This is a genomic window from Streptomyces sp. HSS9-12 (genome assembly GCF_054963655.1).
Window position 1 is genome coordinate 56,935 of the sequence record NZ_JBUEGC010000023.1, and the last position, 45,108, is coordinate 102,042.

Below are 45,108 nucleotides of genomic sequence, written 5' to 3' on the forward strand. Positions count from 1 at the left end.
GGCATGTTCTTGGCGGTCAGCGCCATCGTCAGGTTCGTACGGCCGTGGTAGCCGTGGTCGAAGACGACGACCGCCTGGCGCTTGGTGTACGCGCGGGCGATCTTGACCGCGTTCTCGACGGCCTCGGCGCCGGAGTTGAACAGCGCCGACTTCTTGGCGTGGTCGCCCGGGGTGAGCTTGGCCAGCTCCTCACAGACCTCCACGTAGCCCTCGTACGGCGTCACCATGAAACAGGTGTGGGTGAAGTCGGCGAGCTGGGCGGAGGCGCGGCGTACGACGGCCTCGGCGCTCGCGCCGACCGAGGTCACGGCGATGCCGGAGCCGAAGTCGATCAGCCGGTTGCCGTCGACGTCCTCGATGATGCCGCCGCCGGCCCGGGTGGTGAAGACCGGCAGCACGGACCCGACACCGGCGGCGACCGCGGCGCTACGGCGGGCCTGGAGCTCCTGGGACTTCGGCCCGGGGATCGCGGTGACGACGCGGCGCTCCTGCGGGAGCGAGTGTCCTCCGGCGGTTGCGGTCATGGGACTCTCCTGTGGTGTGGTCCGGGATAAAACTGGTCCTATCTCGGCAGGCTAGGGCCGGGGGGCGATACGGGGCATGCTCCGTTCGGTAGCGCTGGGCGTGTCACGTTGTCCGTCACGGACATACCGAGCATCCGGTGGACATCCCACGGATGTCGGCCGACTGCCTACTCCGATGCGCTGGGGGTGCCGTCCGCTCCACTAGATTGAGCGGCGTCGTGCACGCAGGCAGTTGGCTGGTCAGGGGGCAGCAGATGGACACCGACGGCACGTACGACCCGGGCGGCACCCGGTCCCACCCGGTGTCGCCCCAAGTCCCGTCCGACAAGCCCCCGACGGCCTCTCCGGACACCCGGCCCGCTCCGGCCGTGCCGCCGATGCCGCACCAGGCGCCCGCCGCCGGCGCACCGCCGCTCCTCGCATGGCTACGGGCCCCACGCCCCGAAGCGGAGCCCGGCATCTTCAGGTACGGACACCAGCTCCCGCCCCCGGAGGACCCGAACCGCATCCCGGACCGGCGGCTCATCGGCGGCGCGCTGCTGTCGCTGCTGTGCGCACTGCTGGTGTGGTCGCTGTTCTGGAACGGCTACCTCCCCGTCTGGCCCGTGGTGCTGACCATCACCCCCGACGCCTGGCACGGCGGCGGTGCCTTCGTCGTCGTCTCCTATCTCACCTACGCGATCGTCGTCGCCCTGCTGGTGAAGATCTTTGCGAAGAGCGGCAACTGGCCCGAGGCCCTGCGACGGTACGTGCTGCCCTTGCTGGACCGCGCCAGAACCCAGCCAGGGGACGGCGCCCCCGTCGCCCAGGCCCCCGGGGCCCCGGCCGATCCCGCCGACTGGCCGGAGGTCCGCGCCGGGGGCAGCCCCGCCGCGGCCGACCGGCTCGCGGACGAGGTGCGCTCCGGCCGGATGAACGACGTCGACTTCGCACGGATCCGCCGGGCCTGGCAGTCGGTCCAGGCACAGCCCGAGCGCCTCAAGGCCTTCACCGACACCGTGCTGCGGGACGGCGCCGTCGCCTGCGGGCACCCCTCGGGGGCGCGCGACCTTCCCGTGCGCGCCGCCGTGCACGACCTTGTCGCCCACCAGGTCCGGATCGGCAAGGCCGGCCCCGGGACGCGTAACCCGTACGCCCATCGCGGCGCCGCCCTCGCCCTCGACCCCGCCCTGCTCGGCACCTCGCTGCTCGCCGTGGGCCCGCCCGGTGCGGGCAAGACCCGCCATCTCATCCGCCCTGTCGTCGAGTCGCTGTCCCTCCTGGCACTCGCGGGCCAGGCGGCGGTCGTAGCCGTCGGCGCGGCGGGCACCGACCTCGGGCCGGACGACGCGTACGACGTCGTGATCAGGCTCGGTGACCCCGACTCCGCGTACGATCTGGACCTCTACGGGGGCACCACCGACCCGGACGAGGCGGCGGGGGTCCTCGCCGAGGCGCTGCTCGGCGACCTGGCCGCGACCGCGGGCCCGGAGGGGGACAACCGCCGGGCCGTCACCGTGCTCGCCCAGGTCCTCGGCCCCTACCGCGCCGCCCACGGCCGCTTCCCGTCGGTCTCCGAACTGCGGGAACTCCTCGACGGCGCGCCGCATGCCCTCGCCGCACTGCGCGAGGCCCTGGACGAGGCCGGGCAGTACGCGCAGGCGCGCGAACTCGACGCGCGTGAGCGCCAGGCGGGGCGCCCGGGCGACCCTGGCGCGCTCCTCGCCGACCGTGTCGCGCTCCTGGACCGCCCCGCGTTCCAGGGCTTCTTCGACACCGGCGGGCAGAGTCGTCCGTTCTCGCCACGCGCCCTGGAACACCCGCTGCGGGTGCGTATCGATTTGCCCGAGCGGGGCCACGCGGAAGCCTCGCGGATGCTCGCCCGGCTCGTCCTCGCCCAGTTCACGGCCTGTGTGGCCGCCCGTACCGACCGCTCGCTCTTCGCCTGCCTGGTCCTGGACGACGCCGCCCACACCGTCACCGCGGAGACCGTCCGCGGCATCCAGCGGCTGCGCTCCGCCAACGCGGGCGCAGTACTCGCGTTGCGCACCCTCGACGAGGTGCCGGAGTCGCTGCGCAGCGCGCTGCTGGGGGCGGTCGGCTGCCGGATGGCGCTGTCCGGGGTGACGACCTGGGACGGCAAGCGGTTCGCGGAGGCCTGGGGGACGGCCTGGGTGGAGACCCGCGACGTCACCAGCACCCCGGACACCTCCGGAGGGCTGCCGCGGCGGCTGCTGCGCGGTGTACGGCGGATCTTCACCGGCGAGGCCGCCACCACCCAGTCGGTTACCGTGCGGACGGTCGAGCGCGAGCGCTGGTCGGCGTCCGAACTGGCCCACTCCGTACCGGCCGGGCACGCGGTGCTGTCCCTGACCACGGTCCGCGGCGAGCACGTCGCGCCGCTCCTTGTCGACTTGCGGGCCTGACGGACCGGAACGCGGGCACGCAGCGGGGGGTGCCGCGCATTCTTCCGCTGAGGCAGAATCGACCTGAGCCGTTCATACGGGACGGCGAAGTCCTCGCACCGCTCGCCAGAAGGTGTCATGCCACCCACGCTCGCCTCTCTCGTCCACCATTCCGCGCTCAAACTGGGCGTCCGGGCGGGCGGCGATCGGCTGGACGCCACTGTGCGCTGGGCACACCCCAGCGAGCTCGCGGATCCCGTGCCGTACATGGAGGGTGGCGAGCTGCTGCTCACCACGGCCATGAAGCTCGACGCCGAGAACCCGGAGGCGATGCGCCGGTATGTGCGGCGGCTGGTGAAGGCGGGGGTCGTCGGGCTCGGCTTCGCCGTCGGCGTCAACTACGAGGATGTGCCCGAGGCGCTGGTGACGGCCGCCGAGGAAGAGGGCCTTCCGCTGCTGGAGGTGCCGGCCCGCACCCCGTTCATCGCGATCAGCAAGGCCGTCTCGGCCGCGATAGCCGCCGAGCAGTACCGCGCCGTGACGGCGGGATTCGAGGCTCAGCGCGAGCTGACCCGGGCCGCACTGAGCGCCGAGGGTCCGGCGGCCCTGCTCGCCCGGCTCGCCGCGAACGTCGACGGCTGGGCGGCGCTCTACGACGCCTCGGGCGCGGTGGTGGCCGCGGCCCCAGAGTGGGCGGCGCGCCGCGCCGCGCGGCTCGCGTCCGACGTTGAGCGGCTGCGCGAGCGGCCGGCCCCGGCGAGCGCGGTCGCCGGCGGCACGGACGAAGGGGCGGACCGGGTCGAGCTGCAGTCCCTCGGCACCGGGCGCCGGGCCCGTGGCGTACTCGCCGTCGGCACGGGCGCCCCGCTGGGCACCGCCGAGCGGTACGCCGTGCACTCCGCGATCGCCCTGCTCACCCTGACCACCGAGCGCTCCCGCACCTTGCAGGAGGCGGAGCAGCGGCTCGGGGCGGCTGTTCTGCGGATGCTGCTGGCGGGGGAGCCCGACCACGCCCGGACGGTGGCGGGCGGGCTGTACGGCACGCTGCTGGACGCGCCGTTCCGCACGCTCGTCGCGGAGGCGGTGACCGGGGCGGCCGGCGCGGCCGAGGAGGGGGCGGGGGAGGCCGAACCGACGCATCCGGAGGCCCTCGGCGCGCTCGCGGACACCCTGGAAGCGGCAGCGGCCCGCGGCGGCGAGGCCGTGCTGACCGTGGCGGACGGCGACCGGCTGGTCGTGCTCGCTCCCGACGGCGGTACGGCGGTCGCCGCGTGTGAGGAGTACGCCGCGACGGTGGAGGCGCGGCGCGGCACGGCGGCGCGGGCGCATGAGCCGGGCGGCGCGGTCGAGGCCGATGAACTCGTCATAGGGCTCTCCGCACCGACCGGCCCCATAGGCGCCTCGGCCGCCTACCGCCAGGCGGAGCAGGCCCTGTCCGTGGCCCGGCGCCGCGGCCGCGTCCTCGTCGAACACGAGCAGGTGGCCGCAGGATCCGTACTGCCACTGCTCGCCGACGACGCGGTACGGGCCTTCGCGGACGGGATGCTGCGGGCGCTGCGCGAGCACGATGCGACGGGCCGCGGCGACCTGGTCGCCTCGCTGCGGGCGTGGCTTTCGCGCCACGGGCAGTGGGACGCGGCCGCCGCGGATCTCGGGGTGCACCGGCACACGCTGCGCTACCGCATGCGGCGGGTCGAGGAGATCCTGGGCCGCTCCCTCGACGACCCGGATGTCCGCATGGAACTCTGGCTGGCCCTGAAGGCCACCTCGACCACCCCCGATTGACGCGCTTGTGCCGCGCGCGGCGCTTTCCCGCGCACCCGCCCCCGAACAGAGGCGGGTGCGCGGGGAAACCGGCGCGAAGCGCCAGGGCGGCGCAGCTGCTGCCGGTTGCCGGGCCGCGGCCGACCCGCGCTCGCGGGAGTGGCCCTCCGCCCGCATTCCTGACAGGTGACCCGGTCGGGAGGGGCATGGGCCGCGCTGTGCGCTTCCGCCGCTGGGGAAGCGGTGGCGTCCACCGGGCGCTGCACCGATCGCTCGGCGCAGCGCCCGTCGGCGGAGCGGGCCCCCGGAAGGGCCCGCTCCGGATCAGCAACCGCACCGGAGGTGACAAAGCGGCGCGGCACCCGCCGTCACCACTCCACGCCGGACAAACGCCATTCCGTACTCGCGCCCCTACCGTGGTGAGCCAGAGAGCCAACTGCACACATCCCCACCACTTCGGAAGGGCCGGGATCCGCTGTGACCACCACTCATGCGTTCTGGCTCGCCGGCCGCAAGGCGACCGGCGAGGGCACGATCGACGTCACCTCTCCCTGGGACGGCCGTCTCGTCGGCACGGTGAGCGTTCCCACCGAGGCCCAGGTCGAGGAGGCGGTCGCCGCCGCGTACGCCGTCCGCGAGGAGTTCGCCGCGACGCCCGCACACGTCCGGGCCGCTGCCCTCGACCACGTCGCGCGGCGCCTCGCGGAGCGTACCGAGGAGATCGCCCAGCTGATCTCCGCCGAGAACGGCAAGCCCATCAAGTGGGCGCGCGGCGAGGTCGGCCGCGCCATCTCCGTGTTCCGCTTCGCGTCCGAGGAGGCCCGCCGCTTCAACGGCGGTGAGGCGCAGCGCCTGGACACCGACGCCGGTGGTGTCGGCCGTCTCGCCCTGACCCGTCGCTTCCCCCGCGGTGTGGTCCTCGGCATCGCGCCGTTCAACTTCCCGCTCAACCTGTGCGCGCACAAGGTTGCCCCCGCCATCGCCGTCGGCACCCCGATCATCCTCAAGCCCGCACCGGCGACCCCGCTGTCCGGCCTGATCCTCGGCGAGCTGCTCGCCGAGACCGATCTGCCGGCCGGCTCCTGGAGCGTGCTGCCGGTGCCGAACGACCGCATGCCGGCCCTGGTGAAGGACGAGCGCCTGCCGGTCATCTCTTTCACCGGTTCGGACAAGGTCGGTTACGCGATCCAGGAGTCGGTGCCGGGCAAGCACTGCACCCTGGAGCTGGGCGGCAACGGCGCGGCCGTCGTCCTCGCCGACTGGTCCTCCGAGGCCGACCTCGACCGGGCGGCGTCCCGGATCGCCACCTTCGCCAACTACCAGGGCGGCCAGTCCTGCATCTCGGTGCAGCGCGTCATCGCGGACGCCTTGGTCTACGACCGCCTCGTCCCGAAGATCGTGGCGGCCGTCGAGGCGCAGGGCACCGGCGACCCGTCCGACGACGCGACCGACGTCGGCCCCCTGGTCAGCGAGGACGCGGCCAAGCGCGTCGAGTCCTGGGTCGACGAGGCCGTGAACGCCGGCGCCAAGCTGCTCACCGGTGGCAAGCGGGACGGCGCGACGTACGCCCCGACCGTCCTGGAGAACCTGCCGGCCGATGTCACCCTCGCCTGCGAGGAAGTTTTCGGCCCGGTTCTGACGCTGCACAAGGTGGACGGTGAGGACGAGGCCTTCGCGGCGGTCAACGACTCCAAGTTCGGCCTGCAGACCGGCGTGTTCACGCACGACCTGCAGACCGCGTTCCGCGCCCACCGCGCACTCGAAGTCGGCGGCGTCATCATCGGTGACGTCCCGTCCTACCGCGCGGACCAGATGCCGTACGGCGGCGTCAAGCAGTCCGGCGTCGGCCGCGAGGGCGTCCGCTACGCGATGGACGACTACACCTACGAGCGGGTCATGGTGCTCACCGGGATCGACCTCTGAGCTGCTCGCTCGCCGATCTTCCGGTGGACAGCACCTGCCGGAACTCGGGGGCGCACACCATGCGGTGTGCGCCCCCGCCGCATGTCCGCCGCGATTTTCCCCGGATGTGCCGTCCGGCCAGCCGAATTCGTGCGGCCGACGAGGTGGTGCTCACACGAGGGCTGGTACAGGTCGCTCGGATCGGGTAGATACGGCCAAGTAGCACCGGCTGGTAGTGCCGGGACCAGAGCCCCGACTCAGCGGCGAGGTGAGCCCTCATGTCCGCCCCATCCGTACCATCCGCCCCTTCCGGCAAGCCCACGGTCACGGAGCGTGAAGCGCGGCAGGTCGCCGAGGCCGCCCGCGAGCAGCAGTGGCGCAAGCCCAGCTTCGCCAAGGAGCTGTTCCTGGGCCGTTTCCGGCTCGAACTGATCCACCCGCACCCCACTCCGCCGGCCGAGTCCGTCGAACGCGGCGAGGCGTTCCTCGCCAAGCTGCGGGACTTCTGCGACACGAAGATCGACGGCGAGCGCATCGAGCGCGAAGTGCAGATTCCCGATGAGGTCATCGACGGCCTCAAGGACATCGGCGCGTTCGGCATGAAGATCGACACCAAGTACGGGGGACTCGGCCTCACCCAGGTCTACTACAACAAGGCCCTCGGCCTCGTCGGCTCCGCCAACCCCTCCATCGGCGCGCTGCTCTCGGCCCACCAGTCCATCGGTGTGCCGCAGCCCCTCAAGCTTTTCGGGACGCAGGAGCAGAAGGAGACCTTCCTGCCGCGCTGCGCCCGTACCGACATCTCCGCGTTCCTGCTCACCGAGCCGGACGTGGGCTCGGACCCGGCGCGCCTGGCGACCACCGCCGTTCCCGACGGGGACGACTACATCCTCGACGGCGTGAAGCTGTGGACGACCAACGGCGTCGTCGCCGACCTGCTTGTCGTCATGGCCCGGGTGCCCAAGTCGGACGGGCACAAGGGCGGCATCACCGCCTTCGTTGTCGAAGCCGCCTCCGAGGGCATCACCGTCGAGAACCGCAACGCCTTCATGGGCCTGCGCGGCCTGGAGAACGGCGTCACCCGTTTCCATCAGGTACGCGTCCCCGCCGCCAACCGCATCGGACCCGAGGGCGCCGGCCTCAAGATCGCCCTGACCACCCTCAACACCGGACGGCTCTCCTTGCCCGCCATGTGCGTCGGCGCCGGCAAGTGGTGCCTGAAGATCGCCCGCGAGTGGTCCAGGGTCCGCGAGCAGTGGGGCAAGCCGATCGCCAAGCACGAGGCCGTCGGCTCGAAGATCGCCTTCATCGCCGCCACCACCTTCGCCCTCGAGGCCGTGGTCGATCTCTCCAGCCAGATGGCCGACGAGGACCGCAACGACATCCGGATCGAGGCCGCGCTGGCCAAGCTCTACGGCTCCGAGATGGCCTGGCTGATGGCCGACGAGCTGGTGCAGATCCGCGGCGGCCGCGGCTTTGAGACCGCCGCCTCCCTCGCCGCCCGCGGCGAGCGCGCTGTCCCCGCCGAGCAGATGCTGCGCGACCTGCGCATCAACCGCATCTTCGAGGGGTCGACGGAGATCATGCACCTGCTCATCGCCCGCGAGGCCGTCGATGCGCACCTCTCGGTCGCGGGCGACCTCATCGACCCGGAGAAGTCCCTCTCCGACAAGGCCAAGGCGGGCGCGCGGGCCGGCGGGTTCTACGCCCGCTGGCTGCCCAAACTCGTCGCCGGTCCGGGCCAGCTGCCGCGCACCTTCAGCGAGTTCCACCCGCCAGGCCACCGCGACCTGTCCCAGCACCTGCGCTATGTCGAGCGCTCGTCCCGTAAGCTCGCCCGCTCCACCTTCTACGCCATGTCGCGCTGGCAGGGCCGGATGGAGACCAAGCAGGGCTTCCTCGGCCGGATCGTCGACATCGGCGCCGAGCTGTTCGCGATGAGTGCGGCCTGCGTCCGGGCCGACATGCTCCGCCGGGAGGGCGACAACGGCCGCGAGGCGTACCAGCTCGCCGACGCCTTCTGCCGGCAGGCGCGGATCCGTGTCGAGGAGCTCTTCGGGCGGCTGTGGACCAACACCGACGACCTCGACCGCAGGGTCGTTTCCAGCGTCCTCGACGGCGCCTACACCTGGCTGGAGGACGGCATCGTGGACCCCTCGGGCGACGGCCCCTGGATCGCCGATGCCACCCCCGGCCCGACCCGGAAGGAGAACGTCCACCGGCCCATCCGCTGAAATTCCGCACCCAGCGAGTGCTGGGATCGCCGAACCGTACGCTGACGGCCGCCCGGGGTACCCCATACGGTGACCCCGGGCGGCCGGGCACGTTTCACACGCAACAATGGGGGGATGACGGACGACTGCCTCGCTCACCCGCACTTCCGCTATGACGCGGCCACCGCCGCCGGCGGGGGGCCGCGGGACATTGTGATCCTCGGTTCCACCGGCTCGATCGGCACTCAGGCCATCGATGTCGTACTGCGCAACCCCGACCGCTTCCGGGTCACCGGCCTGTCCGCCGCCGGCGGGCGCGTGGCGCTGCTGGCCGAGCAGGCCCACCAGCTGCGGGTCCGTACGGTCGCAGTCGCCCGCGAGGACGTGGTGCCCGCGCTGCGCGAGGCGCTGTCCGCTCGGTACGGGCCCGGAGAGCCGCAGCCCGAGATCCTGGCGGGGCCGGACGCGGCAACGGAACTGGCCCGCACCGACTGCCACTCCGTTCTCAACGGCATCACCGGCTCCATCGGCCTCGCCCCCACCCTCGCCGCCCTGGAGGCCGGCCGGGTGCTGATCCTGGCCAACAAGGAGTCGCTGATCGTCGGCGGCCCGCTGGTGAAGGCGATCGCCAAGCCCGGCCAGATCGTGCCCGTCGACTCCGAGCACTCCGCGCTGTTCCAGGCCCTCATGGGTGGCAACCGCCAGGAGGTCCGCAAGCTGCTCGTCACCGCCTCCGGAGGCCCCTTCCGCGGCCGTACGAAGGCGGAGCTGGCCTCCGTCACCCCCGCGCAGGCGCTCGCCCATCCCACCTGGGACATGGGCCCGGTGATCACCATCAACTCAGCGACCCTGGTCAACAAGGGACTGGAGGTCATCGAGGCGCACCTGCTCTACGACATCCCGTTCGACCGGATCGAGGTCGTCGTCCATCCGCAGTCCTACGTGCACTCGATGGTGGAGTTCGTGGACGGCTCCACGCTGCTGCAGGCCAGCCCGCCCGATATGCGGATGCCGATCGCACTGGGCCTCGGCTGGCCCGACCGGGTGCCGGACGCCGCGCCCGGCTGCGACTGGACGAAGGCCTCGGCCTGGGAGTTCTTCCCGCTGGACGAGGACGCGTTCCCGTCGGTGGGGCTCGCCCGCCACGTCGGCGGCCTCGGCGGTACCGCACCCGCGGTGTTCAATGCGGCGAACGAGGAGTGCGTCGACGCCTTCCTGGCCGGCCGGCTGCCGTTCAATGGCATCGTGGACACGGTGGCCGACGTGGTCGCCGAACACGGCACACCCCGGGGAACCGGGCTGACCGTCGCGGATGTCCTGGAAGCGGAGGCCTGGGCGCGCAGCCGCGCCCGTGAACTGGCTGCTCGTGCGGCGGACGCGACATCGGAGGCGCAGGCGTGACGACATTGATGACGGTCCTTGGCATAGTCGTCTTCTTCGTCGGTCTGCTCTTCTCGATCGCCTGGCACGAGCTGGGACATCTGTCCACCGCGAAGCTCTTCGGCATCCGGGTGCCGCAGTACATGGTCGGCTTCGGCCCGACCCTCTGGTCGCGGCGCAAGGGCGAGACCGAGTACGGCATCAAGGCGATCCCGCTCGGCGGCTATATCCGCATGATCGGGATGTTCCCGCCCGGGGACGACGGCAAGGTCACCGCGCGGTCGACCTCGCCCTGGCGCGGCATGATCGAGGACGCCCGGTCGGCCGCCTTCGAGGAGCTCCAGCCCGGGGACGAGAGGCGACTGTTCTACACGCGCAAGCCGTGGAAGCGCGTGATCGTCATGTTCGCCGGGCCGTTCATGAACCTGATCCTGGCTGTGGCGATCTTCCTCGGGGTGCTGATGGGCTTCGGCATCAACACCCAGACCACCACCGTCAGCACCGTCTCGGACTGTGTGATCGCGCAGAGTGAGCACCGGGACACCTGCAAGAAGGGCGACCCGGACTCGCCCGCCAAGGCCGCGGGCCTGCGGCCCGGCGACAAGATCGTCGCCTTCCAGGGCCGGCCGGTCGACGACTGGTCCGCCCTGCAGGGGCGCATCCGCGACACCATCGGCCCAGCCACGCTCACCGTCGAGCGCCACGGTGAGCGCAAGACGCTGCACGCCGATCTGGTCGCGAACAAGGTGGTCAAGAACGACGGGAAGGGCGGGCAGGTCCGCGGCGAGTACGTCACCGCCGGCTTCCTGGGCTTCAGCCCGGCCACCGGAGTCGTCAAGCAGTCCCTGGACCAGTCGGCGGACCGCATGGGCGACATGATCACCTCGGGTGTCCAGGCGCTGATCGATCTGCCGTCGAAGGTCCCCGCCCTGTGGGACGCGACCTTCGGTGACGGCAAGCGCGAGCCCGACTCCCCGATGGGCGTGGTCGGCGCGGCCCGTGTGGGCGGTGAGGTGTTCAACCTCGACATCCCGCCGCAGCAGCGGATCGCGACCATGCTCTTCCTGGTCGCCGGCTTCAATCTGTCGCTGTTCCTGTTCAACATGCTGCCGTTGCTGCCGCTGGACGGCGGGCACATCGCGGGCGCGGTGTGGGAGTCCGTACGCCGTAACGCGGCCCGCGTCTTCCGGCGGCCCGACCCGGGCCCCTTCGATGTGGCGAAGCTGATGCCGGTCGCCTATGTGGTCGCCGGAGTCTTCATCTGCTTCACCCTGCTGGTGCTGATCGCGGACCTGGTCAACCCGGTCCGTATCTCCTGAGGGCCCTCACGTCCGCTCAAGGCGGCTCCACGGCGCGTCCAACGGGGTGGCCTGGATGCCATGCATCCGGCCGCCCCCTTTGGGCGGATTGGCGGGTGTGATGTGCTGGGGACAAGCCCCGTGCCGTAATCTCGGGGCTGGAGCCCGCCGATCTCGGGACCTAGATCCATAACTTGGGGTTGCTCGCCAGATGACTGCGATTTCGCTGGGAATGCCGTCCGTTCCGACTAAGCTCGCCGACCGCCGCGTCAGCCGGAAGATCCAGGTCGGGTCGGTGGCGGTGGGTGGGGACGCTCCGGTGTCGGTGCAGTCCATGACGACGACCGTGACCGCGGACATCGGTGCGACGCTGCAGCAGATCGCGGAGCTGACCGCGTCGGGCTGCCAGATCGTACGCGTCGCCTGTCCGTCGCAGGACGACGCCGAAGCGCTGCCGGTGATCGCGAAAAAGTCGCAGATCCCGGTGATCGCGGACATTCACTTCCAGCCCAAGTACGTCTTCGCGGCCATCGACGCGGGCTGTGCGGCGGTCCGGGTGAACCCGGGCAACATCCGCCAGTTTGACGACAAGGTCAAGGAGATCGCCAAGGCGGCCTCCGACGCGGGCGTGCCGATCCGCATCGGCGTGAACGCGGGCTCCCTGGACAAGCGGCTGCTGGAGAAGTACGGCAAGGCCACGCCCGAGGCGCTGGTCGAGTCCGCCCTGTGGGAGTGCTCGCTGTTCGAGGAGCACGGCTTCCGGGACATCAAGATCTCGGTGAAGCACAACGACCCCGTGGTGATGATCCAGGCCTACCGGCAGCTGGCCGCGCAGTGCGACTACCCCCTCCACCTCGGCGTCACCGAGGCCGGCCCGGCGTTCCAGGGCACCATCAAGTCCGCGGTGGCCTTCGGCGCCCTGCTCAGCGAGGGCATCGGCGACACAATCCGGGTCTCGCTGTCCGCGCCGCCGGCCGAGGAGGTCAAGGTCGGCATCCAGATCCTGGAGTCCCTCGGCCTGCGCCAGCGCCGGCTGGAAATCGTCTCCTGCCCGTCCTGCGGCCGCGCCCAGGTCGATGTGTACAAGCTCGCGGACGAGGTGACCGCGGGTCTGCAGGGCATGGAGGTGCCGCTGCGGGTGGCGGTCATGGGCTGCGTCGTCAACGGCCCGGGCGAGGCCCGCGAGGCCGACCTCGGTGTGGCCTCGGGCAACGGCAAGGGCCAGATCTTCGTCAAGGGCGAGGTCATCAAGACCGTGCCGGAATCGAAGATCGTCGAGACCCTGATCGACGAAGCCATGAAGATCGCCGAGCAGATGGAGAAGGACGGCGTCGCCTCCGGCGAGCCCCAGATTTCCATCAGCGGCTGACCCCCGCGGGCTCGCCGCCCCCATCGCTCAGCCGGTCCCCGGCATCCAGCGTCCGAGCCCCGGCCCCGGAACATCCCGGGCCGGGGCGCACAGCTCCCGGGGGCGGGCGCTCACCAGCACGTTCCAGGTACAGTGCGGAGACCAGTCCATCCCGACGCCCCCTTCGGCGCAGGAGGGCCCAGCCCGCACGGTGAGGCATTGCGACACGTGTTGACGACCACCACCAGCAGGGTCCTCGAGCCCAGCGAGCTCGACGACGCCCTCGCGGTCCTCGACCGCGATCCGGTCGCCAATGCCTTCGTCGCTGCCCGCATCCAGATAGCGGGGCTCGACCCCTGGCGGCTCGGCGGAGAGATGTGGGGCTGGTACGCCGATGGACGGCTGGAGTCGCTCTGCTACAGCGGCGCGAACCTCGTCCCCATCTGCGCGACGCCCGACGCCGTACGGGCCTTCGCCGACCGCGCGCGCCGGGCCGGCCGACGCTGCTCCTCGATCGTCGGCCCCGCCGAGCCCACCGCCCAGCTGTGGTCGCTGCTCGAGCCCAGCTGGGGCCCTGCCCGTGAGGTCCGCCCCCACCAGCCGCTCATGGTCACCACGACCGTGCCCGAGGACATCGAGCCCGATCCGCTCGTCCGCCGCATCCGCAAGGACGAGATCGACATCCTTATGCCGGCCTGCGTGGCGATGTTCACCGAGGAGGTCGGCGTCTCCCCGCTCGCGGGCGACGGCGGGCTGCTCTACCAGGCGCGGGTCGCCGAGCTCGTCAGAACCGGCCGGGCCTTTGCCCGGATCGAGAACGGCCAGGTCGTCTTCAAGGCAGAGATCGGTGCGGCCACCCCCAAGGTCTGCCAGATCCAGGGCGTGTGGGTCGCACCGGAGTTCCGCGGCCGGGGCCTCTCCGAGATCGGCATGGCGGCCGTCCTGAAGTACGCGCTGCGGGACGTCGCACCGGTCGCGAGCCTCTACGTCAACGACTTCAACACCCCCGCCCGCGCCGCCTACCGACGTGTGGGTTTCCGCGAGGCAGGCGCCTTTATGAGCGTGCTGTTCTGATCGCTCAAGGCCGGGGTCGCGATCGGGCGGGGATCGGTAGTCTCGCGGCCATGGGTGACGTCGTGGTCGGGCCGCTCGACCTTGCAGCGCGCGTGGACGAGGCACTGGCCGTGCAGGCGCTCGCCTTCGGTCTGTCCAGCGGCGAGGTCCGGGTACGGCGGCACATCGTGCTGCGGCATCTCACCTGCCGGGGCGCCCGCGCCCTCGGCGCCACCACATCCAGCGGCCGCCTCGTCGGCTTCGTCTACGGCATGCCCAACGACCGCACGCACTGGTGGTCGACCGTCGTCGAGCCGTATCTGCGGCGCGCCGGGCACGACTGGTGGCTCGACGACTCCTTCGTCATCACCGAGCTGCACGTCCACCCCGACTTCCAGCGGCGGGGCATCGGACGCAGCCTGATCACCACCATCACCGACGGGGCCGCCGAACCGCGCAGCATCCTGTCCGCGATCGACACCGACAGCCCGGCGCGCGCCATGTACCACGCGCTCGGCTACCACGACCTCGCGCGCCAGGTGATCTTCCCGACCGCCCCGAGCCCGTACGCGGTCATGGGCGCGCCCCTGCCGCTGCTGCGCTAGCCGCGGGCTGCCGAGGCCCCGGGGTGGCGATGACCCGTTTCCGGCGACCGCCCGGTCCCGGATAGCCTCCTGACAACCGCACTTCGCAAGCAGGAGATACGTCATGGTCCAGCGCATGTCCCGGATGATGCTCAAGACACTGCGCGACGACCCGGCCGATGCCGAGACCACCAGCCACAAGCTGCTGGTCCGCGCCGGGTACGTCCGCCGCTCGTCAGCGGGGATCTGGACCTGGTTGCCGCTGGGCAAGAAGATCCTCGAGAACGTCTCGCGCGTGGTCCGCGAGGAGATGGACGCCATCGGCGCTCAGGAGGTGTTGCTGCCCGCGCTGCTGCCCAAGGAGCCGTACGAGGCCACCGGGCGCTGGGAGGAGTACGGCGAGCAGCTCTTCCGGCTCAAGGACCGCAAGGGCGCCGACTACCTCCTCGGCCCCACCCACGAAGAGATCTTCACCCTGGTGGTCAAGGACCAGTGCACGTCCTACAAGGACCTGCCCGTGATCCTCTACCAGATCCAGACCAAGTTCCGGGACGAGGCCCGGCCGCGTTCCGGCGTGCTGCGCGGCCGCGAGTTCCAGATGAAGGACTCGTACTCCTTCGACCTCGACGACGAGGGGCTCGCCGAGTCCTACCGGCTGCACCGCGAGGCCTACACCCGGATCTTCCAGCGGCTCGGCCTGGAGTACCGCATCGTCTCGGCGGTGTCCGGCGCGATGGGCGGCTCGGCGTCCGAGGAGTTCCTGGCCCCGGCCGCGGCGGGCGAGGACACCTTCGTCGACTGCCCCGCCTGCGACTACGCCGCCAATACGGAGGCGGTGACGGTGACCGTGCCGCCCGCCCCGCAGGTCGAGCACCCGCCGATCGAGGTGCTGGACACCCCTGACACCCCGACCATCGAGACCCTGGCCGAGCACCTGGGCGTACCCGCCTCGGCGACGCTGAAGAACCTCCTGGTCAAGGTCGACGGGGAGATCACGGCCGTCGGCGTCCCCGGCGACCGCGAGGTCGACCTCGGCAAGCTCGGCGAGCACCTGTCGCCCGCCGTCGTGGAACTGGTGACGGCCGAGGACTTCGCCGACCGGCCCGACCTCGTACGCGGCTACGTCGGCCCGCAGGGCATGGCGGGCAGCGCCTTCCGCTACATCGCCGACCCGCGGGTCGCCCCCGGCACCGCCTGGGTCACCGGCGCCAACCAGCCCGACAAGCACGCCAAGAACGTCGTCTGCGGCCGCGATTTCGAGGTCGACCAGTACCTCGACGTGGTCGTCGTCGAGCCGGGCGACCCCTGCCCGCAGTGCGGCGCGGGCCTGGAGATCGGCCGGGCCATCGAGATCGGCCACATCTTCCAGCTCGGCCGCAAGTACACCGACAGCTTTGAGCTGGACGTCCTCGGACGAGAGGGGAAGCCGGTCCGGGTGACCATGGGCAGCTACGGAATCGGCGTCTCCCGCGCCGTCGCCGCGCTGGCGGAGCAGACCGCGGACGAGAAGGGCCTGTGCTGGCCGCGCGAGGTGGCCCCGGCCGACGTCCACATCGTGGCGGCGGGCAAGGCGCAGCAGACCGAGCTGGCGTTGGAGGTCGCCGAGAAGCTGCACTCGGCGGGCGTACGGGTCCTCGTCGACGACCGGGCAGGGGTGTCGCCGGGCGTGAAGTTCACCGACGCGGAGCTGATCGGCGTGCCGACGATCCTGGTCGTCGGACGTCGGGCGGGCGAAGGCATCGTCGAGCTGAAGGACCGGCGCACGGGCGAGCGCGAGGAAGTGGCGGTGGACGAGGCACTGGCTCGCCTCGCGTCCTGACCGGCGAAGGGTGGCCCGCCGCGGGGTCCTGACCTGCGACATCGCGCGGCGCCCCCGTACACCTGCGCTCACGGCCCGCGGCCGTCGGGACCAGGCTGTTGAACGGCGGCCGTCAGAGCCAGTCGGCGAACTCCAGGAGCAGTTCGCCGTCTGGGACGTGGCCGGTGGTCAGGGCACGGACGCCCGACTCGACCACGCGGAACAGCGCCCAGCCGCGCAGCCGGTCCCGGTCCACGTCCAGGGAATCCGCCAGTTTCGCCACCCGGCGGCGCCCAGCGGCGGCGCCGCTCGGTGCGGCCACCAGATCCTCGAGCCGGTCCCGTACGAGCCGGGCCAGGTCGTACGCCCGCTCGCCGACCAGCGGCTCCGGCCCCACCGCCAGCCACGGCGTGCGGTCCGCGGCCAGCACCTTGCCCTGCCGGAAGCGCCCGTGCAGCAGTACCGCCTCGGGCGGCAGAGCGACGAGCTCCTCGCGGGCGGCCAGCGCTTCGTCGATCAGCGGCCGGATGTCCGCCGCCCACGGCTCGTCGGCCGCCGAGCGCAGCGTCTCCGCCGCGCGGGCGGTGCGCTCGGCCACCGACTCGAAGGGATGGTCGTCCCCCGGGTCGATCCACAGCCGCCGCACCGTGCCCGCCGCCTCCAGCTGCGCTTTGGCGTCCGGAAGGGAGCTCAGCGAGACCTCGCCGTGCAGCCGCTCCAGCAGTAGGGCGCCCGAGGCGGGATCGGCCTCCAGGAGCCGTACGGCACCCCAGCCGTTCCAGCGGGCGAGGGCCACGTCCTCCGGCAGCGACTGCGCGCCCGGGGTCAGGAGTTTGAGCGTCGCGGGCGTCCCGTCGGGCCGTCGTACGAGGACGACCAGGCTGCTGCGGCCGCCGGGCGCCTGCACGCGCTCGGGAGTCAACTCCCAGCGGTCCAGGGCGGCGTGGACGAGCCCGGGCAGGTCCCTCAGCCACGCCGCCCCGGCTTCCCCGCATCCCTCGGCCAGTGCGCGTACCAGACGCCGCGGCGGTTCAAGGGAGATGCTGCCGTCGGGCCGTGCTGCTGAAGCCATCCCTGAGCTGTCCCTTTCAGATCCTGCGTATGGTGCGGTCGGTCCCGGTGGGCGTGCGCCGAACACCGTTCGCCGGCCGGACCGCCGCTGGTCGGCCGCCGGTCAGAGCGCGTCCGCGGCGGTGCTGCCGGCCGATGCGGAGGGCATGGCGGGAACCTTCCGTTCGGCAAGCCCAGGGAAGGCTACGCTGCCGCCTCGCCAGCGCACGGCCCGGACCGCCGCCTCCCGCAGCGCGGCCGCCGCCTCGCGGCGCAGCGAGCCGTCCGAGGCGCGTACGAGATCGGCGTAGACAGCTGCCACGCGGTCCTCCAGCTCGGCCGCGAGCCGGACCGCGGCGGCCGCGTCCGGCACGGGGAAGGGGAGGGCGTAGGCGGCCGCCGAGGCGTCGGGCACACCGCCCAGGTCGCGAACGGTGCGGCGGAGGGCGTCGCGGCGCGCGCGATGCGCGTCATATCCCTCGCGGGCCTCGTTGCGCCGGGTGTCCCCGATCCGCCCGCCCACCACGCCGTACCCGTAGACGGCCGCGTGCTCGGCGGCCAGGGCGGCCTGTGCGGCGGCAAGGTCGCCCTTCTCCGGCGCGCTGGGGCCTGTTGCGGTCGTCATCCCGTCCCTCCGATCCCGTGCATCTGCCCTGTCCGAGGCGTGCACTCATAGGCCGCCTCGCCGGCCCCGCGGCGTGCCGCTGACCTCACCCCGCGCACGGATAGATCCGCGCGCCCCCATGGGTTGCTCTCGAGCGGGCATCCGGTGTCGCGGGCCCGCTTCGTCATCAGCCGGTCTCCGTGAGGAGGTATGCGTGGGCCGCGCCCGCCGCTGAGACCGAGGCGAGGAGGCGCGCCAGTTCCGGTGGCGCGTCCAGCAGTGCGAGGCCGCGGGCGTCAGCGGTGCGTCGCTCGGCGTCGGCCAGTGCGGCGAGGGCCGCCTTCTCCTCCTTCGGTACAGCCGGGGGAGGACTGCCGGATGCGGCCGGTGATGCGGCCGGTGATGCAGTCGGCGAGGCGGCCGGCTGTCGGCGGGGTGCGTGGAACGCCTCAGCGTGGCGGGCGACCTCGGCCCGCAGCGGCCGCAGCCGCTCCGCCAGCCCGGGGTGCGCCGACGCGGTGGCCTCGTACCGTGCCAGCAGCGCGTCCGACTCGCGCGCCGCCCGCTCACGCAGCTTCCGGGCCTCCTGGCTCCGTTCGTCCCGCCCGGGCCCGGCGGAGCCGTCGTCCGAGCAGCCTGTGAGCGCGACGGCGGCCGCGGCGCCCGCCGCGGTGCGGAGGGCGCCGGTCAGCAGGCTCCGTCTGCTGCTGCTCGGCCCGGACGGGCGCCATGGCGGCGGCGAGGGGAACGGCACGGTTCACATCCTGTGGGAGCGTCAGGGGCCGACGTAAGGAGCAGCCGCGGACGTGACGTCCATGATCGGCCGGAGCTGAGCGTACCCGCGGGTTCGACAGAGTTCGCCGACCGGCTCGGCCGACTGCGGTTTGCCCCCCGTTCGCCTCCAAGCCGCTCCCGCCGGAGCCGGGAGTTCCACCGCTCTGCGGACGAAGTCCGCCGCTGCGGCTCCCCCGTCGCGGCGCCCTGGGCATACCAGTTCACGACGCGGGCAGGCGGACAGCAACACCGTCCGCGACCGGATACCCTTTGACCTGACACGCGACCTTCCACAACAGCAAACGCGGCCGAGGAGTCACCCGGATGAGCACCACCCAGAGCGAGAGGCTGCGCGGACTGCTCGAACCGCTGGTCGCCGCGCAAGACCTGGATCTGGAAGAGATCCACGTGACACCAGCAGGGAATCGGCGCGTGCTCCGGATCGTGGTGGACTCCGACGAGGGAGTCAAGCTCGACACCTGCGCGGAGTTGAGCCGCACGGTCTCCCAGAAGCTCGACGAGACAGACGTCATGGGCGGAGCCCCGTACGTCCTCGAGGTCACTTCTCCCGGCACCGACCGGCCGCTCACCGAGCCGCGTCACTACCGCCGGGCCACCGGCCGTCTCATCAAGGCCCGGCTCGCCGAGGGCGGCGACCTGGTCGCCCGGATCACCGCCGTCGACGATGAGGGTGTCGACCTGGAGGTGCCGGGTGTGAAGGGCCGTAAGCCCACCGCCCGCAGGCTCGCCTTCGACGAGATCGCCAAGGCCCGGGTGGAGATCGAGTTCAACCGCAAGGCCGCCGAGAAGAGCGCCGCGGCCGCTGACGACGAGAGCCAGGAGGAGGCGTAGCCGTGGACATCGACATGAGCGCCCTGCGGGGTCTGGTGAGGGAGAAGGAGATCTCCTTCGACCTACTGGTCGAGGCGATCGAGGCAGCCCTCCTCATCGCGTACCACCGGACCGAGGGAAGCCGCCGCCACGCGCGCGTGGAGCTCGACCGCAACACCGGCCATGTGACGGTGTGGGCCAAGGAAGACCCCGAGGACGTCCCGGAGGGCGCCGAGCCGCGCGAGTTCGACGACACCCCCTCCGGCTTCGGCCGGATCGCCGCCACGACCGCCAAGCAGGTGATCCTGCAGCGGCTGCGCGACGCCGAGGAGGAGATCACCTTCGGCGAGTACGCGGGCCGTGAGGGCGATGTCGTGGCCGGTGTCGTCCAGCAGGGCAAGGACCCGCGGAACGTCCTGGTGGACATCGGCAAGCTCGAGGCGATCCTGCCGGTGCAGGAGCAGGTCCCGGGCGAGGACTACAAGCACGGCACCCGCCTGCGCTCGTATGTCGTCCGCGTGGCCAAGGGCGTGCGCGGCCCGTCGGTGACCCTCTCGCGCACCCACCCGAACCTGGTGAAGAAGCTCTTCGCGATGGAGGTCCCGGAGATCGCCGACGGCTCGGTGGAGATCGCCGCCATCGCCCGCGAGGCCGGCCACCGCACCAAGATCGCCGTACGGTCCACCCGTGCGGGCCTGAACGCCAAGGGCGCCTGCATCGGCCCCATGGGCGGCCGGGTGCGCGCGGTCATGGCCGAGCTGCAGGGCGAGAAGATCGACATCGTCGACTGGTCGGACGACCCGGCGGAGCTGGTCGCACACGCCCTGTCACCCGCCCGAGTGAGCAAGGTCGAGGTCGTCGATCTGGCGTCGCGCTCCGCGCGCGTCACCGTGCCCGACTACCAGCTGTCCCTCGCCATCGGCAAGGAGGGGCAGAACGCCCGACTGGCCGCACGCCTCACCGGCTGGAGGATCGACATCCGGCCGGACACCGAGCAGCAGCCTGTCGAGCAGAGCTGACCACATCCCGGGAAACTTCCTGGCGGAAGAGGAAATAACGAGCGGCCGTGCGGGCATTACCCCAGAAGGGTGAGGCCGGTGCGGGGAGGTAGACTTAGCGTGTCTGGCCGGACGCGTGCCCGTGCACGCCCTGAACGAACTTGTGTGGGGTGCCGGGAGCGGACGGCCAAGGGCGATCTGCTGCGCATCGCGGTGATCGAGGACGAGTGCGTCCCCGATCTTCGCGGTACGCTGCCCGGCCGGGGTGCATATGTGCACCCCGCCCTGGTCTGTCTCGACCTGGCGGTCCGCCGCCGGGCGCTCTCCCGGGCCTTTCGGGGCCGGGGACCGCTCGGCACAGCGGCACTGCGCCGGTACGTCGAGCAGGCAACCGAGCAGGCAACACCGTAAGAGCACGGCACGGGTAACCGTGCGGTCAGGTACCTCGCGAGTCGGAAGTAGGTCGAGATTGCGATGAGCACTCGATGAGTACGCGATGAGTACGCCCATGAAGTAGCGAAGGTCCGGCGGACGTCCACCCCGGACCAGAAGGAGCGAAGTGGCTAAGGTCCGGGTATACGAACTCGCCAAGGAGTTCGGAGTTGAGAGCAAGGTCGTCATGGCCAAGCTCCAAGAACTTGGTGAATTCGTCCGTTCGGCGTCCTCGACGATCGAGGCACCGGTTGTTCGCAAACTGACTGACGCTTTCCAGCAGGGCAACGGCTCCGGCCGTGCCGCCGGTAAGCCGTCGGCGCCGCGCAAGGCGCCTGCCAAGCCGTCCGCCCCGGGTGTGACGGCCCGTTCTGCTGCCCCCAAGCCCGGTGCGCCCAAGCCCGCCGCCGAGGCAGCCCCGAAGACTCCCGCGGCGCCGACCCCCGGTCCGCGCCCGACCCCGGGCCCGAAAGCTCCGGCCGCGCCCAAGCCCGGCCCCGCCCAGCCCGTGACCCCCGCCCCGGCCGCACCGGAGTTCACCGCGCCCCCGTCGGCTCCCGCCGGCCCCAAGCCCGGTGCGACCCCCGGCCCGCGTCCGGCCCGCCCGTCCACTCCCGGCCAGGGCCGTGGCGAGGGCGCACGTCCGTCCGGCCCGCGCCCCGGTGGTGAGCGTCAGGCTCCGCGCCCCGGTGGTGAGCGTCAGGCCCCGCGCCCCGGCGGTGAGCGTCAGGCTCCGCGCCCCGGCGGGCGAACGGCCGGCCCGCGCCCGGGCAACAACCCCTTCACCTCCGGCGGCAGCACCGGTATGGCGCGTCCGCAGGCGCCCCGTCCCGGTGGTGGCGCGCGGCCCGGCGTTCCCGGCGGTCCGCGTCCGCAGGGCCAGGGCGGTCCCCGTCCGCAGGGTCCGGGCGGCGCTCGTCCGACCCCGGGCGGCATGCCGCGTCCGCAGGGCGCCCAGGGCGGTCCTCGTCCCGGTGGCGGCCCCGCCGGTCCGCGTCCGAACCCGGGCATGATGCCGCAGCGCCCGGCTGCCGGCCCGCGTCCTGGCCCCGGTGGCGGCGGTCGCGGTCCCGGCGGCGCAGGCCGTCCCGGTGGCGGCGGTCGTCCCGGCTTCGCCGGCCGTCCCGGCGCCGGTGCCGGTCGTCCGGGTGGCGGTGGCGGCGGCGGCTTCGCCGGCCGTCCCGGTGGGGGCGGCGGCGGTGGCGGCGGCTTCGGCGGTCGTCCCGGCTTCGGCGGTCGTCCGGGCGGTCCCGGCGGCCGTGGTGGCACGCAGGGTGCGTTCGGCCGTCCCGGCGGTCCGGCACGTCGCGGCCGTAAGTCGAAGCGGCAGCGGCGCCAGGAGTACGAGGCCATGCAGGCCCCGTCCATCGGCGGCGTGATGCTGCCTCGCGGCAACGGCCAGACGGTCCGGCTGTCGCGCGGTGCGTCCCTCACCGACTTCGCGGAGAAGATCAACGCCAACCCGGCGTCGCTCGTCCAGGTGATGTTCAACCTGGGTGAGATGGTCACCGCGACCCAGTCGGTCTCCGACGAGACGCTGCAGCTCCTCGGCGAGGAGATGAACTACGTCGTCCAGATCGTCAGCCCGGAGGAGGAGGACCGCGAGCTTCTCGAGTCCTTCGACATCGAGTTCGGCGAGGACGAGGGCGGCGAGGAGTTCCTCGCACCGCGTCCGCCGGTCGTGACCGTCATGGGTCACGTCGACCACGGTAAGACGCGCCTGCTGGACGCGATCCGCAAGACCAACGTCATCGAGGGCGAGGCCGGCGGCATCACCCAGCACATCGGTGCGTACCAGGTGGCGACCGAGGTCAACGACGAAGAGCGTCGGATCACCTTCATCGACACCCCGGGTCACGAGGCGTTCACCGCCATGCGTGCCCGCGGTGCGAAGTCGACCGACATCGCGATCCTCGTGGTCGCGGCGAACGACGGCGTCATGCCGCAGACGGTCGAGGCGCTGAACCACGCCAAGGCGGCCGATGTGCCGATCGTCGTCGCGGTCAACAAGATCGACGTCGAGGGCGCGGACCCGACCAAGGTGCGCGGTCAGCTGACCGAGTACGGCCTGGTGGCCGAGGAGTACGGCGGCGACACGATGTTCGTCGACATCTCCGCCAAGCAGGGTCTGAACATCGACAAGCTGCTCGAGGCCGTCGTCCTGACCGCCGATGCCGCGCTCGACCTGCGCGCCAACCCGAACCAGGACGCCCAGGGCATCGCGATCGAGGCTCACCTCGACCGCGGCCGCGGCGCCGTGGCGACCGTGCTCGTGCAGCGCGGCACCCTGCGGGTCGGCGACACGATGGTGGTCGGCGACGCGTACGGCCGTGTCCGGGCGATGCTCGACGACAAGGGCGAGAACCTCGAGGAAGCGGGTCCGGCGACCCCCGTCCTGGTCCTGGGTCTGACCAACGTCCCGGGCGCCGGCGACAACTTCCTGGTGGTCGACGAGGACCGTACGGCCCGCCAGATCGCCGAGAAGCGCGCTGCGCGCGAGCGCAACGCGGCCTTCGCCAAGCGCACCCGCCGGGTGTCCCTGGAGGACCTGGACAAGGTGCTCAAGGCCGGCGAGGTGCAGCAGCTCAACCTCATCATCAAGGGCGACGCGTCCGGTTCGGTCGAGGCCCTGGAGTCCTCGCTGCTCCAGCTCGACGTCGGCGACGAGGTCGACCTGCGCGTCCTGCACCGCGGTGTGGGTGCGGTCACCGAGACCGACATCGACCTGGCGACGGGCTCCGACGCCATCGTCATCGGCTTCAACGTGCGCGCCGAGGGGCGTGCCACGCAGATGGCCGAGCGCGAGGGTGTGGACGTGCGCTACTACTCGGTCATCTACCAGGTGATCGAGGAGATCGAGGCTGCGCTCAAGGGCATGCTCAAGCCGGAGTACGAGGAGGTCGAGCTCGGCACCGCGGAGATCCGCGAGGTCTTCCGCTCCTCCAAGCTCGGCAACATCGCGGGTGTCATCATCCGCTCCGGCGAGGTCAAGAGGAACGCCAAGGCGCGCCTCATCCGCGACGGCAAGGTCATCGCGGAGAACCTCACCATCGAGGGCCTGCGTCGCTTCAAGGACGACGTCACCGAGATTCGGGAAGGTTTCGAGGGCGGTATCAACCTCGGCAACTACAACGACATCAAGGTCGACGACGTCATCGCGACGTACGAGCTGCGTGAGAAGCCGCGAGGCTGACGCACTTAAGCGCGACCGGGGCCGGTCGGCGGTATTTCCGTCGATCGGCCCCGGCCGTTGCGTGTACGGTTTTGCTGTCCCTGCCGGCGAACGGGCAGGGCTTACGGACGAGGCCTCACGGGTCGGCTTGACCCGGATCACATGTATGTAGGGACGCTGGCCTTCGACATCCTCCTCGGCGACGTACGGTCGCTGAAGGAAAAACGCTCCGTCGTCCGCCCGATCGTCGCCGAGCTGCAGCGCAAGTACGCGGTCAGCGTGGCGGAGGTCGGCGATCAGGACCTGTACCGGCGGACCACCATCGGTCTGGCCGCGGTGTCCGGTGACGCGGGGCATCTCACAGGCGTACTGGACCGGTGCGAGCGTATGGTCGCCGCCCGGCCGGAGGTGGAGCTGCTGTCCGTACGGCGGCAGCTCCACGGGGACGACGACTGACGGCGTCGACGGGGGTCGACGGGGGCCACGGGTGGTTGACGGAGACCGCTGGGGGATCGAGCGGTCGCGTCGTCGCCGCGAGAAGCAACATGCTGGAAGAGAAGAAGGAGTAGGACCAGTGGCCGACAACGCGCGGGCCCGCAAGCTGGCGGACCGCATCCAGGTCGTGGTCGCGGAGACCCTGGATCGGCGCATCAAGGACCCACGGCTGGGTTTCGTGACGATCACGGACGCCCGTGTCACCGGTGACCTGCGGGAGGCCACGGTCTTCTACACGGTCTACGGGGACGACGAGGAGCGCGCGGCGTCGGCCGCCGCGCTGGAGAGCGCCAAGGGCATCCTGCGCTCCGAGGTGGGCCGGCAGACCGGGGTGCGCTTCACCCCGACCCTGACGTTCGTACCGGACGCCCTCCCCGACACCGCCCGCACCATCGACGACCTCCTCGCCAAGGCACGGGCGCGGGACGCCGAGGTACGCGAGTCCTCGACGGGCGCCACGTACGCGGGCGACGCCGATCCGTACCGCAAGCCGGGCGAGGACGAGGACGCCGGCGAGGCATGAGCAAGGGCAGGGGATCCAGCGAGCGAGCCGAAGGGCGCGCCGGTGTCGAAAGCGACGAGACCAAGCGAGGTACGAGCGCAGTGTCGAGGTCGGGGCACCACCCAGCGGTGGCTGGGGGAGTCGACGCCGGGTCCAAGCGCCCGGAGGCGAGCCGAGCGCGAAGGGGGGCGCCGGACGGCTTGGTGATCGTCGACAAGCCGGCGGGGTTCACCTCGCACGACGTGGTCGCGCGCATGCGGCGCCTCGCCGGCACCCGGCGCGTCGGGCACGCCGGCACGCTCGACCCGATGGCGACCGGTGTGCTCGTCATCGGTGTGGAGAAGGCGACGAGGCTGCTGGGGCACCTCGCGCTGACCGAGAAGGAATACGTGGCGACGATCCGGCTCGGCCAGACGACCGTCACGGACGATGCCGAAGGCGAGATCACGGCCTCGGCGGGTGCGGAGGGCGTCGGCCGCGAAGCCATCGACGCGGGCGTCGCCCGGCTGACGGGCGACATCCTCCAGGTGCCGTCCAAGGTCAGCGCGATCAAGATCAACGGCAAGCGGTCGTACTCGCGGGTGCGCGAAGGCGAGGACTTCGAGCTGGCCGCCCGGCCTGTCATGGTCTCCTCCTTCACCGTGCACGCGGTGCGTGAGGAGACGGCGGAGGACGGCACCAGGGTGCTGGACGTGGACGCTACGGTCGTCTGCTCCTCCGGCACCTACATCCGCGCCCTGGCGCGTGATCTGGGCGCCGATCTGGGCGTCGGCGGGCATCTCACGGCCCTGCGGCGGACGCGCGTCGGCCCGTACGGCCTGGACGGGGCCCGTACGCTCGAGCAGCTCGAGAACGCGGTCAACGACTCGGGTCCTGACGGAGGGCTTCCGGTGCTGCCGATCGGCGAGGCGGCGGCCGCGGCATTCCCGCGCTGGGACGTCGACGAGAAGCAGGCCCGGCTCATCGGCCACGGCGTACGTCTGGACGCCCCGGGTCTGGGTGTCACCGGCCCGATCGCGGTCTTCGCCCCCGGAGACCGCTTCCTGGCGCTGGTGGAGGAAACGAAGGGTAAAGCGAAGAGTCTGGCGGTGTTCGCCTAGCTCACCGTGGAGCGGGGGACGCCTGTCGCCTGCGTCCCCCGCTCCACGATCCCCCTCCCCCCTGTGCTTATCCAGCTCGCCCGCCGTATTCACCCCATCGAATAGGCGCGCGGAGTGAATCACCGGAGCGGAAGGGGGCGCGTTCGGTCGGCGATCCGTCCCGAACGCGCCGCCGATGTGGGCGCCTTCCGATGCCGATGCATGCGGCAGGCACCCGGCATGGCAGTCTTAGACCTGCGCAATCGATAGGCAACACGTACACGGGTTCGGGCGAGGAGCGGTCACGGTGCAGCGCTGGCGAGGCTTGGAGGACATCCCCGAGGGCTGGGGACGCAGCGTTGTCACCATCGGCTCCTACGACGGTGTCCACCGTGGGCACCAGCTGATCATCGGCCGCGCGGTGGCACGCGCGCGTGAGCTCGGCATCCCGTCCGTCGTCGTCACCTTCGACCCGCACCCCAGCGAGGTCGTACGCCCCGGCAGCCATCCGCCCCTGCTGGCCGCGCACCACCGGCGTGCGGAGCTGATGGCCGAGTTGGGCGTGGACGCCCTGCTGATCCTGCCGTTCACCACCGAGTTCTCCAAGCTCTCGCCGGCCGACTTCGTGGTGAAGGTGCTCGTCGACAAGCTGCACGCGAAGGTCGTCGTCGAGGGCCCCAACTTCCGCTTCGGGCACAAGGCCGCGGGCAACGTCGACTTCCTCACCGAGCTGGGCAAGACGTACGACTACGAGGTGAACGTGGTCGACCTGTACGTGCGCGGCGAGGCGGGCGGCGGCGAGCCGTTCTCCTCGACCCTGACGCGGCGGCTGGTCGCCGAGGGCGACATGACCGGCGCGATGGAGGTTCTCGGGCGTCCGCACCGGGTCGAGGGCGTGGTCGTACGGGGCGCACAGCGCGGCCGTGAGCTCGGCTACCCGACCGCCAATGTGGAGACGCTGCCGCATACCGCGATCCCGGCCGACGGGGTCTACGCGGGCTGGCTGGAGGTCGAGGGCGAGTCGATGCCCGCGGCGATCTCGGTCGGGACGAACCCGCAGTTCGGCGGCACGGAGCGGACCGTCGAGGCGTATGCGATCGACCGGGTCGGGCTGGATCTGTACGGCCGGCATGTGGCCGTGGACTTCCTCGCCTATCTGCGGGGGCAGAAGAAGTTCGACTCGATCGAGGCGCTGCTGGAGGGCATCGCCGAGGATGTGAAGCGCTCCCGCGAGATGATCGAGGCCCATGAGCGCTGAGCGCGTCCGGAACGTAAACGTCGGTCTTCACCGCCCGGTTGAGGGGTGAAGACCGACGTTTTCTCTTCGGGCTACTGCTGCTGCGGCGGGTAGCCGTAACCGGGCTGCTGCTGCGGCTGCTCGCCCTGTGCCCGCCCCTGTCCGGGCTGCTGCCAGCCCTGCCCGGGCGGGAATCCGGCCTGCTGCGCTCCCGGCTGTCCATCCTGCTGCGGCTGCTGGGTCCAGCCCGGCGGGACCGTGCCCGGCTGAGGCTGAGCACCCGGCTGGGCACCGGGCTGGCCCGACTGCCACTGGGCGCCCGGCTGCGGGTAGTGCGGCGGCAGCGGCTGTCCGGTCCGCGGGTCGACCTGCGCCGGCTGTCCGGTCCGCGGGTCGACCTGCGGCGGCTGTCCGGTCCGCGGGTCGACCTGCGGCGGCTGTGCGTACGGCTGTCCGGGCTGTTGCGGCGGCTGGCCGCCCTGCTGCGGGTACGGGTAGCCGGCGGGCGGCTGCCCGTACGGCTGCTGCTGGCCCGGCAGCGGCGGCGCCATCTGCGGCGGCTGGCCGCTCCCGTCCGCGGTCCACAGCCCCTCGGCCTGCTGGGCGCGGGCGAAGTCCTCGGCGACCATCGCCGAGAGGTTGAAGTACGCCTCGCGGGTCTTCGGCCGCATCATGTCGAGGTCCACCTCCGCGCCGGCGGCGAGGTGCTCGTCGAACGGTACGACGACCACGCCGCGGCAGCGCGTCTCGAAGTGTGCCACGATGTCCTCGACCTTGATCATCTTTCCGGTCTCGCGGACTCCGGAGATGACGGTGATGCTGCGCTGCACCAGGTCGGCGTAGCCGTGCGCCCCCAGCCAGTCCAGGGTGGTGCTCGCGCTGCTCGCACCGTCCACGGACGGGGTGGAGATGATGATCAGCTGGTGCGCGAGGTCGAGCACACCGCGCATCGCGCTGTAGAGCAGACCGGTGCCCGAGTCGGTGAGGATGATCGGGTACTGCCTGCCCAGGATGTCGATGGCGCGCCGGTAGTCCTCGTCGTTGAAGGTCGTGGAGACGGCAGGGTCCACGTCGTTGGCGAGGATCTCCAGGCCGGACGGGGCCTGCGAGGTGAACCGGCGGATGTCCATGTAGCTGTGCAGGTGCGGGATCGCCTGCACCAGGTCACGAATGGTCGCGCCGGTCTCGCGACGGACGCGGCGGCCGAGCGTGCCGGCGTCCGGGTTGGCGTCGATCGCGAGGATCTTGTCCTGGCGCTCGGAGGCGAGCGTGGCGCCCAGGGCGGTGGTGGTCGTGGTCTTGCCGACACCGCCCTTGAGGCTGATGACCGCGATCCGGTAGCAGGAGAGCACCGGCGTGCGGATCAGGGCCAGTTTGTGCTGCCGCTCGGCCTCCTCCTTCTTGCCGCCGATCTTGAACCGGGACGGCTGGGGGATGTTGCCGCCGGGCTTCTTGCGCTTGGGCTGGTTGCGCAGCAGACGGTCGGAGGTCAGGTCGACCGAGGCGCCGTAGCCGAGCGGCGCACCCGGGGCGGAGCGCTGCGGCTGCTGGCCGGGGCCGGGCGAGGGAGCCCAGCCGCCGTCCTGCTGCGGGGCGGTGGGCTGTGCGGGGCCGGGGGCGGGCGCTGCGGCAGCGCCCTGGGCCGGCTGCTGGCCCTGGGACTGAGTGCCGGATACGGCACCGGTGTTGGGCTGCGGGTACCCGTAACCGCCGGTCTGCGGCGTCGGTTGGCCGGGCTGCGGATAGCCGTATGCAGCCTGCTGCGCGACGGCATTCGGGTCGTGCGGCGCTGCCGGGGCACCGCCCTGCTGCGGGACGGCCGGGGTGGGGCCTTGGGCCTGGGCCGGCATGGGGCCGGGCGGGGGAACGGGCTGACCGGGCTGCGCCGCGTACGGATTCGTCTGTGCGCCCCCCTGCTGCGGCGGGAATGGGGCGTTGGGCGCGGGTCGGCCGGCCTGGGCGGGCGTCTGTGCCTGGGCACCGGCCTGCGGATAGCCGTAGCTGCCCTGGGCATAGCCGTAGCTGCCCTGGGCCTGCGCCGGATGTGCCTGAGCCTGTGCCTGTGCCTGTGCCTGTGCCTGAGCCGCGGCGTCTGCGGGCTGTGGGTAGCCGTAACCGCCCTGAGCCTGGGCCTGTGCTTGGACCCCAGCCTGAGACGGGTCCGCAGGGTGCGGGTAGCCGTAACCGCCCTGGGCCTGCGCCGGATCGGCGGGCTGGAAGTTCGGGGGAAGCGGCGGGAGCGCGCTCTGTGCGGCAGCGGGCGGCTGCCCGCCCTGCGCAGCGGCGGGGTTCCATGGCGCACCACCGGTCGGCGGAGTCGGCGCGCCCGGATGCTGCGGCGCGGCCTGCTGGGGTGCGACGGGCTGGGCTGCGCTCGCCGGGTTGTACGGGCCGGGTGTGCCCGGGGCCGCCTGGCCGACAGGCGCAGCGGGCGCGGCGGTGTCCTCCGGCTGCTGCTCGCTGTTCGCCGCAGGGGAGCCGTCCGTCTCAGGGCTGTCGTCCGTCGCGTTCGACTCTGGCTCAGAGGCCGCAGCGGGCTCGGACTCCGGCTCCGGCTCTGACTCCGGCTCAGGAGCCGGGTCGTCGCCCCACAGCGCGGCCGAAGGATCGACTCCCGTCCCGGTGCGCACACGGGGGCCGGAGGGCGCCTCGTCGCCGCCGGACTCCTCGGCACTGTCGGATTCGGTGGCAGCGGCCGAGGGGGCCGGCTCAGGCGCGACCGGGGCAGGGGCGACGGCCGGCTGGGCAGCAGCCGGTGCGTCGTCGGCCTCGGCCGGCCGAAGCATGGGGAAGGCGGGCGGCGGCGGGCTGTCGGCCGCGGGGGGAGCGCTTGCTGCGGGCGCAGTCTGGGCAGGCGGCGTGGGCGCAGGCGTTCCAGCCTGCGGATAGCCGTACGAGGGCGATGGCGTCCCGGACACTGGCAGCGGATTCCCGGTGGGCGGGGGTGGAGTCGGCGCGGCGCCGCTGGTGGACCCGCCCGACGTACCGCCGCTGTTCTGCGCGTACCAGTCAGGTGCGGCGAAGTCGAGCTTGAACTCGCCCGTGAGCTCGAGTTCGGACTGATCGTCGTCGGGGTAGGACCCGTCGGACCGGAAGTCGTTCCGATCGCTGTTCACTGTGCCTCCTGCACTGACATGCACCTGAACGGCAGGACCGGATACAGGCGGATCATCTGGCCATAGCGGGCGCGGCAGCACACCACCTCATGCATCACCAACAATCCTCCCCGCATCGGCTGCCCTCGTGCACTCCTGCCGCTCATAGGACAGCCTAGTCATTCACGGCATGGAACAGCAGCTGAGGTCCTGTCACCTTTGCCCCACCTGGCAGCGCCCACCGACCGGGGCGAACTCGATGCGCGCCTGCACGTGCCGCACGCGCACCCGGCCGGACGCTCGGTCGCAGCGCCCGGCCGTGCTACCTGGTCCTTTTGCCTGATGATCCTCAGTCCATGCGCCGCGGCGCGCCCAGCAGACCCGTTTCGGCGTCCGTCGGCTGCGTCAGCACGAACTGGTGGTGGTTGCGCGTGCACCACAGCATGGCGTTGTCGCTGAGCGTCGGCAATGCGGCAGCCACCTGGCGAGGCAGCCGCATGATGCGCGTGACGACTTCGGCTTCCTGCGGCGAGAGCCGCTGCAGGCCGAGCAGTTCCGCCCGGGCCAGCAGCCGCGGCGCCTTCGGGCCCAGGAAAGGCAGCAGCGTGATGACCGACTGCCACGAGCTGGGGGCGAGTTGATTGCGCGGCGGCTGCGCACCACAGTCCCGTACGACGAGCACGGGGCTGGAGACGGAGGGGCCCTGCGGGGCGACCTGCCTGACCTCGTGGACGGACACACACTGCTGCCCGCCGCCCGCGGCCTGCGCCATCTGCCCCCACGCCTGCGGGCGGGCGGTCTCCACTGTGACCCGCGCGCCGACGGCGACCGTACGCAGGGCCAGCAGCTGGGCGATCCACATGCTGCCGACCACCACGACATCGAGCGGCTTGGGGCGCAGAAGGCTGAGCACCGCCGGCTGGTTCTGCGGGTCGACGCCGATCACGACCCCGTCGTCACCCACCGGCAGCGTGAGGTTGTCGAGGGCCTCCACCGGCACCAGATGCCGGTTGCGCCGGGGGCCGCGCAGCCCGTAGCCCGGGTGGAGGCGCTGCGTCGGGAGGGCGGGCTGCGCTTCCTCGGACTCCGGGATGGGCAGGTGCGAGGGCCGTCCGGGCCGGTTGCTCCAGTTGTGCTGGTTGTTCCAGTCGGCGCGCTGGGGATAGGTGGGCGCGGACATCAGCGGGTACCTCCGAGGGGGAGCGTGGCCAGAACACCGGGCAGCTGCTCACGGTCCAGCCGTACGAGCCCCACCTTCACCGAGCCGGCGCGACGCTCCAGCTCCTTCTGCGCGGCCGTCAGTTCGTTCTCACTACGGGACGACAGCCGTACGTACCCGGTCAGTCCGCGGTTGTTGCCGCTGCCCCGGGCCGCGGTCAGGCTGAAGGTGCTCGCCATCGCGCGCGTGCCCTCCAGCAGCTGGGCGATGCCCGCCAACGGTGCCGCACCCGGCCCGAGCTGGGGCCAGCTGCGGATCCAGTACGAGCTGTGCCAGCGGTCGTCGCACCGCCACGCGCGCGTGGTCTCCTGGGTACGCCGCGTCGTACGGCCGTCCCGGCCCGCCGCGTTGTTGGCCCGCGGGTTGGCGCAGGCGGCGACGCCGAGCGCGGCGATGACCTCGAGCTCCTCGAGTACGCGCGCGCTCAGCCCGTAGCCGTTGAGCCGGCTGACCAGGTGGTCCGCGGCGCGCAGCAGCGTCCGCTGGGCGCCGGCGATCCCGCCGCCGCGCGCCTCGATGGCCTCTGGGCACAGCTCGGGGTCGAGCTTCAGGGCAACCCAGGTCAGCTGCACCGCCGGCGTCTGCGATTGCGCCTGCAGCGGGGCGTACGAGCGGGCGGCGATGGCCTGTTCGGGCAGGTGCGGGGCGGGCGCCGGCTGCGTGTACTGCACGAACTGCACGGACTCCAGGTGAATATCCTCGATGTCCAGCGTCGAGTGCAGCAGGTGGAGCGGAACGGGGCGGCTGCCGCGGGCCGGGCGCAACGGTTCGTCCCGGACCTCCACCTGTACGAGGACGGTGAGGAAGGTACCGTCACCGACGAACCCGATGGCACGGTCCTGGCGGTCGTGGAACTCGTAAGTCCGCAGACCCGGTTCGGCCTCGACGACCGGCGCGAAGGCGGATTCGACCCCCGGCGGCACGGGAACGGCCTCGTGCCGGCGCCGCTTCATGGCACGGACGGTGGCGATCCAGTCCGACAGCGGGATCCGGCGACGGCGGCCCAGCGCGAAGATCAGCAGCAGGGCGGCGACGATGCCGGTGCCGACGAGCACCAGCGGATGGGTCACCAGGCCCACCAGCACCAGTGCCGCCGCGATTTGTATGAGCACCAGTTGCTGCACGCGTACGCCGCCGATGTTGCCGGTCTGCGCCCGCAGGCGGGGCGTCACTGGCGCGGCGGGCCGGTGCGGTTCTACTGTGCCACGGCGGGGGGCAGACCTCCGGCCCCGTGCTCCCGCGGCTGCTTCGTGGCTGCCCGGCTGGACGGGCTGCTGCCGCCCATCGCGGCGTCGGGTCCTGGTGGCGCTGGACATCCCCCGGCGTGCTCCTCTGCTTATCGGCGCCTCGGCGTAGCGACCGCCGTAACGGTTGGTGCTCGGATGGTTATCCCCAACTCGGCACCCGTACCGTACGGGTCGATCATCACACGGCATAGTAGAGGGCGCGTCGGCGAGACAGCCGGGGGCGGTCACTGATGGTTCCGACAGACGGACAGACGGGGAGTCAAGGCAACAATGGCATCACGGCGGGACGAGCTCAATGCGTACAGCTTCGCGCGCAAGCGCACGGTGGCTTCGTTCCTGAAGCCCCTGCCGAACGGCTCGATGGAGAGCGCGCCGCGGCCCGTGCGCACGATCCTGCCGACGGTCGTGATCGGCACTGTCCTGGTGGTGGGCTTCGGCGCCTGCGGAATCATCAAGCCCGCCGCACCACAGGGGTGGGACAACGCGGGTGAAAAGGTGATCATCGGCGGTGATTCGACAACCCGTTACGTCGTGCTGAACACCGGGGAGAAGGACAAACACGGGAAGCCGAAGACGCTGCTCCACCCAGTTCTCAACCTGGCGTCCGCCAGACTCCTCCTGGACCCCTCCAAGTTCGGCGTCATCAAGGTGGAGGAGTCGGTCCTGGATGGCGCCGACGCCCCGCCGCACGGTCCGACCATCGGCATCCCGTACGCCCCCGACCGGCTGCCCAGCCCGGATGACGCCCAGACGAAGAAGACGTGGGCGCTGTGCGAACAGCCTGGCGACGGTCAGGGGACCAAGGCGCAGAAGGCGGTGTTTGTCTTCAGCGAGCGGGACAAGAACCGCAAGAAGGTGGTGGACGGCGGTAAGGGCAGGCTGAACCCGCGCAAGGCGCTCTTCGTGCAGGACGAGGAGGGCGTGCAGTATCTGGTGGACCACCGCGGGGTGGCGCACCAGCTCGATGCCACCTGGGCGGCCAAGCAGCTGGGCCGGCCGGTCTCGGCGGAGACGCAGACGCAGCTCGAGTCGCTGCTGCGCGGCATCCTCTTCGGACAGGCGGAGCCCCAGCAGGTCACCGACGAGTGGATGAAGACCCTTATCAAGAGCCCGCTCCCGATCTTCATGCCGCCCCTGGAGAACGCGGGCCTCGCGTCAACTGCCACGGGCGTTTCGGGGGCATACCGCACCACCGGCAAGGTGCTGGAAGCGGACGGCAATTACTACGTCGTACTCAAGGACGGCGTGGCCCCGGTGTCGCCCTTCGTGGCCAAGCTGCTGCTCGAGGGGTATGTCGGCAAGGCGGCGTACCAGAACGTGGACCCGAAGCCGATCCACGTCGGACTGGCGAGCATTCAGGCAGACAAGCCGCAGTTCATGGGGGAGATCGCCGGGCACAAGGTGCCGTGGCCGACTGAGCAGATCTCCCAGGCGAACACGATCGACCAGGATGGCGCCGGCAACAAGACCATCTGCAGCGTCTACTACGGCGGCAACAAGGCACTCGGCGGGGTGGACACCGGTTACCGGGACATGTCGACGTGGGCGGGCAAGGACTACCCGGCACCGATCATCGACGGCAGCAGCACGGCGTACGTGTCTCCGGGCAGCGGCCTGCTCTACAAGCAGGTGACGGGGAAGGCGAAGGACGGACCGCTCTTTCTGGTCACGGACACCGGGCTGCGCTACTCGGTGCAGGTGAACAACGACAGCGCGACCAGCTCCGGCAATGCGGACAAGGAGCAGAACCAGGCGCAGATCCGGCTGGGGTACGGGCAGATCAGCTCCCCGCCGCTGGTGCCGAAGGAGTGGTCGCAGCTGCTGTCGGCCGGCCCGGCGCTGAACACCGATGCCGCGAGGCAGCCGCAGGGGTCGTGACGTACGTGACCGGGAGTATCCACAGAAGGTCCACGGACGGTCCGCGGAACGTCCACCGAACGTTCGCGAAGGGGCGGTTGCTCCTCAAATCATTTGCGCGGATGACCGGTTGAGGATTGTAGTGAACCCGTCACAATTGGCTTCCCCACGTTGGGGGATGTCAGACCGGGTGGCTAGAGTGATAGCAGGCACCAAACAGGCGGTGCCGACCGTACGGGGGTTCACGGCTTCGTACGGGTGGCGTGCGAGTCTCATGGGGGACGTTGACACATGGCTGGTCAGCAGTTCACTACGACCGAGGAGGAGATGGTCGCATTCAGCGGCAAGATCTCCACGGTCAACAGCTCGATCCAGGGCGAGATCCGGCGACTGCAGACGCTGGTTGACACCATCACCGGCGGCTGGAAGGGCGCGGCGGCCAACGCCTTCAACACCATGCAGACGCAGGTGAACGAGGACGCGACCAAGCTCAACCAGGTCCTGGCCGACATCAAGGACGCGATCGACCAGACCACGCAGAACTACGTGGCCTCCGAAGAGGAGCAGCAGCAGATCGTGTCGAAGTCCGCGGCCCAGGCCTCGCCGTTCGGATGACCGGGACGCGTCGCTCCGCGGCGCAGCCGGCCCGTTGATTCGACCCGATCTCATCAACTCCCCGAGGAGACACGATGTCATCCCCGATTCTCGTTAATTTCGCGACGATCCAGCAGGCCGCTACTGATGTGCGCCACACGGCCAGCAACATCAAGCAGCAGCTCGACGACCTCGAGAGCGGCGTGAAGCGCATCGCGCAGAGCTGGGAAGGTGCCGCGCAGGAGGGCTACCAGCAGAAGCAGCAGGAGTGGGACAAGCGCGCCGCCTCCCTGCACGCCACCCTGGAGTCCATCGCCAAGGCGCTCGACCAGGCCGCCCAGAACTACGAGGCCACTGAGAGCAAGAACCGTTCGATCTGGCACTGAACGCCAGAGACGACTGGCAGCCTCACGGCTCGCACAGTGAGAGAGGGCGGGCGCGCTGTGACGGTGCGCTCGCCCTCATTTCCGTATCCGATCCATGTACGTGCGTACGTGCCGATGGAGAGCAGAAAAACCCGTGGGATTCCGCGTCGTAGGACACCGAGCCGGACGTCGGCGTAACGCCGCTCGCGCCCTGGCATCCGCCCTGTGCGCCTTCGGCCTGTCCTGCGCCACCGCCCTGCCGGCCGCGGCGGGCGACGGCGACGCCGGCGTTCAGCTGAACAACGGCGAATGCCACTTCCCGTCCGACCCGATCAAGGGGACGCCCTGGTCGCTGCAGCGCCTGCTGTTCGATCAGATGTGGGCCGACACCCAGGGGGAGGGCGTCAAGGTCGCGGTCATAGACAGCGGCGTCGACAAGAGAAACCGTCAGCTCAGCCCCGTGGTGGTCAAGGGCAAGGACTTCATCGACAAGGGTGACGGCACCAACGACCCGGTCGGCCACGGCACCAAGGTCGCCGGCATCATCGCCGCACAGCCGAGCAAGGACACCGGCTTCGTTGGCATCGCACCCAAGGCGACGGTCGTCCCGATCCGCTCGAACGATGCGGAGGGCGGCGGCAAGGTGCCCATCCTCGCGAACGCCATCGAATACGCCATTGCGCAGGGCGTCGACATCATCAACATCTCGCAGGGCGCGACGGCGACTCTGAAGCCTGGAAGCGTCCTGGAACAGGCGGTCAACCACGCCAAGGAAAAGGGCATCCTCATCGTTGCGTCCGCGGGGAACAACGGCGCGAGCGGCAGGCAGAAGGACACCTACCCGGCCGCTTTCGACAGCGTCCTGGCCGTGGCGGCCTCAGACCGCAACGACGAGCGCGCGCCTTTCTCCCAGCCCGGGTCCTTTGTCGACGTCGCCGCGCCCGGCGTGGACATGGTCTCCACCGTCCCGGGTGGCGGCCACTGTGTGGACAACGGCACCAGCTTCGCGGCTCCGTACGCCACGGGCGTCGCCGCGCTGATCATGTCCAGGCATCCGGACTGGTCAGCCGAAGAGGTCATGTGGCACATGGAGCAGACCGCGGACCGCGTCCGGCCAAACCGCGACATCAACGTCGGCTGGGGAGTTGTCGACCCGGTCGCAGCCCTGAGCAACGACGACAAGCCAACCGGCGAGCCCACGCCGGACCAGCACCACGCCACTGGCATCAGCGCCGATAGCATCCGGCCGGCCCCGCTCATCCTCGGCGAAACCCCGCAGGAGCGGAACGTCCGCTACGGGACTTACATCATCTTCGGCGGCGTGCTGGCTTGCGCGGTGGTCATCGGCGGCGCCTTCGCGATCCGCGACTACCGCCGCAAGACGTCAATCAATACTCACGGGGAGGCCATCAGTGGCTGACGAATACAGCGTTGACCTCGACAGACTGGACGAGGTCGCGAAGAAGCTCAGTGGCGTGCTCAAGGACATGCAGACGACCAGGGGCAAGGCGGCACACAGCACGTACCTGCCGAAGGGGGCCTTGGGCACCGACTTCGAGGAGGAGGCCGAACTCCACGAGAAGCACCGCAAGATGAAGGAGTTCATCGACAAGCAAATCCTCCAGAAGCTCGAGGACTTCATAGACGACCTCAGGGACAAGACCGTCAAGACCCATGGGTCCTACTCGGACAATGAGCAGAACACTGTCAACGCGGTGAACAAGAGCTCGCAGGGCGACTTGGCCTGAGCGGTGACGATGACGGCAGGAAGAACACACCTGATCATGGGGGCGGAACATGGGTGAACCCAAGGCTGAGATGTGCTATAGCGAGACGCACACCACCAGGTTCTACGAGCGCACACTGCCGGACTTGAAGAACATGCTGGCGTCGGCGAACCCGGACACTGTGGACACAGTGGCGGACAACTGGATGCACATCCACGAGTCGTTGGTTGGCGGGTCGGATGGCGGCATCAAGTCGATGCTGGACAACGCGGTCCGCGAAGTCCTGGAGCACTGGAGCGGCGCTGCCGCTGAGGCCTTCCAGAAGCGGGCCGACGAGATCAGCCGGAACATCGAAAGCGGCGCCCAGTGGGCGCAGCACGTCGGAAGCGGCATGAAGACCGCGGCCAGCTCTCTGCGGTTCTACAAGCGCGAGCTGGATAACGTCCAGATGCCCAGTGGCACGGACAGCGCCTGGGACTTCGCCACCGACTGGGACCGCGACGATGGCCCGACGAAGCAGAAGCTCGCATCGGGTGTGCCCACGCGGCAGGTGCTGGAGGACGAAGAGAACAGCCTGTCGGCGGGCAAGGAGGCTCAGCTACGGGGCGCCATCGTGATGGAGTACTTGGGGGCGTCGTACCGGTCAACGAACAAGGCGATGGGTGAGCCCAAGGGCTGGAGTACGCGAGGAGGTGACGAGCAATGGGATGGAAGCGGGCCGGACACCAATCCCATGCCTGCCGTCATCCCAGTGCCTCCGTCCGTCTCTTCCCCAAGGCGGCAGAGCCCAAGTGCTATGTCCCCCGGTGCTAAAGGCCCTGGCTACGCGTCTCCGAGTGGCGTGCCCTCACCCCGACCGCAGGGCATCACCGGCGGGGTCAGCGGCCCACCGAAGCCGACAGCCCCGCCGATTAACACTGGCCTCGATGGCCTTTCCGGAGGCGCGGGCGGACTTGGCTCGGGTGGTGGCCTCGGCAAAGGTGGTCTTGGTGGCGGCCTCGGCGGTGGTCTGGGGGCAGGCGCTGGTGGTGCTGGAGCCGGGGCCGGGGCCGGAACCTCGGGGATGCCTGGCATGCCGGGAGCAATGGCTGCCGGAGCTGCCCGCGGTGGCGCAGGTGCGGGAGCCCGCGGCGGGCGTCCAGGCGCGCCTGGCATGGGCGGTGGTGCCGGAGCCGGAGCAGGCAAGGCCGGGGCCAAGGGAGCTGGCCGAGGTGGGCCTCTGGCACGTCAGAAGGGTGGCGTCATCGGTGCCGCCAAGGGCAAGACTGGTGCAGGGGCACAGGGCGGTTCCGGTCTGCATCGCAGCCGTGGCGGCACACAGGCTGGCAAGCCTGGTGGCAGCGGCAGGGGGATGGCCGGCGCACACGGTGCACATGGCGCTAACGCGAACAAGGACAAGGAGCGCGGTCAGCGTCCCGACTACCTCGTGGAGGATGAGGAGACGTGGACGCCGGAGCGTAATGTGGCTCCTCGGGTCATCGAGTAAGTAGCTGCCGAACGGCAGTCGGCGGAACGAACATGGGGCCCGCAGTCTTCGGGCTGCGGGCCTCACCTGTTGAGGAGAGGTGTTACGGCATGAGCTTCACGCGAGCGCTGCGAGCGGTGGGCGGCGCGGTAGCGGCGGGAGCGCTACTCATCGGAACCGCGCCGACTGCATCTGCAGACCAGATTAGAGACGAGCAGTGGGCCCTCGGTGCCTTCAGCGCCGAAAAGGTGTGGAAGCAGTCGACAGGAAAAGGCATTACAGTTGCAGTTATCGACAGCGGTGTGAACAGGAATCACCCAGACCTCAAGGGTAATATTCTCCCTGGCGGTAAGAATTTTACTACTGGCGACCCTGCAGATCAGGAGAGCCACAACGACCACGGTACGTCTATGGCCGCGATTATTGCAGGGCACGGGCATGGGCCAGGGGACTCTAGAGGGATCAAGGGGCTGGCCCCGGAAGCAAAGATTCTCCCCATTAAGTATGCGGATTCCGATGATGATGGCGCAATCAACGCCAGTCTTGCACAACCGCTGCGATACGCAGTGGATCAGGGGGCTAAGGTCGTCAACATGTCCTTTGGCGGTTCGTCGTCTCTAGGAGACGACGAACAGGCTGCGATTGCGTACGCGGTAAAACACGACGTCCTGTTGGTAGCGGCGGCGGGGAACAGTGGAGCAAGCACCGTCGAAAACCCTGCTTCTGCACCGGGCGTCGTTGCAGTAAGTGCCGTCGGTGAGGACTTGAAAACCTGGGATCGTTCCAACTATGGACCTCAGGTCCTTCTAGCTGCCCCTGGGGCTGATATCAGGATCACGGGTGCGAATGGGCAATATGGAAGGGGCAGCGGTACCTCGGAAGCCACAGCCTATGTCTCTGCCGCAGCGGCGTTGATTCGGGCTAAGTACCCTGATCTGACAGCTGGCCAAGTCGTCAACCGGCTGACCAAGACGGCCCTCATGCCGAAGGGTGAGGGCAGCGCTCCTAACGACCACTACGGCTACGGCATCATCCGCCCCCTCCGCGCCCTGACCGAGGACATCCCGGCCGGTTCGAAGAACGGACCGCTGAAGATGCCCGAGAACGTGCAGTCAAACAATGGCGGTGCTGGTGCTGCCCCGGACTCGCCTGACACGGGATACCAGGCTGAAGACCAGGCCGGAGTCCCGAACATCGTGATTCTCGGGCTTGTGGCCCTAGGTGTCATCGCGGTCGTGGCTGTCATCGTGATTGCCATCGTGGTCTTGAAGCGCAAGAACCGCGGCAACGTCCCGCCCCCTGGCGGACCTGGCGTCTATGGAGCACCGGGTGCGGCCGGGCTCCCGCCGCAGCCGAACCCCTACCAGCAGCCCAGCGCTCCCGGTTCCTACCCGCCTAGTCCTCCCACTCAGCCCCCGGGCCAGTGGTAATAGCCCTGTCGGCGTTGCACTATGGGCCGACCTGCGGCATCACGTCTTTTTATGCTGCAGGTCGGCTCAGCCATTTGGAACCGACTGGGTAAGGAGGTCGAAGGCTGGCGATCAGTAGAAGCAGGTACACGATTCCGAGTTACTGGCAGTCGCGCAGCAGGGGTGTATGCATTGCCCCAACAAGAGAGGCAACGGCACTACAAAACCACCGCCCCGGCAACGGCCAGACATCCAGCCAGCAATCGCGCGATGATTCCACATTTGCTCCAACATCAACGCGTGATGTCCTAAAAGCACCGCTCGCCAAACTACCGGATAGGCACGCGACGCTTGATGCCAGCCCAGACCCGGATAACTGCCTGCCCGTCATGGACGCTGAAGCGACCAACCACACGGCATAAATCCAGACTTGTCCGCTATCAAAGTCTTCGCTCTCATGAAGCCTTCACAGCCCAGACACCCGCGAGCCGGTAGGCGGACTGCAAGGATCTCGGTGGCGAACGCATGCGGGAGTTTGAGGGGGGAGCTGAATCCGCTTTGGGCGGGCTTCACGTGAACAACGAGAAATTTTCCGTTGGCAGCCTCCCACCGAGGGGTGCGCTGCTGGGGTGCCAGGGAGCAGCCAGTCGTATCACAGCTACAAACGTACGTCACCACTGCTGGGCCGCGGCGCAAGCCAGTTCATTGCCACAGACATTCTCACCGCCCCGATCGCGGCCTAAATCGCCTCATCTCAGCACCAGCCATGCAAGGCACTCCTCATCGCAGCCGCAGCCTCCAATGCACCGCTCCAGACTTTGCACAGTGTCCACAAGAGCCAATAGTTAACAAGCGGGAGAACACCAACCCATGGGGGATCAGTTCAAAACTGATGTGGGCCAATTGGCGGCATTCATCAAGACACTCGAGGGCTGTATCCAGGATCTCAATGCGGCGCGCGAGGCCCTGGCTGATGTGCGCGCTGATCAAATAGGGACGAAACGTCTGGATGATGCCTGTGACGGCTTCCAGGAGCGCTGGAAGTACGGAGCAGAGCAGACCAAGGAGATGGTCGACGCCATCAATGAGGGCCTCAAGGAAAACAAGAAGGCTTACGAAGAGGTCGAGGAAGCCTTGGAGAAAGCGTTCAAGAACTTGGAGAAGGCGTCGCCCTCGGGCGGTGGGAACGGGGGAGCGAAATAGTGGTGGCGAATCCCTATCCGAACCTCGGCTGGAATCCTGTTCTTGGCGTACCCAGTGAGGTCAATGCGCTGCAGCGTAAGGTCACCTCCGCAGCGACGGCGTTGCGCACCTGCCATAACCAGCTCCAGAGACTCATTGGGGAGAGCAGTTACTGGCAAGGTGATGCGGCGACGGAGTTCCGCAAAGCGATCGACGGCGAGCTAGAGACCTACATCAAGAATGCTGCGCGTTCCCTGGAGAAGGCTTCTGCGCAGCTCAAAATTTGGGATGAGGATCTGGCGTCCAACCGCGATCTGGCACGGAAGTACGACGAAGAGGCAGGCGAGAGGAAGGCCGCTGCCAAAGCTGCCAAGGACCGCCACGTCCAGGCTGAGGAAGAGCCAGATCTCAAGCTTGCAGGCCAGGAGTTCACCACCCAGGAAGAGGCCGATGCGGCGACGACCCGGCTGAGGGCGGCTGAGAGCAACCTCAGGGAGGCAACGACCGCGCTGGAGAGCGCCAATAGCGCGTACAACGACGTAATTCGCAAGGCGAAGGTTCTGGAGACTCAGCACGCGGATCAAGCTGAGGCTGTCGCCAAGGCTCTCGACGGCGCCACCGATAAGCTTGCGCCAAAGCAGGGCTGGCTGAGCAAGGCCGTCAGTGCCATTGGGGACGCCATTCTAGATGGCCTCAAATTCCTGTACGACCATGCAGGAACTATCGGTGCAATTGCAGGACTCCTGGCCCTCTTCCCAACACCACTGACCCCGCTCTTCGCCGGTATCGCGATCGCCGCAAGCGCAGCATCCATGACCAAGAATCTCACTGATCCGAAATTCAGGAGCGCCCTGTACGGAGATAAGTTCGGGTGGAATATGCAAACTTTCTCTGCATGGGCCTCCGTAGCTGGTGACACGTTGGGCATGATCCCAGGAGGCAAAGCATTGGGAACGGCAGGAAAGGAAGTTGCGGAGGGTCTAAGTACAGCTGGCAGGTGGGGAGTTGGCGTGTCCAAGACTGAGAAGGTGGCTGCCTTCTCGAGGGAATATGTTGGCGCCGTTGCATCGGAGGCTAGGACTGGAGCTACTTCTGCCTGGCAAGCTGCCCAGGAAAGCGCCTCCGGTTCAGCCAAGCTCATGGGTGCCATCAGCGCCAACGGTCTCAATGTCGCTGCGAATACGGTGTCTTCTTTGGAGACTCTTAAAGTCGTTGGCGACGAAGGCGCAGCACATAACGCTGCGGAGGGCACCAAAGCTGCCGCCACAGCCCATAGCATCGCCGGTATGCTGGGTTGGGCCTGAGGCAAATTACTGTATCCCTGGATGGATGACACAGTGATCGAAATCTTCGCCGAGTCAGCCGGCAAACCAAAGGCGGATTTCTGGTACGCGCTTCCGCATGGCTATCTGCAGTTGGATCTCAACCCTCCACTGGAGGAGCTCATAGCACTCGTCAAGCAGGTACTTAGCGCGCCCGACGACATGCGCGAGCGCGCAGAAGAGGTAATCCGGTTCTACACCGCTATCGTGACCTCAATGAATGCACAAAACGTGCATGGATGCGCAATCGGTCTGCATCCGGACGACGACGGTGGATGCGCGTTTTCCGTACTCACCGTCTCGACTGTCCCGATGGTTGGAGTCAACCCAAAGCTTGTAATCGCCAACATGGCGGGTGACAACCGGGACGAAGGCGTGCGCCCCCTGAAACTTCCGTGCGGTATCGGCTTCCTCTCCGAGAAGGAGCTACGCACGCTCGCACCGGGCAAACCCCCCGAGGGCAGCGAAGGCCCCCGGGAGGGGACCGTATGGCAGGGCACGATCGCGGTAGCAGGTCCTCCCAGCGGTCCCGACATCATCGTGCTGCAACTCGTGACGCCCGCTGTCTATCTCACCGACGACTATCGGAATGTGCTGCTTGGCATCGCGCATACCCTTTCCTTCACTGATCCCGCGCTTCTGGAAGCAACAAGCGACACCGAGGGCACAGAGGAGAGTTCCGCTGGCGACGTCAGAAACACCTTCGGATGAGGCGTGGGCGAAAACAAACCTGGAAGGGGACAGAGTGTCAGAGGGGAACCAGATCGCGAACTCACTCAAAACGGTCGACGTAGGGCAGGTGCTGAAGCGGAACTACTTCCGCTTGGCCCAGGACTTGGTACTTCGTATCGCAATCATCGCAGCCTTGATCACTACCGTGAGGATGCTATGGAAGTTCCTTCACTGGGACTCCCCGCTCATGGGTGTGTTTGTTGTCCCTGCGGCCTACATCTTTGTCACTACGGCTTACAGATTCCTCTTCAGCATTCGGATCACCGTATGCAGGAAGGTGCTCCAGCACTACCCTCTCGAGTTCCGTTCTCGCGTAGCAAAGAAAGGCGCAGGCAAGTGGACCAAGCTCGGGGGCACCATTTTCACCCTCAAGATCATGGATCGCGGACTTCCAGGGGCGCCGCACATGCGGGCCGCCAATACGGTGGGGCGCAGCCGCTGGCCCAAGGGCATCGAGGACGGCGTATGGGTGGCGGGTGATCTGCCCTTCGGAGGTGTCATCGTCGTCCCCGGCAGTTACGAAATGCTATTCATGCAGCCGGAGCAGTGGGAGAAGTTGGCCCAGCGACGAGAGCAGGCCGACGCCGAACGTATCGCGAAGGCGACGCAGGCCGGCCTTACGCGAAAGGTCCTGTACTGAGGCAACCGCAGCAGCGCTCCTATGCCGGTGGCGGTGGATGGCGCCGCGACGAGCGCGCCAGCGACGATGTGAGGGACCGACAACGTGAGTGATCAGCCACCGCCGCAGATGCCCCAGTCTGGATTCGGCGGCCAGAATCAGCAGTATCCGGGTGTATATCCGGCTCAGCCGGCAGTGCAGCAATATCCAGGTGGTCAGCAACATTCGCCGTACGCGGGCGGGCATCCGCAGCACCCGGGCGGGGCAGCTCCATCGGCGTACCGGCAGGTGCCATACGGCAGGTACGACGCCTACGGCCAGTGGCCGACGTACGGTGACGCGGGCTTCGGCGGTGAAGACGAGGTTCCCACGCGCCGCACCGGGCTGATCGTGGCCATCGCCATGGTCGCCGTTGTGGTACTGGCTGGAGGTGGTTTCCTGGCGTGGTGGGCGTTCGGTGGCGAGGAAGGCGGTGGGGCCCAGAGTGCGCGTGCCGGCAAACGTGGCGACGCGAAGAGCAGCGTGGCAGCGGAGAAGCTGAGCTCTCCCGCGGTGGTGAAGGCGACCCCGGTGGATCTCTACTACGACAAGGCGACCACCGAGAGGCTCTTCCCGCCCGAGAAGCGAGACGCCTCGAAATACCCGGAGTTCAAGGGGTTGACCCAGATCGACTCGGCCTACCACCCCAAGAGCGGAAGGGCCGGCATGCTGACCGTTCACACCGGAGCAGGTGCGGTTTCCGACCCGGCCAAGCGTGTCGAGGCTGCCTTCTCCCCGAACCAGATGGCTGTCGAGCCAAAGGACTTCGCCCTCAAAGATCCTGAGGCTCATGGAGCGGTAGCTGTCAAGTCCA

The 45,108-nt window shown here is 69.6% G+C and carries 36 protein-coding genes and 1 pseudogene (1 of these 37 only partly in view); 30 read left to right on the top strand and 7 right to left on the bottom strand.

Translation table 11 applies throughout. From position 1 onward, the window contains the following. A protein-coding gene (gene gabT, locus ACY34J_RS14775; protein ID WP_462726906.1) for a 4-aminobutyrate--2-oxoglutarate transaminase crosses the window boundary here: on the bottom strand, positions 1 to 524 show its 5' portion. It extends 826 nt beyond the left edge of the window; only the first 524 of its 1,350 coding nucleotides appear in the window; the start codon lies at positions 522 to 524; the stop codon falls past the left edge of the window. Positions 525 to 778: 254 nt separating this feature from the next. Here gabT and ACY34J_RS14780 point away from each other — a divergent pair, with 254 nt between their 5' ends. The 10 genes from ACY34J_RS14780 to ACY34J_RS14825 all read left to right on the top strand — a co-directional run bounded on the left by ACY34J_RS14780 (position 779) and on the right by ACY34J_RS14825 (position 16,269). After that, a complete protein-coding gene (locus tag ACY34J_RS14780) occupies positions 779 to 2,929 on the top strand; it encodes a type IV secretory system conjugative DNA transfer family protein (protein WP_462726951.1) in 2,151 nt (716 codons plus the stop codon). A gap of 117 nt (positions 2,930 to 3,046) precedes the next feature. After that, complete coding sequence (locus ACY34J_RS14785; RefSeq protein ID WP_462726905.1) at positions 3,047 to 4,693, top strand: PucR family transcriptional regulator; 1,647 nt, start codon at positions 3,047 to 3,049, stop codon at positions 4,691 to 4,693. Positions 4,694 to 5,149: 456 nt separating this feature from the next. After that, positions 5,150 to 6,595 (top strand): aldehyde dehydrogenase family protein, encoded by a 1,446-nt coding sequence (locus tag ACY34J_RS14790; RefSeq protein WP_462726904.1) that lies wholly within the window; start codon positions 5,150 to 5,152, stop codon positions 6,593 to 6,595. A gap of 257 nt (positions 6,596 to 6,852) precedes the next feature. After that, positions 6,853 to 8,808, top strand: a complete 1,956-nt coding sequence (locus tag ACY34J_RS14795; protein ID WP_462726903.1) for an acyl-CoA dehydrogenase family protein — start codon at positions 6,853 to 6,855, stop codon at positions 8,806 to 8,808. A 114-nt stretch (positions 8,809 to 8,922) separates the two neighbouring features. Next, positions 8,923 to 10,188 carry a 1-deoxy-D-xylulose-5-phosphate reductoisomerase gene (gene dxr, locus ACY34J_RS14800; protein WP_462726902.1) on the top strand — a complete coding sequence of 422 codons (1,266 nt, stop codon included), beginning with the start codon at positions 8,923 to 8,925 and terminating at the stop codon, positions 10,186 to 10,188. After that, complete coding sequence (locus tag ACY34J_RS14805; RefSeq protein WP_462726901.1) at positions 10,185 to 11,486, top strand: M50 family metallopeptidase; 1,302 nt, start codon at positions 10,185 to 10,187, stop codon at positions 11,484 to 11,486. Before dxr ends, ACY34J_RS14805 begins: the two co-directional genes overlap by 4 nt. Positions 11,487 to 11,676: 190 nt before the next feature. Continuing rightward, on the top strand, positions 11,677 to 12,834 hold the full coding sequence (gene ispG, locus ACY34J_RS14810; RefSeq protein WP_462726900.1) for a flavodoxin-dependent (E)-4-hydroxy-3-methylbut-2-enyl-diphosphate synthase: 1,158 nt from the start codon (positions 11,677 to 11,679) through the stop codon (positions 12,832 to 12,834). A 207-nt stretch (positions 12,835 to 13,041) separates the two neighbouring features. Further along, entirely contained in the window at positions 13,042 to 13,887 is an 846-nt protein-coding gene (locus ACY34J_RS14815) for a GNAT family N-acetyltransferase (protein WP_462726950.1), read from the top strand. A 50-nt stretch (positions 13,888 to 13,937) separates the two neighbouring features. Beyond that, on the top strand, positions 13,938 to 14,471 hold the full coding sequence (locus ACY34J_RS14820; RefSeq protein ID WP_462726899.1) for a GNAT family N-acetyltransferase: 534 nt from the start codon (positions 13,938 to 13,940) through the stop codon (positions 14,469 to 14,471). Positions 14,472 to 14,574: 103 nt separating this feature from the next. After that, complete coding sequence (locus ACY34J_RS14825) at positions 14,575 to 16,269, top strand: proline--tRNA ligase (protein ID WP_462726898.1); 1,695 nt, start codon at positions 14,575 to 14,577, stop codon at positions 16,267 to 16,269. A 112-nt stretch (positions 16,270 to 16,381) separates the two neighbouring features. On the opposite strand, the gene ACY34J_RS14830 is transcribed toward ACY34J_RS14825, so the two are convergent. The 3 genes from ACY34J_RS14830 to ACY34J_RS14840 all read right to left on the bottom strand — a co-directional run bounded on the left by ACY34J_RS14830 (position 16,382) and on the right by ACY34J_RS14840 (position 18,656). Beyond that, complete coding sequence (locus ACY34J_RS14830; RefSeq protein WP_462726949.1) at positions 16,382 to 17,290, bottom strand: aminoglycoside phosphotransferase family protein; 909 nt, start codon at positions 17,288 to 17,290, stop codon at positions 16,382 to 16,384. A 132-nt stretch (positions 17,291 to 17,422) separates the two neighbouring features. After that, positions 17,423 to 17,923, bottom strand: a complete 501-nt coding sequence (locus ACY34J_RS14835) for a ferritin-like domain-containing protein (RefSeq protein WP_462726897.1) — start codon at positions 17,921 to 17,923, stop codon at positions 17,423 to 17,425. A 166-nt stretch (positions 17,924 to 18,089) separates the two neighbouring features. Then, positions 18,090 to 18,656 carry a hypothetical protein gene (locus tag ACY34J_RS14840; RefSeq protein WP_462726896.1) on the bottom strand — a complete coding sequence of 189 codons (567 nt, stop codon included), beginning with the start codon at positions 18,654 to 18,656 and terminating at the stop codon, positions 18,090 to 18,092. Between the two features lie 344 nt (positions 18,657 to 19,000). Between ACY34J_RS14840 and rimP the strand changes: the two genes are divergently transcribed. The 8 genes from rimP to ACY34J_RS14880 all read left to right on the top strand — a co-directional run bounded on the left by rimP (position 19,001) and on the right by ACY34J_RS14880 (position 27,443). Then, positions 19,001 to 19,528, top strand: a complete 528-nt coding sequence (gene rimP / locus ACY34J_RS14845) for a ribosome maturation factor RimP (RefSeq protein WP_462726895.1) — start codon at positions 19,001 to 19,003, stop codon at positions 19,526 to 19,528. A gap of 2 nt (positions 19,529 to 19,530) precedes the next feature. Continuing rightward, on the top strand, positions 19,531 to 20,526 hold the full coding sequence (gene nusA, locus ACY34J_RS14850) for a transcription termination factor NusA (RefSeq protein ID WP_462726894.1): 996 nt from the start codon (positions 19,531 to 19,533) through the stop codon (positions 20,524 to 20,526). A gap of 99 nt (positions 20,527 to 20,625) precedes the next feature. Further along, the gene (locus ACY34J_RS14855; protein WP_462726893.1) at positions 20,626 to 20,916 is read left to right on the top strand and encodes a YlxR family protein; all 291 of its coding nucleotides are present in this window, start codon (positions 20,626 to 20,628) and stop codon (positions 20,914 to 20,916) included. Between the two features lie 148 nt (positions 20,917 to 21,064). After that, positions 21,065 to 24,130 (top strand): translation initiation factor IF-2, encoded by a 3,066-nt coding sequence (gene infB / locus ACY34J_RS14860; RefSeq protein ID WP_462726892.1) that lies wholly within the window; start codon positions 21,065 to 21,067, stop codon positions 24,128 to 24,130. Positions 24,131 to 24,271: 141 nt separating this feature from the next. Continuing rightward, positions 24,272 to 24,565 (top strand): DUF503 domain-containing protein, encoded by a 294-nt coding sequence (locus tag ACY34J_RS14865; protein ID WP_462726891.1) that lies wholly within the window; start codon positions 24,272 to 24,274, stop codon positions 24,563 to 24,565. 118 nt (positions 24,566 to 24,683) lie between these two features. Beyond that, the gene (gene rbfA, locus ACY34J_RS14870) at positions 24,684 to 25,127 is read left to right on the top strand and encodes a 30S ribosome-binding factor RbfA (protein WP_462726890.1); all 444 of its coding nucleotides are present in this window, start codon (positions 24,684 to 24,686) and stop codon (positions 25,125 to 25,127) included. 182 nt (positions 25,128 to 25,309) lie between these two features. After that, positions 25,310 to 26,206, top strand: coding sequence for a tRNA pseudouridine(55) synthase TruB (gene truB / locus ACY34J_RS14875; RefSeq protein WP_462726889.1), 897 nt, complete (start codon positions 25,310 to 25,312; stop codon positions 26,204 to 26,206). 286 nt (positions 26,207 to 26,492) lie between these two features. Further along, entirely contained in the window at positions 26,493 to 27,443 is a 951-nt protein-coding gene (locus ACY34J_RS14880; RefSeq protein ID WP_462726888.1) for a bifunctional riboflavin kinase/FAD synthetase, read from the top strand. 71 nt (positions 27,444 to 27,514) lie between these two features. Here the strand turns inward: ACY34J_RS14880 and ACY34J_RS14885 are convergent, their stop codons facing one another. The 3 genes from ACY34J_RS14885 to eccE all read right to left on the bottom strand — a co-directional run bounded on the left by ACY34J_RS14885 (position 27,515) and on the right by eccE (position 32,908). After that, entirely contained in the window at positions 27,515 to 30,538 is a 3,024-nt protein-coding gene (locus ACY34J_RS14885; RefSeq protein ID WP_462726887.1) for an SCO5717 family growth-regulating ATPase, read from the bottom strand. A gap of 328 nt (positions 30,539 to 30,866) precedes the next feature. Beyond that, entirely contained in the window at positions 30,867 to 31,697 is an 831-nt protein-coding gene (locus ACY34J_RS14890; RefSeq protein ID WP_462726886.1) for a hypothetical protein, read from the bottom strand. Next, positions 31,697 to 32,908 carry a type VII secretion protein EccE gene (gene eccE, locus ACY34J_RS14895; RefSeq protein WP_462726885.1) on the bottom strand — a complete coding sequence of 404 codons (1,212 nt, stop codon included), beginning with the start codon at positions 32,906 to 32,908 and terminating at the stop codon, positions 31,697 to 31,699. The genes ACY34J_RS14890 and eccE overlap by 1 nt, the downstream gene beginning before the upstream one ends. 345 nt (positions 32,909 to 33,253) lie before the next feature. Between eccE and ACY34J_RS14900 the strand changes: the two genes are divergently transcribed. The 12 genes and pseudogenes from ACY34J_RS14900 to ACY34J_RS14955 all read left to right on the top strand — a co-directional run. Next, positions 33,254 to 34,861, top strand: coding sequence for a type VII secretion protein EccB (locus tag ACY34J_RS14900; RefSeq protein WP_462726884.1), 1,608 nt, complete (start codon positions 33,254 to 33,256; stop codon positions 34,859 to 34,861). A 270-nt stretch (positions 34,862 to 35,131) separates the two neighbouring features. Then, a complete protein-coding gene (locus ACY34J_RS14905; RefSeq protein WP_462726883.1) occupies positions 35,132 to 35,455 on the top strand; it encodes a WXG100 family type VII secretion target in 324 nt (107 codons plus the stop codon). A 74-nt stretch (positions 35,456 to 35,529) separates the two neighbouring features. Then, the gene (locus tag ACY34J_RS14910) at positions 35,530 to 35,820 is read left to right on the top strand and encodes a WXG100 family type VII secretion target (protein WP_462726882.1); all 291 of its coding nucleotides are present in this window, start codon (positions 35,530 to 35,532) and stop codon (positions 35,818 to 35,820) included. A gap of 133 nt (positions 35,821 to 35,953) precedes the next feature. Then, positions 35,954 to 37,219: a type VII secretion-associated serine protease mycosin gene (mycP, locus tag ACY34J_RS14915; protein WP_462726881.1), complete on the top strand. Its 1,266-nt coding sequence runs from the start codon at positions 35,954 to 35,956 to the stop codon at positions 37,217 to 37,219. After that, the gene (locus ACY34J_RS14920; RefSeq protein ID WP_462726880.1) at positions 37,212 to 37,547 is read left to right on the top strand and encodes a hypothetical protein; all 336 of its coding nucleotides are present in this window, start codon (positions 37,212 to 37,214) and stop codon (positions 37,545 to 37,547) included. The genes mycP and ACY34J_RS14920 overlap by 8 nt, the downstream gene beginning before the upstream one ends. A gap of 49 nt (positions 37,548 to 37,596) precedes the next feature. Beyond that, positions 37,597 to 39,012 (top strand): WXG100 family type VII secretion target, encoded by a 1,416-nt coding sequence (locus tag ACY34J_RS14925; protein WP_462726879.1) that lies wholly within the window; start codon positions 37,597 to 37,599, stop codon positions 39,010 to 39,012. Between the two features lie 89 nt (positions 39,013 to 39,101). After that, on the top strand, positions 39,102 to 40,421 hold the full coding sequence (locus ACY34J_RS14930) for a S8 family serine peptidase (RefSeq protein ID WP_462726878.1): 1,320 nt from the start codon (positions 39,102 to 39,104) through the stop codon (positions 40,419 to 40,421). An 849-nt stretch (positions 40,422 to 41,270) separates the two neighbouring features. Further along, on the top strand, positions 41,271 to 41,603 hold the full coding sequence (locus ACY34J_RS14935) for a hypothetical protein (RefSeq protein ID WP_462726877.1): 333 nt from the start codon (positions 41,271 to 41,273) through the stop codon (positions 41,601 to 41,603). Between the two features lie 2 nt (positions 41,604 to 41,605). Then, complete coding sequence (locus tag ACY34J_RS14940) at positions 41,606 to 42,886, top strand: hypothetical protein (RefSeq protein ID WP_462726876.1); 1,281 nt, start codon at positions 41,606 to 41,608, stop codon at positions 42,884 to 42,886. A gap of 21 nt (positions 42,887 to 42,907) precedes the next feature. Further along, entirely contained in the window at positions 42,908 to 43,615 is a 708-nt protein-coding gene (locus tag ACY34J_RS14945) for a hypothetical protein (RefSeq protein ID WP_462726875.1), read from the top strand. Positions 43,616 to 43,649: 34 nt separating this feature from the next. Beyond that, complete coding sequence (locus tag ACY34J_RS14950; RefSeq protein WP_462726874.1) at positions 43,650 to 44,276, top strand: hypothetical protein; 627 nt, start codon at positions 43,650 to 43,652, stop codon at positions 44,274 to 44,276. A 267-nt stretch (positions 44,277 to 44,543) separates the two neighbouring features. Next, positions 44,544 to 45,108: pseudogene (locus ACY34J_RS14955) on the top strand (hypothetical protein); the annotation flags it as partial.

What these genes read in the sequence shown, in the direction of transcription:
- ACY34J_RS14780 (WP_462726951.1), top strand. Translation starts at nt 779, where the DNA reads ATGGACACCGACGGCACGTACGACCCGGGCGGCACCCGGTCCCACCCG.
- ACY34J_RS14785 (WP_462726905.1), top strand. Translation starts at nt 3,047, where the DNA reads ATGCCACCCACGCTCGCCTCTCTCGTCCACCATTCCGCGCTCAAACTG.
- ACY34J_RS14795 (WP_462726903.1), top strand. Translation starts at nt 6,853, where the DNA reads ATGTCCGCCCCATCCGTACCATCCGCCCCTTCCGGCAAGCCCACGGTC.
- dxr (WP_462726902.1), top strand. Translation starts at nt 8,923, where the DNA reads ATGACGGACGACTGCCTCGCTCACCCGCACTTCCGCTATGACGCGGCC.
- ispG (WP_462726900.1), top strand. Translation starts at nt 11,677, where the DNA reads ATGACTGCGATTTCGCTGGGAATGCCGTCCGTTCCGACTAAGCTCGCC.
- ACY34J_RS14820 (WP_462726899.1), top strand. Translation starts at nt 13,938, where the DNA reads ATGGGTGACGTCGTGGTCGGGCCGCTCGACCTTGCAGCGCGCGTGGAC.
- ACY34J_RS14825 (WP_462726898.1), top strand. Translation starts at nt 14,575, where the DNA reads ATGGTCCAGCGCATGTCCCGGATGATGCTCAAGACACTGCGCGACGAC.
- ACY34J_RS14835 (WP_462726897.1), bottom strand. Translation starts at nt 17,923, where the DNA reads ATGACGACCGCAACAGGCCCCAGCGCGCCGGAGAAGGGCGACCTTGCC.
- rimP (WP_462726895.1), top strand. Translation starts at nt 19,001, where the DNA reads ATGAGCACCACCCAGAGCGAGAGGCTGCGCGGACTGCTCGAACCGCTG.
- ACY34J_RS14865 (WP_462726891.1), top strand. Translation starts at nt 24,272, where the DNA reads ATGTATGTAGGGACGCTGGCCTTCGACATCCTCCTCGGCGACGTACGG.
- ACY34J_RS14890 (WP_462726886.1), bottom strand. Translation starts at nt 31,697, where the DNA reads ATGTCCGCGCCCACCTATCCCCAGCGCGCCGACTGGAACAACCAGCAC.
- ACY34J_RS14900 (WP_462726884.1), top strand. Translation starts at nt 33,254, where the DNA reads ATGGCATCACGGCGGGACGAGCTCAATGCGTACAGCTTCGCGCGCAAG.
- ACY34J_RS14905 (WP_462726883.1), top strand. Translation starts at nt 35,132, where the DNA reads ATGGCTGGTCAGCAGTTCACTACGACCGAGGAGGAGATGGTCGCATTC.
- ACY34J_RS14910 (WP_462726882.1), top strand. Translation starts at nt 35,530, where the DNA reads ATGTCATCCCCGATTCTCGTTAATTTCGCGACGATCCAGCAGGCCGCT.
- ACY34J_RS14925 (WP_462726879.1), top strand. Translation starts at nt 37,597, where the DNA reads ATGGGTGAACCCAAGGCTGAGATGTGCTATAGCGAGACGCACACCACC.
- ACY34J_RS14930 (WP_462726878.1), top strand. Translation starts at nt 39,102, where the DNA reads ATGAGCTTCACGCGAGCGCTGCGAGCGGTGGGCGGCGCGGTAGCGGCG.
- ACY34J_RS14935 (WP_462726877.1), top strand. Translation starts at nt 41,271, where the DNA reads ATGGGGGATCAGTTCAAAACTGATGTGGGCCAATTGGCGGCATTCATC.
- ACY34J_RS14945 (WP_462726875.1), top strand. Translation starts at nt 42,908, where the DNA reads ATGGATGACACAGTGATCGAAATCTTCGCCGAGTCAGCCGGCAAACCA.